At 53.6% G+C, this 40,572-nt stretch carries 40 protein-coding genes and 3 tRNA genes (1 of these 43 cut by a window edge); 28 read left to right on the top strand and 15 right to left on the bottom strand.

Annotation, left to right across the window (positions count from 1 at the left end):
* Both FFS28_RS21810 and FFS28_RS04470 read left to right on the top strand, forming a co-directional pair.
* The coding region (locus tag FFS28_RS21810; protein ID WP_283204940.1) for a flagellin at positions 1-486 on the top strand (486 nt) is incomplete at its 5' end.
* Between the two features lie 235 nt (positions 487-721).
* Entirely contained in the window at positions 722-4,282 is a 3,561-nt protein-coding gene (locus FFS28_RS04470) for a glycosyltransferase (protein WP_137848883.1), read from the top strand.
* Between the two features lie 58 nt (positions 4,283-4,340).
* On the opposite strand, the gene FFS28_RS04465 is transcribed toward FFS28_RS04470, so the two are convergent.
* Complete coding sequence (locus FFS28_RS04465; RefSeq protein ID WP_137848882.1) at positions 4,341-5,177, bottom strand: class I SAM-dependent methyltransferase; 837 nt, start codon at positions 5,175-5,177, stop codon at positions 4,341-4,343.
* Positions 5,178-5,414: 237 nt separating this feature from the next.
* Between FFS28_RS04465 and FFS28_RS04460 the strand changes: the two genes are divergently transcribed.
* The 10 genes from FFS28_RS04460 to sdiA all read left to right on the top strand — a co-directional run bounded on the left by FFS28_RS04460 (position 5,415) and on the right by sdiA (position 14,468).
* Positions 5,415-6,542, top strand: a complete 1,128-nt coding sequence (locus FFS28_RS04460; RefSeq protein WP_137848881.1) for a DegT/DnrJ/EryC1/StrS family aminotransferase — start codon at positions 5,415-5,417, stop codon at positions 6,540-6,542.
* A 6-nt stretch (positions 6,543-6,548) separates the two neighbouring features.
* Positions 6,549-7,712 carry an ATP-grasp domain-containing protein gene (locus FFS28_RS04455; RefSeq protein ID WP_137848880.1) on the top strand — a complete coding sequence of 388 codons (1,164 nt, stop codon included), beginning with the start codon at positions 6,549-6,551 and terminating at the stop codon, positions 7,710-7,712.
* Positions 7,690-8,469: a hypothetical protein gene (locus FFS28_RS04450; RefSeq protein ID WP_137848879.1), complete on the top strand. Its 780-nt coding sequence runs from the start codon at positions 7,690-7,692 to the stop codon at positions 8,467-8,469. Before FFS28_RS04455 ends, FFS28_RS04450 begins: the two co-directional genes overlap by 23 nt.
* A gap of 311 nt (positions 8,470-8,780) precedes the next feature.
* Positions 8,781-9,500, top strand: coding sequence for an RNA polymerase sigma factor FliA (locus FFS28_RS04445; protein WP_042320109.1), 720 nt, complete (start codon positions 8,781-8,783; stop codon positions 9,498-9,500).
* Positions 9,501-9,553: 53 nt separating this feature from the next.
* A complete protein-coding gene (gene fliZ, locus FFS28_RS04440; RefSeq protein ID WP_058610161.1) occupies positions 9,554-10,105 on the top strand; it encodes a flagella biosynthesis regulatory protein FliZ in 552 nt (183 codons plus the stop codon).
* Positions 10,106-10,191: 86 nt separating this feature from the next.
* On the top strand, positions 10,192-10,992 hold the full coding sequence (gene tcyJ / locus FFS28_RS04435; protein ID WP_006176124.1) for a cystine ABC transporter substrate-binding protein: 801 nt from the start codon (positions 10,192-10,194) through the stop codon (positions 10,990-10,992).
* Between the two features lie 106 nt (positions 10,993-11,098).
* Positions 11,099-12,085, top strand: a complete 987-nt coding sequence (dcyD, locus tag FFS28_RS04430) for a D-cysteine desulfhydrase (protein WP_137848878.1) — start codon at positions 11,099-11,101, stop codon at positions 12,083-12,085.
* 21 nt (positions 12,086-12,106) lie between these two features.
* Positions 12,107-12,775, top strand: a complete 669-nt coding sequence (tcyL, locus tag FFS28_RS04425) for a cystine ABC transporter permease (protein ID WP_006176122.1) — start codon at positions 12,107-12,109, stop codon at positions 12,773-12,775.
* Positions 12,772-13,524: an L-cystine ABC transporter ATP-binding protein TcyN gene (tcyN, locus tag FFS28_RS04420; protein ID WP_137272466.1), complete on the top strand. Its 753-nt coding sequence runs from the start codon at positions 12,772-12,774 to the stop codon at positions 13,522-13,524. The genes tcyL and tcyN overlap by 4 nt, the downstream gene beginning before the upstream one ends.
* Before the next feature lie 221 nt (positions 13,525-13,745).
* Entirely contained in the window at positions 13,746-14,468 is a 723-nt protein-coding gene (gene sdiA / locus FFS28_RS04415) for a quorum-sensing transcriptional regulator SdiA (protein ID WP_137848877.1), read from the top strand.
* 65 nt (positions 14,469-14,533) lie between these two features.
* Here sdiA and FFS28_RS04410 read toward each other — a convergent pair whose 3' ends face one another.
* Together FFS28_RS04410 and FFS28_RS21935 are read right to left on the bottom strand one after the other, a co-directional pair.
* A complete protein-coding gene (locus FFS28_RS04410) occupies positions 14,534-14,758 on the bottom strand; it encodes a DUF2594 family protein (protein WP_006176119.1) in 225 nt (74 codons plus the stop codon).
* Entirely contained in the window at positions 14,745-14,915 is a 171-nt protein-coding gene (locus tag FFS28_RS21935) for a hypothetical protein (RefSeq protein ID WP_420025983.1), read from the bottom strand. The genes FFS28_RS04410 and FFS28_RS21935 overlap by 14 nt, the downstream gene beginning before the upstream one ends.
* A gap of 309 nt (positions 14,916-15,224) precedes the next feature.
* Between FFS28_RS21935 and uvrY the strand changes: the two genes are divergently transcribed.
* The 7 genes from uvrY to uilS all read left to right on the top strand — a co-directional run bounded on the left by uvrY (position 15,225) and on the right by uilS (position 19,909).
* Positions 15,225-15,881 (top strand): UvrY/SirA/GacA family response regulator transcription factor, encoded by a 657-nt coding sequence (gene uvrY, locus FFS28_RS04405; RefSeq protein ID WP_006176117.1) that lies wholly within the window; start codon positions 15,225-15,227, stop codon positions 15,879-15,881.
* Positions 15,878-17,710: an excinuclease ABC subunit UvrC gene (gene uvrC / locus FFS28_RS04400; protein WP_042320104.1), complete on the top strand. Its 1,833-nt coding sequence runs from the start codon at positions 15,878-15,880 to the stop codon at positions 17,708-17,710. Before uvrY ends, uvrC begins: the two co-directional genes overlap by 4 nt.
* A 56-nt stretch (positions 17,711-17,766) precedes the next feature.
* Positions 17,767-18,315, top strand: coding sequence for a CDP-diacylglycerol--glycerol-3-phosphate 3-phosphatidyltransferase (gene pgsA, locus FFS28_RS04395; protein ID WP_006176115.1), 549 nt, complete (start codon positions 17,767-17,769; stop codon positions 18,313-18,315).
* A 151-nt stretch (positions 18,316-18,466) separates the two neighbouring features.
* Positions 18,467-18,542, top strand: a tRNA-Gly gene (locus tag FFS28_RS04390).
* Positions 18,543-18,593: 51 nt separating this feature from the next.
* Positions 18,594-18,667: transfer RNA gene (locus tag FFS28_RS04385), tRNA-Cys, on the top strand.
* Positions 18,668-18,678: 11 nt separating this feature from the next.
* Positions 18,679-18,765: transfer RNA gene (locus tag FFS28_RS04380), tRNA-Leu, on the top strand.
* Between the two features lie 283 nt (positions 18,766-19,048).
* The gene (uilS, locus tag FFS28_RS04375) at positions 19,049-19,909 is read left to right on the top strand and encodes a UilS family quorum-quenching N-acyl-homoserine lactonase (RefSeq protein ID WP_137848876.1); all 861 of its coding nucleotides are present in this window, start codon (positions 19,049-19,051) and stop codon (positions 19,907-19,909) included.
* A 60-nt stretch (positions 19,910-19,969) separates the two neighbouring features.
* Here uilS and FFS28_RS04370 read toward each other — a convergent pair whose 3' ends face one another.
* From FFS28_RS04370 to FFS28_RS04350, 5 genes are all read right to left on the bottom strand, one after another.
* Complete coding sequence (locus FFS28_RS04370) at positions 19,970-20,686, bottom strand: ABC transporter ATP-binding protein (protein ID WP_042320101.1); 717 nt, start codon at positions 20,684-20,686, stop codon at positions 19,970-19,972.
* A complete protein-coding gene (locus FFS28_RS04365; protein WP_137848875.1) occupies positions 20,683-21,558 on the bottom strand; it encodes an ATP-binding cassette domain-containing protein in 876 nt (291 codons plus the stop codon). Before FFS28_RS04365 ends, FFS28_RS04370 begins: the two co-directional genes overlap by 4 nt.
* Positions 21,555-22,844 carry a high-affinity branched-chain amino acid ABC transporter permease LivM gene (livM, locus tag FFS28_RS04360; protein WP_137848874.1) on the bottom strand — a complete coding sequence of 430 codons (1,290 nt, stop codon included), beginning with the start codon at positions 22,842-22,844 and terminating at the stop codon, positions 21,555-21,557. The genes FFS28_RS04365 and livM overlap by 4 nt, the downstream gene beginning before the upstream one ends.
* Before the next feature lie 11 nt (positions 22,845-22,855).
* The gene (locus FFS28_RS04355; RefSeq protein WP_058610251.1) at positions 22,856-23,770 is read right to left on the bottom strand and encodes an ABC transporter permease subunit; all 915 of its coding nucleotides are present in this window, start codon (positions 23,768-23,770) and stop codon (positions 22,856-22,858) included.
* A 100-nt stretch (positions 23,771-23,870) separates the two neighbouring features.
* Complete coding sequence (locus FFS28_RS04350; RefSeq protein WP_137848873.1) at positions 23,871-24,992, bottom strand: branched-chain amino acid ABC transporter substrate-binding protein; 1,122 nt, start codon at positions 24,990-24,992, stop codon at positions 23,871-23,873.
* A 417-nt stretch (positions 24,993-25,409) separates the two neighbouring features.
* Between FFS28_RS04350 and FFS28_RS04345 the strand changes: the two genes are divergently transcribed.
* A complete protein-coding gene (locus FFS28_RS04345; RefSeq protein WP_137848872.1) occupies positions 25,410-26,078 on the top strand; it encodes a YecA/YgfB family protein in 669 nt (222 codons plus the stop codon).
* 32 nt (positions 26,079-26,110) lie between these two features.
* Here the strand turns inward: FFS28_RS04345 and tyrP are convergent, their stop codons facing one another.
* Complete coding sequence (tyrP, locus tag FFS28_RS04340) at positions 26,111-27,322, bottom strand: tyrosine transporter TyrP (protein ID WP_137848871.1); 1,212 nt, start codon at positions 27,320-27,322, stop codon at positions 26,111-26,113.
* Positions 27,323-27,519: 197 nt separating this feature from the next.
* Here tyrP and FFS28_RS04335 point away from each other — a divergent pair, with 197 nt between their 5' ends.
* Positions 27,520-27,756, top strand: coding sequence for a YecH family metal-binding protein (locus tag FFS28_RS04335; protein ID WP_137848870.1), 237 nt, complete (start codon positions 27,520-27,522; stop codon positions 27,754-27,756).
* Between the two features lie 36 nt (positions 27,757-27,792).
* Here the strand turns inward: FFS28_RS04335 and ftnA are convergent, their stop codons facing one another.
* The 3 genes from ftnA to FFS28_RS04320 form a co-directional block, all read right to left on the bottom strand.
* On the bottom strand, positions 27,793-28,290 hold the full coding sequence (gene ftnA, locus FFS28_RS04330; protein WP_042320093.1) for a non-heme ferritin: 498 nt from the start codon (positions 28,288-28,290) through the stop codon (positions 27,793-27,795).
* Between the two features lie 204 nt (positions 28,291-28,494).
* Positions 28,495-28,833 (bottom strand): YecR family lipoprotein, encoded by a 339-nt coding sequence (yecR, locus tag FFS28_RS04325; protein WP_137848869.1) that lies wholly within the window; start codon positions 28,831-28,833, stop codon positions 28,495-28,497.
* Positions 28,834-28,937: 104 nt separating this feature from the next.
* On the bottom strand, positions 28,938-31,094 hold the full coding sequence (locus FFS28_RS04320; RefSeq protein ID WP_249357420.1) for an HD domain-containing phosphohydrolase: 2,157 nt from the start codon (positions 31,092-31,094) through the stop codon (positions 28,938-28,940).
* Between the two features lie 247 nt (positions 31,095-31,341).
* Between FFS28_RS04320 and FFS28_RS04315 the strand changes: the two genes are divergently transcribed.
* The gene (locus FFS28_RS04315; protein WP_006176101.1) at positions 31,342-31,980 is read left to right on the top strand and encodes an RpiB/LacA/LacB family sugar-phosphate isomerase; all 639 of its coding nucleotides are present in this window, start codon (positions 31,342-31,344) and stop codon (positions 31,978-31,980) included.
* A 37-nt stretch (positions 31,981-32,017) separates the two neighbouring features.
* Here the strand turns inward: FFS28_RS04315 and FFS28_RS04310 are convergent, their stop codons facing one another.
* On the bottom strand, positions 32,018-33,442 hold the full coding sequence (locus FFS28_RS04310; protein ID WP_137848868.1) for an MFS transporter: 1,425 nt from the start codon (positions 33,440-33,442) through the stop codon (positions 32,018-32,020).
* A 212-nt stretch (positions 33,443-33,654) separates the two neighbouring features.
* Here FFS28_RS04310 and azuC point away from each other — a divergent pair, with 212 nt between their 5' ends.
* Together azuC and FFS28_RS04300 are read left to right on the top strand one after the other, a co-directional pair.
* Positions 33,655-33,738, top strand: a complete 84-nt coding sequence (azuC, locus tag FFS28_RS04305; RefSeq protein WP_014832437.1) for a stress response protein AzuC — start codon at positions 33,655-33,657, stop codon at positions 33,736-33,738.
* 105 nt (positions 33,739-33,843) lie between these two features.
* Entirely contained in the window at positions 33,844-34,095 is a 252-nt protein-coding gene (locus FFS28_RS04300) for a DUF2766 family protein (protein ID WP_006176098.1), read from the top strand.
* An 81-nt stretch (positions 34,096-34,176) separates the two neighbouring features.
* Here FFS28_RS04300 and FFS28_RS04295 read toward each other — a convergent pair whose 3' ends face one another.
* Together FFS28_RS04295 and FFS28_RS04290 are read right to left on the bottom strand one after the other, a co-directional pair.
* Complete coding sequence (locus tag FFS28_RS04295) at positions 34,177-35,520, bottom strand: anaerobic C4-dicarboxylate transporter (protein ID WP_006176097.1); 1,344 nt, start codon at positions 35,518-35,520, stop codon at positions 34,177-34,179.
* A 156-nt stretch (positions 35,521-35,676) separates the two neighbouring features.
* Complete coding sequence (locus FFS28_RS04290) at positions 35,677-36,180, bottom strand: non-heme ferritin-like protein (RefSeq protein WP_042320087.1); 504 nt, start codon at positions 36,178-36,180, stop codon at positions 35,677-35,679.
* A 518-nt stretch (positions 36,181-36,698) separates the two neighbouring features.
* Between FFS28_RS04290 and FFS28_RS04285 the strand changes: the two genes are divergently transcribed.
* The 4 genes from FFS28_RS04285 to araH form a co-directional block, all read left to right on the top strand.
* On the top strand, positions 36,699-37,256 hold the full coding sequence (locus FFS28_RS04285; protein WP_058610172.1) for a DJ-1/PfpI family protein: 558 nt from the start codon (positions 36,699-36,701) through the stop codon (positions 37,254-37,256).
* A 317-nt stretch (positions 37,257-37,573) separates the two neighbouring features.
* Positions 37,574-38,563, top strand: coding sequence for an arabinose ABC transporter substrate-binding protein AraF (araF, locus tag FFS28_RS04280; protein ID WP_006176094.1), 990 nt, complete (start codon positions 37,574-37,576; stop codon positions 38,561-38,563).
* A gap of 71 nt (positions 38,564-38,634) precedes the next feature.
* Positions 38,635-40,149 carry an L-arabinose ABC transporter ATP-binding protein AraG gene (gene araG / locus FFS28_RS04275; RefSeq protein ID WP_137848867.1) on the top strand — a complete coding sequence of 505 codons (1,515 nt, stop codon included), beginning with the start codon at positions 38,635-38,637 and terminating at the stop codon, positions 40,147-40,149.
* Between the two features lie 14 nt (positions 40,150-40,163).
* Positions 40,164-40,572, top strand: partial view of an arabinose ABC transporter permease AraH gene (gene araH, locus FFS28_RS04270; RefSeq protein WP_042320084.1) — the 5' portion only. 572 nt of this gene lie beyond the right edge of the window; the window shows 409 of its 981 coding nt (coding positions 1-409); the start codon lies at positions 40,164-40,166; its stop codon lies off the right edge, out of view.

Genomic DNA, 40,572 nt, shown 5'->3' with positions numbered 1-40,572 from the left:
GTTGGCGCGAAAGATGGTGAAACCATCGGCATCACCCTGAGCGCGAGCGACAGCTTCAACCTGGCGGCTGCTGGCGCGTCCGGCGGTGCACTGAACACCAAAACCATGGCATCCGGTGATACCGTTAACGGTACCCAGCGCTCCACTCAGGCTGTAGGCTTTGACGTGCTGAAAGGCTCCGTCACCGGCGGCGCAAGCGGTGCAGCATCTGGCTCCGCTCCACTGGCAGACATCGATGCGGCGATCAAAGCGGTTGACTCCCAGCGCAGCCTGCTGGGTGCGTCTCAGAACCGTTTCGAGTCCACCATCACCAACCTGAACAACACCGTGAACAACCTGTCTGCTGCCCGCAGCCGTATTCAGGATTCCGACTACGCGACAGAAGTGTCCAACATGTCCCGCGCGCAGATCCTGCAGCAGGCTGGCTCTTCCGTACTGGCTCAGGCCAACCAGGTTCCGCAGACCATGCTGTCCCTGCTGCGTTAATATAAAACGCGTAAAAGCCCCGGCCCTATGGCCGGGGCTTTTTTATGCGTCTTGCTCACAGAAACTCAACGTATTTTGGCGTTAAGCCAGCATACAGCCAGTCTTACGGCCATTTCTCTCTCCAGCCTTAACCGCAATCTACGTCCAGAGACAAACGTCAGGAAACCATGAGTTTTCACCGTGTGTTATCGGGATTGAATCAGTATCAATCCAGTATCGTGCTTATCATAAACGGATGCCGATACCGTGGTGTCCAGGAGCCATCATAGGGAATCTCGTTATGTCGCCATCCACGCTGGTTAGCCTTGTCCTGCCTGCCTATAAGTCATCCTGGTTCGAGGAGGCATTACGGTGTGCTTTCGCGCAAGATTATGACAATATTGAAATTATAGTTTCAGACGATTGCCCCAATAATGACATTTCTGACATTGTCTCCCGGTATCAATCCCTTTCTCCTTTCCCGCTGACTTACATCCGAAACGTACCCGCTCTGGGCGAAGCCAAAAACGTGATGCAATGCATCCGCGAGGCGAAAGGGGAGTACATCAAGTTTCTCTACGATGACGATACGATCGAGCCGCAGTGCGTTTCTTCCCTGGTAAAAACCTTACAACAATTTCCGTCGGTACGACTCGCGACATCCCGGCGCAACCGAATTGGTGTGTATGGTGAACGCCTTTGTGATATCGGCGCAACCGTCCCCATCGTGGCGGAAGATTCCATACTCAATGGCCGGGATATCGTCAGTTACCAGTTGCAGGAGATCGTCAATTTCATCGGCGAACCCAGTACGGTGCTGATGTATCGACAGGATTTACTGGATCTTATGGAACAGCCTGATGGGCTGTTTGCGCTTGATGGTTTGGTGATGCATTTCCTTGGCGATCTGACCATCTATATGAAGATCCTTCAGAAAGGAGATTTAGCCTACCTCGTTAAACCGCTTTCTTCTCTGCGTGTCTCCCGCCAGCAGGTCAGCCAACTGGGTCGTGAACGCGATCCTCGCGCAGAGAAAACCCACACTGAATTTCCAAAACGGCTCAAGCTTCTCGACATGGGGGATGAGACCACAACGCCGCTTCGCCATATACGCGTAGCGAGTTTTACGAAGCCCGACCAGTTTGTCCTGCGTGATATCTCCAGCGAGATCCAGGCGGGGATGAAAGAGTCGCAACTCGCCGACTGGTTGCAGCAGCGTCAGGTTCCCACTGCGCAACAAAGCTTGATGGACGAGCGCAATGCAAGCGTGGACGCTGCTGACCTGACCGTAGTGATCTTTGGCGGACGCGGCGCTCAGGATGTTGAGAAGACGCTCGCCTCCCTGATGCACAAAAGCTATAGCGGGTTAACGATTCATCCGGTCGTCGTAGGCATGGAAAACGTCGAACATGTTCGCACGTTCCCGGCATCGGTAGCTCTCCATCATGCACTGGAAGAACTGGCTACCGAGCGCCCGCGCGGCTGGTTTATCGCCTTCGAGGCAGGCGGAGAGTTCTATGATTCCGGTTTGACGTCTCTCGCCTCGACGCTTATCGAGGCAGAGTCTCTGTCTGCCATTTATGGCGATGAAATTTTCACCATCGACCAGAAGGTCATTGGGGGTAAATTCAAATCGGATTTCAACCTTGACCTTTTTCTGAGTCAGCCGCAGATGCTGGCACGCAGCTGGTTCCTGCGCGGTGAAACGATCACTCAGTTCGGGATCGACGCCAGCATGGGCGCGGCGTTTGAGTTTGACCTCCTTATTAAGCTTATCGAAAGCCAGGGATTTGCTCCGCTCGGTCATTTGGCGGAGCCGCTGTTCCTTGGGATGAACCCCGCAGCCGCGCCGGATCAGGAACAACGTATCCTGCAGCGTCACCTGCACAATCGCGGCTATGCCGATGCGCAGATCGAGGTCGATATTTTCGGCCATTACCATATCCAGTACGGTCATGCCGATGTGCCTTTGGTCTCAATCATTATTGCTGCAGGGGACCGCGTCGCCCCGCTGGTCACCTGCGTGACCTCGGTTATCGAAAAAACGCAGTGGCCGCATTATGAGATGATTGTCATCGCTGACCAAACGGCACCCTCCGAGGTGACGACCTGGCTCAACGGTCTGGCGGAAATCGATCCCGCCCGCATCAAGGTGTGTTATGCAGAGGATATCACCTCACATGCCCGGGCATACAATCAGGCATCGACGGTGGCGCAAGGGCGATATGTTGCGTTTGTGCATCCGGATCTGGTTATCACGCAACCCGGCTGGCTAAATGCATTGCTCAATCACGGGCAGCGCCCTGAAGTGGGCGTTGTGGGTGGAAAACAGCTTTACGGTGACGGAACGGTTCGCCATGCCGGATATCTGTTGGGGGTCAATGGTGTTGCTGGCGAAGCTTTTTATGGCACGGATGACAGCTTTAAAAGCTACATGGGAAGGCTGCACGTGGATCAAAACTACAGCGCTGTCTCAGGCGATTTCATGCTGGTGGATAAACAGGCTTTCGATGCCGCGGGCGGCATCGATGATGCTTTAGATTCGTTCTGGGACATAGACCTGTGCCTGCGTATTCGTGAGCAGGGCTGGTTTACTGTGTGGACACCATCCGCAACCGTGCTGCGGACGGTTGGCCCGAAAGAGGCACTTTCCGAGCGAGAAAAAACAACCTTGCGCGAGCAAAAGGAACGTGAAGAGGATGAGATGTTTCGGCGCTGGATGCCGATCCTCTGTAACGATCCGGCGTACAACATCAACCTTTCGCTGAGCAGCGAACAGTTTATGGTGAACCCGGACAGTAAGCTTAGCTGGCGGCCCTTATCCTGGAACCCATTACCGGTTGTGATGCCGCATATGGGTGATTATGCGGGCTGTGGTTACTACCGTATCATTAAGCCGTTTGAATCCATGGTTGAGCATCAGCGTGTCGACGGCAAACTCTCGCCCGGACTGGCGAGCATGCCCGCGCTGGCACGCTACAAACCTGACAGCATCATTATTCAACGGCAATTCACGCCGGAGTTTCAGCAATGGATGCGGGTCGTGAAAAAACGCACCGGGATCTTCAGCGTGTTCGAACTGGACGATTACCTGCCTAATATTCCAGTGAAGAACCAGCACAAGCAGGAATTTGACAGCGATACGTTGAAAAACCTGCGTAAGACGCTCAGTTACATGGATCGTTTTGTGGTTTCGACGCAACCTTTGGCAGATGCTTTTTCACCTTATCATCCTAATATTGTCGTTATGCAAAACAGGGTCTCCGCTGACTGGTGGTCTGGCTTAACCAGCCTTCGCCAGCAGGGCCGCAAGCCCCGGGTTGGCTGGGCAGGGGGATCAAGTCACCGCGGCGACCTGGAAATGATTGCCGACGTGGTAAAAGCTTTCGCCAGTGAAGTGGACTGGATCTTTTTGGGCATGTGTCCGGATAAACTTTTGCCGTACGTGCATGAGTTCCATCATGGCGTGGATATCGAGGTTTATCCGCGCAAGCTCGCATCGCTTAATCTCGATCTGGCGATTGCCCCGGTGGAAGACAATCTGTTTAATGCCTGTAAAAGTAACCTTCGCCTGCTGGAGTATGGGGCATGCGCGATCCCGGTTATTTGTAGCGACGTTGAGTGTTACCGCTCAATAGATGAGGTGACGCGCGTGCGAAACCGCTATAAGGATTGGGCCGACGCGCTGCGTTTCCATCTGGATAATCCTGCGCAGAGTGAGCGAATGGGTAAAGCCCTACAGACCACGATTTTCCGCGACTGGATGCATAATGCCGACAGCGCTGCCCTGTGGGCAAAAGCCTGGTTACCTGATTAATACGTTAAGGGCGGATAATCCGCCCTTTTTTACGCGCAGCTCCGGCAAGCGAATCGGCTTAACGTGTTTTCCAGTAATCCATAAACCCGTCTTTGCCATAAAACCAACAGGTCTGCAGCTCGTCATTAATCTGCTCAATGCGTGGCTTAACCGTGGCGTAAGGCTCACGTAGCAAGATCCAGCATTTACTTTTAGGGCTATATATCGACGATCTGTAACCCCATTGTTCCATCAAAATGTTCATACTTTTATTGGTATGGACAACAGTGTGCACTGGAACGTCTGTGTAAAACCAGGCGGGATCCTTTGGTATGCGATCAACCACTACGGTGTGGATCAGCAGCGAACCGTTATCCGAGACGAGGTCGTTGACGTCGTCCAGATCCTGCCGGGTTAGCACATGTTCAAACATGGCAGAGTTAATGACCATCGACCAGGTTTTTTTCTGCGGTTCATCGACGTAATGATGCTCCGGATTCCTCACATACTTATCGTAACAGGGAATATCGCGGTTAAAGTACTTGCGTAACAAATGGCTCAGCCTTCCGTAACCTGCGGCATAGTCAAGCACGCTACTGACATCGACAACATTATGCCGGGCCAGAAGTTCAATCATCAGCGCTTGCTCTATATAGGGCGGTGCGTTGAACCCACTTACGCTTCTTCCGCCGGATTCGCTGTGGTGATGGTGATAGTCGGTATTGAGTTTTTCCCATCGCTGAAACGGTATATCTTTATGTGTTTTCGAGCTGAGAAAATGGCATCGTGGGCACTCATAAAAAAGCACAGGAACCAAATCGCGGGTAAGAACATCCATTGAGGGTGCATGGTATTTATCTTTCTGGAAATAAAACTGCATTTCCGAATCACAAATCAGGCAGGTTGGCGTTGTCATAAATTTCCTGTGAGCATCAGTTTGTAGCAAAGAGTGACACAGATGTCGAACACCCAGCGGTGGAGTATCCATCACTTTTAGTCATATTTTTACGGATTGGCGCTGCAGGAAAGGGCTTGCCTGATGGGTAAGTTATCAGTTGGTTTAACCCTGTTTCACCGCGTTTATAGAGCGATTAGCGCGCCTGCAAGAAAATATAATGTCAGGTAGATTAAGCTGATGCTGGGTTGAACTGAAATGAACAAGAATGTGATGGTGACAAGCCCGTTGCTGCCTCCTCTGGAATCGTTTATTCCCTATCTGGAAGAGATTTGGCAAAGCAAAAAACTGACCAACGGTGGGCCATTTCATATTCAACTTGAGCAGGCGCTGACGGAATATCTTGGGGTTGGTCATATGAGCCTGTTTGCAAACGGGACGCTGGCGCTCATGACCGCGCTTCAGGCGCTTCGTATTTCAGGGGAAGTCATTACCACGCCTTATTCATTTGTGGCCACTTCCCATGCGTTGCTGTGGAATAATATCAAACCCGTATTTGTGGATGTCGATCCCGCCACGTGTAACATGGATCCGGCAAAGATTGAGGCGGCAATTACGCCCGCGACCACGGCCATCATGCCGGTGCATTGTTATGGCCTGCCGTGTGACGTTGAGGCGATCCAGCGCATTGCAGACAATTACGGTCTACGGGTTATTTATGATGCAGCCCATGCGTTCGGCGTTAGCGTGGGCGATAACAGCATTCTGAATCACGGCGATCTGTCGGTACTGAGTTTTCACGCCACGAAAGTCTTCAATACCTTCGAAGGGGGCGCGATTATTTGCCCTAATGACAAGGTGAAAAAGCGCATCGATTATCTAAAAAACTTTGGCTTTGCAGATGAAACGACGGTTGTCGCCCCCGGGATTAACGGAAAAATGAATGAGTTCCAGGCCGCTTTCGGTTTGCTGCAGCTGGAACATATTGAAGAGGCCTTGATTAAGCGCAGAGATATTTTTCAAAATTATTATGAAGCGCTGAGTCACATTCCTGGCATCTCTTTTATTCATACCCCTTCCGGGGTTAACTGGAACTACGCGTATTGCCCTGTGTTTATTGATGATAACGTTTTCCCATTGACCCGCGACGAGCTTTACCAGCAGCTGAAAGAGCACAACGTATTCACTCGTCGCTATTTTTACCCGTTAATTTCTGAGTTCCCGATGTATAAGGGGCTGACATCGTCGCATCCTTCTAATTTGCCATGCGCGCATCATGTCTCCTCTGGCGTATTGTGTTTACCACTCTATCCCGATCTACAACGTGACGAGATTGAACGGATAATCGGTGTGATTGTAAACCTAAGCCATTCTAAGGCGGCGTGATTTCCTATGGATCAGCGATTCGTTATGTTCAGCGGGGCGAATGAACGCGCAATTATTGCCTGCTGCCGTCATTTCAAACGTGCCGGGGCATGTTTCTCGATTATTTCACGCCCTTCACGCGACAAAATTTTTTATACAGCCTATAAAAACAGGGTCGATGCCCGTCGCACGTTAGACCGATTAGATGCCGATGATATGGTCCGTCAAATCGAAATCCTCCGGGATAACTATCCGGCCGATAAGTTGATTTATGTACCCACGGCTGAATCCGTTAACCGTGTGATGCTAGAGCATCGTGCGAGATTTACCGCGAGCGGATTAACCATTCCGCTGTGTGACGAAAGTCTCTATGCCACGCTTTCCGATAAATCCACCTTCAATGCGTTAGCCGCGACGTACGGTATTTTGCTACCGGAACCGCTCGACGTTCCTGATAACACGGGTCTTCCTTGCGTTGCCAAACCAAAACAAGAATTTTCAACCGTGACGGGTGAAAAAATTTATCCCCAGTTGCTGTTTACCCCTCGCGATCTGCAGGATTTTTCATCGAGCCATGCGTCGAGCGACTATTTTTTCCAGAAGTATATCGACGGTGAAAGTTATTATCTTCTGCTGTTCGTGTCCGGTGGGATAGTCAAAAAACTGTGGCAAAAAAATTTATTACAGCAGGCCGAAGGCAAATCCATTATCTCTGCCGAAATATGCACCTGCCCGGACGAGGTGGTTGAGTCGCAAATACTCACGTTACTCCAGTCAACGGGTTATGCGGGTTTTATCATGGTCGAAATAATGAGAGAAAAAGAGCAATCTTATCTCATTGAAGCGAATCCCCGCTTGTGGGGCCCCTTTGAGCTGGCCGTTTCTCATGGCTTCAATCCCGCGTGGGTTAGTATGAGCGGTACCTGTCCTGACGCGCCGCACCGTCCCCGGCGCTATCTCTGGCTCAACGGATGGTTGCAGAACCGGGCTTCGGGGAAAAATGTGCGGCTGTTTTTGTCTCCGGGACAATCCCCGGCCAGGTTTATTACGCGGTTGTGCCTGAGCGATATTTACATACAGCGTGACACGTTACGGCTTTTCGCGCATGAGGGTATAACCGCAGTTAAATCGTTTTTGAAACGTAGGTCTTCTGTTTTACGGAGTGAGCATGTCACAGCCAGCGCTGATTGAGTCATTAAAAACACGATTAAGATCCGAATCAGATTCGGGAAAACATGCGCAGTATCAGGTTTTACCTGCTGAGTTATCCCGACTCCTGGGCGGTGATATGCATCAGCCTTCATCTCGTTACGAACAACAACGTTTCGACTATATCGCGCAGCGGGTTGATTTTAAAAACAAAGTTGTCGCGGATATTGGCTGCAATATGGGCTTTTTTGCCTTTTCCTCGCTGATGGCAGGGGCGAAGAAAGTCATTTGCTATGAGGGAACACGTCCCCATGCTGAGTTTGTTAAAGACTGTGCCACGCTGCTAGGGCGTGAAGCATCTTGCGACGTTCATGCCCGCTATTTTGAATTTATCAATGAGCAACTGGATGTTGATATCGCCATTCTGCTGAACGTACTGCACCATCTGGGCGATGATTACGGCGACTCGCAGTTAAACAGAGAACAGGCCCGAAAAGAAATCGTCACGCATCTTAACAGCATGCAGGGTAAATGCCGGACGCTCATATTTCAGCTAGGTTTTAACTGGCGGGGAGACAGAAATTTACCTCTGTTTGCCACGGGCACCAAGGCTGAATTAATAGAGTATGTCACCACCCATACCTCTCCCTGGTGGGATATAGAACACATTGGGATAGCCGTAAATATGAATGGCGCAATCGTGTACCAGGATAAGAATGACGAAAATATTGCACGGCGGGATGACCTGGGTGAGTTTTTAAATCGTCCCGTGTTTATCCTGCGAAGTAAGCAACGCTAAAAAAGTAGAACGCACCTTCGGGTGGGTTGCAGAAGGCGAAATAGCTTCAGGTGGGGATAGTGTGCATTCAGCGCAATGGCATTATCGCTCATCCTGAGGTTATTCAAGGATGTAACGCTAATTAAAAAGGAAAAACGCCTGTTTTACGCCGTGCGTTGACCACATTTTTTATCCTGCATTTTGTTACATCTCCCTTTTTTACTGGCGCAACTCATAAATAAACTGCTTTTTCACCCACTATTCACCCGATTAAAACCCCTCCAGAATCGGATAATCATGCCGATAACTCAACTAACGCAGGGCTGTTTATCGTGAATTCACTCTATACCGCTGAAGGTGTAATGGATAAACACTCGCTGTGGCAGCGTTATGTCCCGCTGGTGCGTCACGAAGCATTGCGCCTCCAGGTGCGGTTGCCGGCGAGCGTGGAACTGGACGATCTGCTACAGGCGGGCGGTATCGGGTTATTAAATGCAGTTGACCGATACGACGCTCTGCAAGGAACGGCATTTACGACTTACGCAGTTCAGCGTATTCGTGGTGCGATGCTGGACGAGTTGCGCAGCCGCGATTGGGTGCCGCGCAGCGTTCGTCGCAACGCGCGCGAAGTGGCGCATGCAATGGGACAGCTGGAACAGGAACTGGGGCGCAACGCGACGGAAACAGAAGTGGCGGAGCGTCTGGGTATTGCTGTTGAAGACTATCGTCAGATGTTGCTCGATACCAATAATAGCCAACTCTTCTCTTACGACGAGTGGCGCGAAGAGCATGGCGACAGTATCGAGCTGGTGACGGATGAGCATCAGCAAGAAAACCCGTTACACCATTTAATGGAAGGTAACTTACGCCAGCGCGTGATGGAAGCGATTGAAGCGTTACCAGAACGTGAACAGCTGGTGTTGACCCTTTATTACCAGGAAGAGCTTAATCTCAAGGAGATTGGCGCGGTGCTGGAAGTAGGGGAGTCGCGGGTTAGCCAGCTGCACAGCCAGGCCATAAAACGCTTACGGACAAAACTGGGTAAGTTGTAGGTGATTCATTCACCTGAAAATGCCGCACAACGTATTGACAACCAGGAGTTATCATGACGGTGCAGCACGCTAAAAGACGGCCTCTAAGCCGCTACCTGAAAGACTTTAAACACAGCCAGACGCATTGCGCCCACTGTAACAAGCTACTCGACCGTATCACGCTGGTACGTCGCGGTGAAATCGTGAATAAAATTGCGATCTCTCGCCTTGATACCTTACTGGATGAAGCCGCCTGGCGCGAAGAGCAAAAAGAGTGGGTAGCGCTTTGCCGTTTCTGTGGCGATCTCCATTGCAAAGAGCAAAGCGACTTCTTTGATATCATCGGCTTCAAACAGTTCCTGTTTGAGCAGACCGAGATGAGCCACGGCACCGTGCGTGAATATGTGGTGCGCCTGCGCCGTCTTGGTCAGCATCTCACTCTGCAGAACCTTTCCCCTGATCTGCTGAAGACCGGTTATCTGGATGAGAATCTGGAGCCATGGTTGCCTGCCACCAGCACCAACAACTACCGCATTGCGCTGCGCAAGTACGCGCAATATAAGGTACAAATGCCGGTGGCGTTACAGCAGAAAGTCCACGCCGAGACAACTTCTGATATATATTAAAAATGAATAAGATGTAGCGCAGTCGCCTTTGACCTTGCAGGCGATTTCTCTACACTACTCAAAAATTCCACTGTATCGGGGTATATATGAAATTAGCACTTCTGGGTCGTCAGGCGCTGATGGGTGTGATGGCCGTTGCGCTGGTCGCAGGGATGAGCGTGAAAACGTTCGCGGCGGAAAATCTGCTGAATAAAGTCAAAGAGCGCGGCACGCTGCTGGTTGGGCTGGAAGGGACCTATCCTCCGTTCAGCTTCCAGGGTGACGACGGTAAACTGACCGGTTTTGAAGTCGAGTTTGCCGAAGAGCTGGCGAAGCACCTGGGCGTCAAAGCCTCTCTCAAACCGACCAAATGGGACGGGATGCTGGCCTCGCTGGACTCTAAACGCATCGATGTGGTGATCAATCAGGTGACCATTTCTGATGAGCGTAAGAAGAAATATGATTTCTCCACGCCGTACACCGTGTCGGGTATCCAGGCGCTGGTGAAGAAAGGTAACGAAGGGACCATTAAGTCCGCGGCTGACCTGAAAGGGAAAAAAGTGGGCGTCGGTCTTGGGACCAACTACGAAGAGTGGCTGCGTCAGAACGTTCAGGGTGTAGATATCCGTACCTATGATGACGACCCGACGAAATATCAGGATCTCCGCGTCGGCCGTATCGATGCCATTCTGGTTGACCGTCTGGCCGCGCTGGACCTGGTGAAGAAAACCAACAATACCCTGGCCGTTGCGGGTGATGCGTTCTCTCGTCAGGAGTCTGGTGTGGCGGTGCGTAAAGGTAACGACGATCTGCTGAAAGCCATCGATGGCGCGATTGCAGAGATGCAAAAAGACGGCAGCCTGAAGGCGCTGTCTGAGAAGTGGTTCGGCGCCGACGTGACCAAATAAGCTTTGTGTGACAAAAAAAGGCGCTTTTAAAAGCGCCTTTTTTATTTATGACGTGACTACGTGCATAATAAAAATATCAATTCTTGTATGCGTTAACGGAGAACCCATGTCACTGCAGAATGTAACGCGCTTCCCCCGCCTGGAATTTATTGGGGCACCCACGCCGCTGGAGTACCTGCCGCGTTTTTCTGACTATTTAGGACGCGATATTTTCATCAAACGGGATGACGTGACGCCAATGGCGATGGGCGGCAACAAGCTGCGCAAGCTGGAATTCCTCGCCGCCGATGCCCTGCGCGAAGGGGCGGATACGCTGATCACCGCCGGGGCCATTCAGTCGAACCACGTTCGCCAGACGGCCGCAGTGGCGGCGAAGCTGGGGCTGCACTGCGTGGCACTGCTGGAAAACCCTATCGGAACACATGCGGAAAACTATCTGACCAACGGCAACCGCCTGCTGCTGGATCTGTTCAACGTGCAGGTTGAAATGGTCGATGCGTTGAACGATCCGAATGCGCAGCTTGAGGAGCTGGCCACGCGGCTGGAAGCTCAGGGGTTTCGGCCCTATGTGATCCCGGTCGGCGGTTCGAATGCACTGGGGGCGCTGGGTTATGTGGAGAGCGCGCTGGAAATCGCGCAGCAGTGTGAAGGCGCAGTGAGCTTATCCTCGGTGGTGGTTGCCTCCGGCAGCGCGGGCACGCATGCCGGGCTGGCGGTCGGACTTGAACAACTGATGCCGGACGTTGAACTGATTGGCGTGACGGTGTCCCGCAGCGTGCCCGAGCAAAAACCGAAGGTCGTTACATTACAGCAGGCGGTGGCTGAGCAGCTAGAGCTGAAGGCAAAAGCCGAGATCCTGCTGTGGGATGACTATTTTGCGCCGGGCTATGGCACGCCAAACGAAGAGGGTATGGAAGCGGTCAAACTGCTGGCGCGTCTGGAAGGTATCCTGCTTGACCCGGTCTACACGGGCAAGGCGATGGCAGGCCTGATTGACGGCATTACCCGCAAGCGCTTTAAGGATGAAGGCCCGATTTTATTCGTACACACGGGCGGAGCGCCCGCGCTGTTTGCCTATCATCCGCATGTTTAAAAATCAGGTCGAAAAATAATAATGCAAGAAAGTATTCAACTGGTTATTGATTCACTGCCCTTTCTGCTGAAGGGAGCGGTGTTTACCCTCCAGCTCAGCATCGGCGGGATGTTCTTCGGCCTGGTGCTCGGGTTTGTGCTGGCATTGATGCGCATGTCTCATGTCCTGCCGATTCGCTGGCTGGCACGGTTCTACATCTCCGTGTTTCGCGGTACGCCGCTTATCGCGCAGCTGTTTATGATTTACTACGGTTTGCCCCAGTTCGGCATCGAGCTTGATCCGATCCCCGCAGCGATGATTGGCCTGTCGCTTAACACCGCGGCATACACCTCCGAAACCCTGCGGGCGGCCATCTCGTCCATCGATAAAGGACAGTGGGAAGCCGCTGCCAGTATCGGGATGACGCCCTGGCAGACGCTGCGAAGGGCGATCCTGCCGCAGGCGGCGCGGGTGGCCTTGCCTCCGCTCAGCAACAGTTTTATCAGCCTGGTGAAAGATACTTCGCTTGCCGCGACGATCCAGGTGCCGGAACTGTTTCGTCAGGCGCAGCTCATCACGTCGCGCACGCTGGAGGTCTTCACCATGTATCTTGCGGCCTCGCTGATTTACTGGGTGATGGCGACCGTGCTCTCCGCGCTGCAGAACTACTTTGAAAACCAGCTTAACCGCCAGGAGCGAGATCCGAAATGAGTGCTATCGACGTTAAAAACCTGGTGAAAAAATTCCACGGTCAGACGGTGCTGCATGGCATCGACCTGGAAGTGGAGGAGGGTGAAGTGGTGGCGATCGTCGGCCCCAGCGGTTCGGGGAAAACCACGCTGTTGCGCAGTATTAATTTACTCGAGCAGCCGGAAGGGGGAACGATCCGCGTGGGTGATATCACCATCGATACCGGGAAATCTTTCGCGCAGCAGAAAGGGTTGATCCGCCGTTTGCGACAGCATGTGGGTTTTGTGTTTCAAAGCTTCAATCTTTTCCCGCACCGCACGGTGCTGGAGAACATCATTGAAGGCCCGGTCATTGTGAAGGGCGAGCCGAAGGAAGAAGCCACAGCCCGCGCGCGTGAGCTGCTGGCAAAAGTGGGGCTGGCAGGAAAAGAGACCAGCTACCCGCGACGTTTGTCCGGCGGACAACAGCAGCGCGTGGCCATTGCCCGTGCGCTGGCGATGCGCCCTGAGGTAATATTATTTGACGAACCTACTTCCGCGCTTGACCCGGAGCTGGTGGGGGAGGTGCTGAATACTATCCGTCAGCTGGCGCAAGAGAAGCGCACGATGGTGATCGTTACGCATGAAATGAGTTTTGCCCGTGACGTAGCCGACCGGGCCATCTTTATGGATCAGGGCCGCATCGTTGAGCAGGGGCCAGCTAAGCGCTTATTTGCTGACCCTCAGCAGCCGCGAACCCGGCAGTTCCTGGAAAAGTTCCTCATGCAGTAGCATATTGCACTAATTTGCTCCAGAATTTTCCGCTGGAGCAAATTATTCTCCACTGACCTCTCCCGGCAAACTTTTTTATACCATTCAGTTCGGTTAAACCGTATTAAAGCTGAAGGTAATTGCGAATTTGCCGATATTTTGCAGTTATAAATAAGATTTATGTGGTAGTTTATATTCACCATAAGAATGATTATCTTTATCAGGGGCTTCATTAAGTAAGTATGAGGGATTCAGACTTTTTCACGTGGCGACGGAAATGCTTCCTTCGCTTTCAGGCGTTGACCTGTGCTGACGAGGTTTATCAAGAACTTCAGCAGCAAACACAGGCGCTCGAATTTGATTACTTCTCACTCTGCGTTCGACATCCGGTGCCGTTTACGCGCCCGAAGATTTCTGTACATTCCAGTTATCCCGATCGGTGGATGGCGCAATATAAGTCTGAGAATTATTTCGCGGTCGATCCGGTGCTTAAACCGGAGAACTTTATCCAGGGCCATTTACCCTGGACCGATGAATTATTCGCGGATGCCCAGGAATTATGGGGCGGGGCGCAGGACCACGGCATTCGCAAAGGCATAACGCAATGTCTGATGCTGCCGAATCATGCGCTCGGGTTCCTTTCGGTCTCCCGAACCAGCCTGCGCGAAAATGCGATCCACCATGAAGAGATCGAGCTGCGGCTGCAAATGCTGGTGCAAATGGCGCTGACGTCGTTGCTGAGGTTCGAACATGAGACGGTCATGCCGCCCGAAATGAAATTCAGTAAGCGCGAGCGCGAGATCCTGAAGTGGACAGCGGAAGGTAAAACGTCGGCGGAAATAGCCATCATTCTCTCGATTTCGGAGAATACGGTTAATTTCCATCAAAAGAATATGCAGAAGAAATTCAACGCGCCGAACAAAACGCAGATTGCCTGTTACGCGGCGGCGACAGGACTGATCTGACTGAAAAAACGTTCTGCGTGGCAGACAAGACAACGGCTGAATACTTTGCATCCAGCCGTTTTTTATTACTGACGGTAAGCCTGTTTAATCTGCTTAACCGTATTGGCAAATACCTCTGACTCTGCCTGGTCTTCCATCTGCGCGATCTGTTTTTCCATTTTAATGATCACACGTCCCGCGTCCGCCTGACCCATGGCCTGCAACATAAGCGTCAGCAACGATTTCAGACAGTTTACTTCCTGTGCCAGTTCCTGGTTATTCTCAGCAGTGGCAAATTCAGGTGTGCTCATTTATTTTCCTCAATATAAAACAGCGCGCGAGCGCGACGATGAAAGTTATGGCGCCGGAGTATATCACAAGCTGAGACAAAAAAAGCAGTGGTTGTTTTTTGTACTTTTCCGCATTTTGTTTATTTGCGTAAACAGAACGTCGCAGTAATCTGGCCATCCGCGTAAGACAATTAATTGTTTTGCGCCGGTTCGACTGTCGTTAATTGTTGTTACAAAAAGTTAAGAACTGTTTTGTGCGAAAGTTATTAACGATTTTTTTGTAACCTTTTGAATACAGATGCTTAAAAATAGACTTAAAAGCCCATTCCATGCGGGGTCGCTTTCCACGTGCTGTACAAGCTAATTTCCAGAAACGAGAGCGTAATCGAATAGTCGCTTTTTTAACGATTTAATCTTGTGAGGAAAACCGTTAATATAAAGGCAATAAGCAGTCAGTAGCGTTATCCCTATTCTGGAGACATTTCCTTTGATCAACGTCCTTCTTGTTGATGACCACGAACTGGTGCGCGCAGGGATACGACGCATTCTTGAAGATATAAAAGGCATCAAAGTGGCCGGTGAGGCCTGCTGTGGCGAAGACGCGGTGAAATGGTGCCGTGCTAACTCGGCAGACGTTGTGCTGATGGATATGAACATGCCCGGTATTGGCGGGCTTGAGGCCACGCGCAAAATTGCCCGCACCTTTGTTGATACCAAAGTCATCATGCTGACCGTGCATACGGAAAACCCGCTTCCTGCCAAAGTGATGCAGGCGGGAGCCGCCGGATACCTGAGTAAAGGCGCCGCACCTCAGGAAGTGGTTAATGCTATCCGTTCTGTTTATGCCGGGCAGCGTTACATCGCCTCGGACATTGCACAACAAATGGCGTTGAGTCAGATTGAACCGGAAAAAACGGCATCGCCCTTTGCCTGTTTGTCTGAGCGCGAATTGCAGATTATGCTAATGATCACTAAAGGTCAGAAGGTGAATGAGATTTCGGAGCAACTGAATCTCAGCCCGAAAACGGTCAACAGCTACCGCTATCGTATGTTCAGTAAACTGAACATTCATGGTGATGTCGAATTGACTCACCTGGCCATTCGTCATGGTCTGTGTAATGCGGAGTCGTTAGTAAGTCAGTGAATGAAGCGTTCGATTCAAAATCATTTCTAAAAACCGTTACGAGCCAGCCTGGCGTCTATCGTATGTATGACGCTGGCGGCACGGTGATCTATGTGGGTAAGGCAAAAGACCTCAAAAAACGCCTATCCAGCTACTTTCGAAGCAATCTGGCCTCCCGTAAGACCGAAGCGCTGGTCGCATTAATACACAATATTGATGTCACCGTGACCCATACGGAGACCGAAGCGCTGCTGCTTGAACACAACTACATTAAGCTTTATCAGCCGCGCTATAACGTCCTGTTGCGCGATGATAAGTCCTATCCTTTTATCTTCCTGAGCGGAGACACCCATCCACGTCTGGCGATGCACCGTGGTGCCAAACATGCGAAGGGTGAATATTTTGGGCCATTCCCTAACGGCTATGCGGTGCGCGAAACGCTGGCACTGCTGCAAAAAATCTTCCCTATCCGCCAGTGTGAGAACAGCGTCTACCGTAACCGTTCGCGCCCGTGCCTGCAGTACCAGATTGGTCGCTGCCTGGGGCCGTGCGTTGAGGGGCTGGTCAGTGAAGAAGAGTATGCCCAGCAGGTTGAATACGTACGTCTGTTTTTAGCCGGGAAGGACGATCAGGTTCTGACGCAGCTTATTGCGCGCATGGAAAAAGCCAGCGGCGCGCTGGAGTTTGAAGAGGCGGGGCGCATCCGCGATCAAATTCAGGCCGTTCGCCGCGTCACCGAGAAACAGTTTGTCTCCAACACCGGTGACGATCTCGACGTGATTGGCGTTGCTTATGATGCCGGTCTGGCCTGCGTGCACGTGCTCTTTATTCGTCAGGGTAAAGTGCTGGGCAGCCGAAGCTATTTCCCGAAGGTACCGGGCGGTACAGAGATGGGGGAAGTGGTCGAGACGTTTGTTGGTCAGTTCTACCTGCAGGGAAGTCAGATGCGAACGCTGCCCTCGGAGATCCTGCTCGACTTTAACCTGGACGATAAAACGCTGCTCTCAGAGTCGCTTTCCAGTCTCGCCGGACGTCGGGTTAACGTTCAGACCAGGCCGCGCGGCGACCGTGCGCGTTATCTGAAGCTCGCCCGAACCAATGCGGCCACCGCCCTGACGACCAAACTTTCTCAGCAGTCGACGGTTCATCAGCGTTTAACCGCGCTGGCGACGCAGTTGAAGCTGCCGGAAATCAAACGTATGGAGTGCTTCGACATCAGCCATACGATGGGTGAACAGACGGTCGCCTCCTGCGTGGTATTCGATGCAAATGGTCCGCTGCGGGCAGAGTATCGCCGCTATAATATTACCGGGATCACCCCGGGCGATGACTATGCGGCGATGAACCAGGTACTGCGTCGGCGCTACGGCAAAGCCATCGAAGAGAGCAAAATCCCGGACGTTATTCTGATCGACGGCGGGAAAGGGCAGCTCGGCCAGGCGAAGGCGGTATTTGAATCGCTCGATGTGGAGTGGGACAAAAACCATCCGCTGCTGTTGGGCGTGGCGAAAGGGGCGGACCGCAAAGCCGGGCTGGAGACGCTATTCTTTGAGCCAGAAGGAGAGGGCTTCAGCCTGCCGCCGGATTCCCCTGCGCTGCACGTGATCCAGCATATCCGCGATGAATCACACGATCACGCGATCAGCGGGCACCGTAAGAAAAGAGCGAAGGTTAAAAACACCAGTACCCTTGAAACCATTGAGGGCGTTGGGCCAAAGCGTCGCCAGATGCTGCTGAAGTATATGGGCGGATTGCAAGGATTACTCAATGCCAGCATGGAAGAAATTGCAAAAGTGCCGGGTATTTCGCAAGGGCTGGCAGAAAAGATCTACTACTCGTTGAAACATTGAGGGCTCTGTAGCAACATAGAGCTAAATTTTACTGACAACAGACAGTTACCGTCATTATGCGATTTAATATCCCTACGTTGCTCACCCTTTTTCGCGTCGTACTTATCCCGTTCTTTGTGCTGGCATTTTACCTGCCGGTGGTATGGGCACCGTTTGCCTGTGCGCTCATCTTCCTCGTGGCGGCGGTCACGGACTGGTTTGACGGTTATCTGGCGCGTCGCTGGAACCAGAGCACGCGGTTTGGCGCCTTCCTCGATCCGGTCGCCGATAAAGTGATGGTTGCAATCGCGATGGTGCTGGTGGCTGAGCATTATCACACCTGGTGGGTAACGCTGCCGGCGGCAACAATGATTGGCCGCGAGATCATCATCTCCGCGCTGCGCGAGTGGATGGCGGAATTGGGTAAACGCAGCAGCGTGGCGGTCTCCTGGATCGGTAAAGTCAAAACCACTGCGCAAATGGCTGCGCTGGTATGGATGCTGTGGCGTCCAAATGCCTGGGTTGAGTGGGCAGGAATCGGTCTGCTGTGGGTTGCAGCTGTGCTGACGCTGTGGTCGATGCTGCAATATCTGAACGCTGCACGCGGTGATTTGCTTGAACAGTGATCGTTTCGGCGCAATTTTCAGCAAACGATCCTGAGATGCAAAAATAACGTTGACTCACCACGTCATATCAGTAGAATGCAACGCATCGAACGGCGGCACGGTTTGCCGGACGATAATGAAATCAAGTGGTTAGATATCATCTTGATGACATGCGGGAATAGCTCAGTTGGTAGAGCACGACCTTGCCAAGGTCGGGGTCGCGAGTTCGAGTCTCGTTTCCCGCTCCAGATAAAATGCATCGGCAATCGCGGGTGCAGGTCGAAAGACAAAAGATTTACGGCGCGTTAGCAAAGCGGTTATGTAGCGGATTGCAAATCCGTCTAGTCCGGTTCGACTCCGGAACGCGCCTCCACTTTCTTCCCTGGCCGGATGGTGGAATCGGTAGACACAAGGGATTTAAAATCCCTCGGCGTTCGCGCTGTGTGGGTTCAAGTCCCACTCCGGCTACCATGGGAAAGCAAAAGAATAATCAAAGCAATAAGCAGTGTCGTGAAACCGCCCCTAAGGCGGTTTTTTTATATCTTTTTATCCACCGCTTTAATTAACTGCACCGCTTTACGTCCTCCTCCAAACCTTATTCCCTTCACCAATAAAAATCCCTTACGCTGAAACATCTCATAATACATATTGTTGATTTATAAACGTTTGATTAATCATAATTTGGATGAATGTCAAAAAACGCTCTCGGGCAAACTGATACGCTTTCTGCTCCGATAGTAAGGGAAGTGTATGTATGTTATTGACTAAACATAAATTAAAAGATGATATCGCTGTAACATTACGCCGCCCCGCAGATTCTGTTAAGGCTCCGGTTGTGATCCTTTGCCATGGATTTTGCGGTATTCAGGAAATTTTACTGCCACGCTATGCTGAGGCGTTTACTCAGGCGGGCTTTGCCACCATCACCTTCGATTATCGGGGCTTTGGTGAAAGCGGAGGGGAACGCGGAAGGCTGGTTCCTGCGCTGCAAATCGAAGACATTTGTTCGGTTATCGACTGGGCTGAGGCGCAGTCAGAGATCGACGGGCACCGCATAGCGCTGTGGGGCACTTCGCTGGGCGCCTGCCATGTCTTCGCCGCTGCGGTTGAACGCCCCCGGATCAAAGGCATCATCAGTCAGATGGGCTTTGCGGATGGCGAGGCCATTGTCACCGGCAAGATGAACGAGCAGGAGAAGCAAGGATTTGTCGCAACGCTCGACAAGATGGTGGAAAAACGCGAGCGTCTGGGCAAGGAAATGTTCGTTGCCATTACCAAAGTGCTGGGTGATGAAGAGTCGAAAGCCTTCTTTGAGGCCAATAAAGAGCGCTATCCATCGATGGATATCAAAATCCCGTTCCTCACGGTGTATGAAACGCTCAATTATAAACCGTACCAGAATGCCGAAAAGGTTAACTGCCCAACGCTGGTGGTTGTAGCCGGCAACGATACGGTAAATGAACCGCAACAGGGCGTGGCGTTATATGACTCTGTGAAAGCCGATGATAAAACCTTATACGTTGAAGAAGGCGCTAAGCATTACGATTTGTATGATGGCAAGCACTTCGACAATGTGATCAACCAGCAGCTGGCATGGCTCAAAGGCCGCCTGTAAGCGGAGCCAGCCGTTTAAATCAGCCCCGCAACGGCGGGGCTTTTCGCTACCCAAACCGCGTTAAGCTCCGCCCAGATACGCCTTCCTGACCTCCTGGTTCCCTAATAACTCTGCGCCGCTGCCGCTTAAACGAATTTGCCCGTTCACCATGACATACCCCCGGTCCGAAAGGGTTAACGCATGGTGGGCGTTCTGCTCGACCAGAAAAATGGTCATCCCGTTACGGGCCAGCTCCCGAAGCGTCTGGAAAATCTGCTTCACGACGATGGGGGCCAGCCCCAGGCTCGGTTCATCCAGCAGCAACAGTCTGGGGCGGCTCATCAGGGCGCGGGCGATGGCTAACATCTGCTGTTCACCACCGGACAGGGTCATCGCCCGCTGGTTGCGCCGCTCCTTAAGACGCGGAAACAGCTCAAACATGCTTTGCATATCCTGGGCGGCATACTGATTGCCGACAGGTATCGTGCCCATGAGCAGGTTCTCTTCAACGGTCATATCCGGGAAGATGCGCCGTCCCTCAGGTGCCTGCGCAATGCCGCCGGAGGCAACGTAGTGCGTGGACTTGTGGCTAATGTCCTCATTGCAAAAAAGGATCTGCCCGTGACGAATACGCGGCTGCCCGAAGATGGACATCAGAAGGGTGGATTTCCCCGCGCCGTTGGCCCCGATCAGCGCCACGGTCTCGCCCTTATTAACCTCTAGAGAGACCTGCTTTAGCGCCTGGATCACGCCGTAATAGACATCGACATTGCGAAACTCCAGCATCGGCTCACTCACAGGATGACCTCACTTTCGTCGGTGCCGAGGTAGGCGGCAATGACCTTTTCATCATGCTGAATGTGCTCCGGTTTCCCCTGGGCAATCACGTCGCCGTGATCGAGCACAATAATCTCATCGGATATCTCCATCACCATGCCCATGTCATGTTCGATCAGCAATACGGTGATGTCATGATGGTCGCGCAGGAAGCGAATGATATCGCTCAGCTTGTGCGTTTCAACCGGGTTTAACCCGGCGGCCGGTTCGTCCAGACAGATCATTTCCGGGCCGGTACACATCGCCCGCGCGATTTCGAGGCGGCGCTGCTGGCCGTAAGACATCTCACCCGCAAGGCGGTTGGCACAATCCACCAGATCCACCACTTCCAGCCAGTAAAAGGCCCGGTCCAGCGCGTCGCTTTCAGCCCGCCTGTAGGCGGGCGTGTTCAGTATCCCGGCCAGAAGATGGCGGTTAACGCGCATATGCTGGGCAACAAGGAGGTTCTCAACCACCGACATTTCGCGAAAAAGACGGATGTTCTGAAACGTGCGCGCCAGCCCGGCACGGTTGACCAGATGCGTACCGCCGAACATCTTATAAAACAGCCGCTGTGCGAGCTGCGCCGGGTTTACCCAGTCGCCGGGCTGAAATTTCTGGCCGAGCACCTGAATGACGTTGGTGGTCTTATGCCGCGTGCTGAACAGAATGTTCCCCCCTGATGCCTTATAAAATCCGGTCAGGCAGTTAAACACCGTCGTTTTTCCCGCCCCGTTTGGCCCAATCAGGGCGGTGATGGACCCGCGCTGAATAGAAAGGCTGACATCGTTGAGCGCCTTAATCCCGCCAAAATGCATCATCAGGTGTTCCACGCTCAGTATCGTCTCCTTCATGGTGCGACTCCTTTGCGTATAGCATATCCGCTGCGGTTAATGCGGATTAAACCGCGGGGCCGCCAGATCATCATGACCACCATCAGCATGCCAAACAGCAGCACGCGGTACTCGGCAAAGCTGCGCAGCAGCTCCGGGGTGACGGTGAGAACAAAGGCCGCCAGCACCACGCCCACCGTGGAACCCATTCCGCCCAGCACCACAATGGCGAGGATCAGCGCGGATTCAAAGAAGGTGAAAGAGGTGGGGTTCACGAAACCCTGGTAGGTGGCGAAAAACACCCCGGCGATACCGGCAGTCGATGCCCCCAGCGTAAAGGCCGACAGCTTGACCAGCACGTGATTCAGCCCCATTGACCGGCAGGCGATCTCATCCTCGCGCAGCGCTTCCCACGCCCGGCCAATCGGCATTCGCGTCAGGCGATGCTTGATATACAGCACCAGCAGCACGACAAGGAAAAGCACCGCGTAAATAAAAATGAATTTCATGTTGGGGTTGTAGGTCAGGCCAAAAAATTCGTGGAACGGCACGCCGCCTTCTTTCGCCCGCCGCCCAAACTCAAGGCCGAAAAAGGTGGGAGGAGGGGCAGAAACGCCGTTCGGGCCGCCGGTGAACGTCAGCCAGTTATTAAGAACCAGGCGAATAATCTCTCCGAACCCGAGCGTCACGATTGCCAGGTAGTCACCGTGCATGCGCAGCACCGGGAATCCCAGCAGCGCGCCCGCTGCGGCGGCCATCAGGGCGGCCAAAGGCAGCATCGTCCAGAACCCCAGCCCCAGATACTGATAACCGAGGGCCAGACCATAGGCACCGATGGCATAAAAGGCGACATACCCGAGATCTAACAGCCCGGCCAGCCCGACCACGATGTTCAGCCCAAGGCCGAGCAGCACGTAGATGAGCCCGAGGATCGCCACCGTCAGCACGTATTTTGTCGCGACAAAGGGAAAGCAGATCGCCAGGGCGATAATCAGGGGAATGATCCAGCGCATCCGGCTTTTGTATTCCGGGGGACGAACGTAGACCCCCGCGCTGTCGGCCTCAAAGCGTGCCTGAAAACGTCTGCCGGGGGATGTCCCTAAAAAAACGCTCAGTACAAACCGCCCGAGCATCACGATAGCGACAATCCACACCAGCCGCTGCCATTTGAAGTTGAAGCTGTAGCCGTCCAGCACGACGCCCGCGATGGGGCCGAAAATGATAAGCGCCACCAGGCCAGAGAAGATGGCATCAAGGACGCAGCGTTTAAGGGAAAAACCGTCAGAGGCAACCGTGAGTGTCGTCATTGCTTTCTCTCTTACACTTTGGCTACGACAGGGCGGCCCAGCAGCCCCTGAGGACGGAAAATCAGGATCACCACCAGTAATCCAAACGAGAAAACATCTTTATAATCCGAGTTCACCATCCCGGAAAATTGCGCTTCGGCGACCCCCAGGATCAGCCCGCCCAGCATCGCTCCGGGTAACGAGCCAATGCCGCCGAGCACCGCCGCCGTAAAGGCCTTAATACCAATCACAAAGCCGACGTAGAAATCAAAGGTGCCGTAATTCATGGTGATCAACACCCCGGCCAGCCCGGCCATCGCCGCGCCAATCACAAACACCAGCGAGATAATACGGTCGGTGTTTATCCCCAGGATGGAGGCCATTTTGCGATCCTGCTGTACCGCCCGGCACATCCGCCCCAGGCGCGTGCTGCTGATTATCCAGGTGAGCAGCAGCATGCCCGCGAACGACGCGATCAGAATGAACACCTTGGTGTAGGTGATCTGAACAAAGCCGTCGCCCAGATGAAACCGCAGCACGCCATCCAGCATCGTCGGCACGCCCTGCTGGCGTGGCCCCTGACTGAGCTGGGCGTAGTTTTGCAGAATAAGGGACATCCCGATGGCGGAGATCAGCGGCGCGAGGCGCGTGGAGTTGCGCAGCGGCCTGTAGGCTATCCGCTCGATGGTCCAGCCGTACACGCCGGTGACGACGATGGTGAAGACCAGCGTGCCGAGGATCAGCAAAGGGAACGACTGCAAGCCGAAGAATGACAGCAGCGCGAGACCAATGGCGCACAGGTAAGCCGAGATCATATAGACTTCGCCGTGCGCGAAATTAATCATGCCGATGATGCCATAAACCATGGTATAGCCGATGGCGATGAGTCCGTAGACGGAACCGAGGGTTAATCCGTTAATTAACTGCTGCAGGAAGAATGTGCTCATCATTGCGCGCTCGTGTAATAGGCCAGCGCAGCTGGCGCAGCCTGATGTGTCGTTGGCGCCAGCAGGCAGGCCCGCTGGCGTTGAGCGTGACTCCGTCCCGTTACTGAACTTCCTTATATTTTCCTTTATCATCCCACTGATAAACCACGTAGTCAGAGACCTTCAGGTCGCCTTTGCTATCCCAGGCTTTTTTGCCCATCACCGTCTCCACGGCGTTGGCTTTCAACCATTCGCTGGCTTTGGCGGAATCGGTCCCTTTTGTGGCGTTGAATGCGGCGGCAATGGCCTGAATGGAGGCATAGGCGTAGAGGGTATAGCCTTCGGGTTCAAACTTACCGGCGCGGAATTTGTCGATAACGGCTTTGCCGTCCGGGATCAGGCGGGGGTCTTTACCAAAGGTCATGTAGATGCCGTTGGTGTACTTCGCTCCTCCGGCCGCCGTGACCATCTCTTCGTTGACGATGCAGTCCCCGGAGAAGAAACTGGCCTGTACGCCTTGCTCACGCATCTGGCGCACCAGCGGACCGGCTTCAGGATGGCATCCGCCGAAGAACACCACGTCCGGTTTTTGCGCACCGATCTTGGTCACCAGCGCGTTAAAGTCTTTTTCGCCGCGCGACAGCCCTTCATACATCACGTCCTTAACGCCGCGTTTTGCCAGCGCCGCTTTGGTCGCATCCGCCAGCCCCTGGCCGTAGGTATCTTTATCGTGGATGATGATCACGCGTTTCGCTTTCAGCTTGTCGATAATGAAATCGCTGGCGACCTGGCCCTGCTGGTCATCGCGCCCGCACATGCGGAACATATCGCTCATGCCGCGTTCGGTAATCAGCGGGTTGGTCGAACCGGGGGTGATAGAGAGGATGCCCGCGTCACTGTATACCTCTGAGGCGGGCATGGTTGACGAGGAGCAGAAGTGCCCGACCACGGCGTTGACTTTATCCTGGTCAACCAGGCGGTTGGCGACGGCGACTGCCTGTTTTGGCTCGCATGCATCATCGCCCTGAACCAGTTTAATTTTCTCGCCGTTGATGCCACCGGCGGCGTTAATATCTTCCGCAGCCTGCGTCGCGCCGTGCCAGTATTGATCGCCATAGGTGGCGTTTGGCCCGGTGAACGGGCCAGCAACCCCAATCACGACATCGGCCTGTGCGGAAAATGCCGTCACCAGACAGCCGGCCAGCACGAGAGAAAGGGGACTTCTGATAAATTTCAGCGACATTATGATGTTCCTTAGCATAGAGGTTTTTGCATCAGGTATTAACCCGAACGCCTGATGACGTCGTTAATCCAAAAACAAAAGCAAGAACAAAACGCACGAAATCCAGGCAACACAGCGCGTAATACGGCGAGGTTTCGTTGTGCCAGTCAGCACGCAGAACATTAAGCAAAAACGTTGCCAGAATGGTTAGTCCCTTGACCGGGTTGTGACATGTTGAGTATAGAGTGCCGTTTTATCCCGCCTTGCGGGATGAGGTGAAATTACAGCGGAGATCACATCTCGTTAACACTAAAGCCCATAAGTTGTGCAAGCGTCACGATTTGCACGTTTTTGCAGCAATAAAGGCCTAAACTTCAGATAGGCACGGGCGGCGATATGTGTCAGGATCTTTTCCTTTTTAGATCAGGAGTGTCAGCGATGACTGAAGGCCCATTAAATGAAAGCGAAATGACATGGCTTGAAGAGACCTTAATGTCTTACGGCCATGACGATGCGTCTGTCATTGACGTGTCTGAACTGGACGGTATGCTTACCGCCGTGCTTTCCGGCCCCGTTGTACCTGAACCCGACACCTGGCTGGTGGCGGTATGGGGCGGCGAGAAGTACATTCCGCGCTGGAAAAACGATCGCGAAATGAACCGGTTCATCGATCTCTGCTTTAAGCATATGAACGACATTGCCGAGCGCCTGAGCGAGTACCCGGATCAGTTTGAGCCAATGTTTGGCTTTAACGACGTGGACGGGCAGAGCTTCACCGTGGTTGAAGAGTGGTGTTATGGCTATATGCGCGGTGTGGCCTTAACCGACTGGTCGGCGTTACCTGAAGAGCTAAAAGCCGATCTGGACGTTATCGCCCTGCACGGAACGGAAGAGAACAGCGAGAAGCTGGATGAACTGTCCGAAGAGGCGTATTTCGCCAGCATCGAGCGCATCCAGCCTGCGGCGCTGCGCTTGTACAACTACTGGATGGCGAACCCGCAAGAGCCGGAGGCGAAAAAGCCGATCGTCAACGGCACCAAAGTTGGACGTAACGATCCTTGTCCTTGCGGAAGCGGGAAGAAGTTTAAAAGCTGCTGTCTGCATTAATCAAAAAAGGGGCTCACATTGAGCCCCTTTCGTTATCCAACTTCCGGGAGTAGCCCTGCAACGATCAGGAACTGCACCAGAATAATCGCTACGCCACAGGCAAACACCAGATACAGCAGCGGTTTACCGCCCGCCACGCGGTAGCCCTGTTGAGGATGCTGCTCCCGGCTTTTCCAGGCGAGCAGCGACGGCAGCAGCAGGGCCAGTACGGATAACGCGACGCCCGCATACCCCAGCGCCATAACAAACCCGCGCGGGTAGAACAGCGCGAAGGCCAGCGGTGGCAGGAAGGTGATCGCCCCCGTCTGTAAACGTCCGGCAACGCTATTTCGGCGCTGGAACAGATCTGCCAGATAATCGAACAGGCCGAGGGCGACGCCGAGGAATGAGGTCGCCAGCGCCAGGTCGGCGAAAAGATGCACCGCCAGCTCGACGTGTGAAGAGGTCACGACGTTACGCAGAGCCACCAGCAACCCGTTCAGCCCGGCGTGTTCGGCCATCATGCCCATAAAGGTGGAGGAATCAATGCTCCCCAGCGTAACCAGCTGCCAGAAAATATAGGCGATCAGCGGTATGGCGCTGCCGATAATAAACACGCGGCGCAGCTTACGGATATCGCCCTGCATATAGCTAACAATGCTGGGCACGCTGCCGTGGAAGCCGAACGAGGTGAAAATGACCGGGATGGCGGACAAGGCCAGCCCTTTTTCAAGAGGTAACGTCAGCAGGTTAACCTTGTGGATATGCGGTGCCAGCAGCACCAGCATGGCAATCAGAAAGAGAATTTTGGCGCTGAACAGAAAGCGATTGAACAGATCGACCAGCGATGTCCCCACGCACACCACGCCGCCGCCGATAAGGGTAAAGAAGATCACACCGGTTGCGGGTGAAATGTTGAAACCGAACGCGTCGTTAATGCTGGAGGCAATCAGCTCTCCGGCCCCGCTGATGTAGGCGGCGGTCAGGGCATACATCAGGAACATCATGCTAACGCCTGCGATCCACTGACCGTATCGCCCAAGGTAGCGGGCAGCAAGCGAACCCAGACCCGTGTCGGCAGGCACATGCTGATAAACCTCCAGCAGCAGCAGGGCGGTATAGCACATCAGCGCCCAAAGCCCGACCAACAGCAGTAGCGTCACGCTGAATCCCACACCGGCCGCCGCCAGCGGCATCGCCAACATTCCTGCGCCAATTGTGGTTCCGGCGACGATAAAAATACTTCCCAGGGTTCTGTTCTTCACACTTTCCTCTACAGCCATTCGATATCGCGACCCAATCTGCGGCGCAGAGTAAGGGAAAAGCGCCGGCTCGTCAAATCCACGTTACAAGGTGTGTAAAGCATTAATTACAGCGTGAGGCGTTAAGCGAAACCTGAGCCAGTGCAAGGCGCGCGTGACGTGGTAAGGGTAGTCTCGCGGTTTCTTTTGAGGAGGTTAAGATGTCAATTCACGGGCACGACGTACTTACGATGATGATTGAGTCAGGTGAGCAGTATTCTGAGCAGAGTCTGATTGAGGCCATTCATGCGCGCTTTGGTGAAGTCGCGCGTTTTCATACCTGTTCGGCATCGGATATGACGGCGTCGGAGTTAGTCGCATTTCTCGCGGCCAGGGGTAAATTTATTCCCGTTGCTGAGGGCTTCTCAACGCACGAAAGTAAAATCTGCCGCCATTAAAAAAACGGTGCTGAAGGATCAGCACCGTTTGTGGAATTAATTCTGGGTATCAAGCGTGGAAAGTTCTTTATCAATAAAGTAGAGACCTTCACCCGATTTACCGGCCAGGGATAATTTATCCAGCACCGATTTAAACAGCTTCTCTTCTTCATGCTGCTCAGCAACGTACCACTGCAGGAAATTAAAGGTTGGATAATCCTGACTGGTCATGGCGGCGTGCGCCAGTTCGTTAATTTTCTGCGTGATCAGCTGCTCGTGCTCGTACGTGGCGCGGAACAGTTCATCCAGCGAGCCATATTCCGCGACCGGCGAGGCCACCGTATCAATACGCGGCAGGCTGCCCGTATCGGTCAGATAGTCAAACAGGCGCTGCATGTGCGTCATCTCTTCCTGCGCGTGGCGACGCAGGAACGCGGCCGCACCTTCGAAACTGTGATAGCTGCACCAGGCGCTCATCTGTTGATAAAGCAGGGAGGAATAAAGCTCAAGGTTCATTTGGGTATTGAGCTTGTCGATCATTTCAGGTTTAAGCACGGTGCCGCTCCACGTTATTATTTCGGGTTCAGGATGAGCGTCACTATAATTTGTTATTTAAATATTTGCAAAAAGTAAAATAAATAGATTTTTATTAAAAATACGAATGGGAATAACACGCATTGGCACTCGATTAATTTATATTAATGAGAATTGTTTTTGTTCCTGATAAAAGAGTCTGCCAGCGGTCACTGGCAGCAGGAATTAATACCACGGATTAGTGACGCCAGGGTTAATCGCATAGCCCATGCATTTGTACTGAATGGTCACTGTTTCATTCAAACACAGGGAGCCGCCGATCAGCTTACAGGTTTTAATGGGCTGGCCATAGGCGGAGGCGGCGGAATATCCCATGCTTTGACAGGCTTTGGTCGCCGTGCCGTGAGTGACATACTCGTCATAATGGGCGTTCTGCAATGGCGCCTGACCGTAGTCCAGACGAACGACGCCGTTTGGCGCGTCCAGGCTGCTTACCTGGGCCTGACGGGTTACGCTGCATCCCGTAAGAAGCAAAACTGTACCGGCAACGAAAAGTCTTTTCATGGTTCGCTCTACATGAGTGTAAAGAGGTTATCGTACCGATTGATGACCACAGCAATGCCAGGAATAGCCAGCCAAACAGCGCTTTCTCTTTGCAACGAAGGGTATTAGTCGGCCATTTCGTCAAAAATCGTCCTGAACCGCTCATGATGCAGACGGAACAGCGCGACAAGCTGCGGGTCGAAATGCCGCCCGGCCCCCTTGAAGATCACCTCGCACGCCTCTTCGTGAGAAAAACTCGGCTTATAGACCCGCTTTTGCCGCAGGGCGTCATACACGTCGGCCAGAGCGAGGATCCGTGCTTCAAGTGGGATTTGCTCCCCGCGCAGCCCCTCCGGGTAACCGCTGCCGTCCCATTTTTCGTGGTGAAAGTGGATAAGATTCTCCGCCACCGCGCCCAGTTCAAGCCCCTGAATAATACGCCAGCCTTTCAGCGTATGGAGCTTCATTTCGGCAAACTCCTCGGCGGTTAGCGGGCCTTGCTTGCGCAGGATGCGGTCTGGCACCGCGATCTTTCCCACGTCGTGTAGAGAGGCAAAGTGCTCAATGTCGCGCACCGTCTGGCCTGAAAGCCCCAGCTCCCGGGCCATCAGCCCGCAATATTTTGCCACCCGCTGAATATGGCTGCCGGTTTCGTCGTCGTGGGCGCGGTTGACCCTCTCCAGAGCCTGCACCATGTTCCGGTTAACGATACGGCTCTTGCGGATATGGCGGCGCATCATTATCAGCATGCCGAGACTGAAAAGTGCGGCGATCAGCAAAATCACGCTGATGATTTTAAGCGTGTTTTTCGTGAGGCTCGGGAAGGGGCTATCGTCCGCACGCCGTTCAATCTGCGTCCGGAACTCCGACAGACGATGGATTTGGGTCAAAAGGTGAAACAGCGGATGATCGGGGTCGACCCACGGGCCGATGATGTATTCTGAGCGGGTCACGCCCGCCACCTTTAATACCCCACGAAACAGCTCATTCCCGCGAAGTGTCGTTTCAAGCGAGCTAAGATCGCCGAGGATAAAATCGATTTTGTTATCCTCAATCGCATCGATCAGCTCGTCAATGCTGCGGCGCGTCACCACGATCGCATCGCTGCCAAACCGCTGCGGCAGATAGGTGGCGGCGAAAGATCCCTCCAGCACCCCGACGCGCTGGCTGCGAATGCTCTCCTCATCCCATAAAAACGGCCTGCCGATGGCATTGTAATAGACGTTGTGCCAGACAATGTCCGGGCCAATGCGCCCCCGGGCATGTTCAGCATCGTCACGCTCCGCAATATCCACCAGACGTACCGGCCACGCCTCGCGGGGCAGGTTGCTGGCATAGTTATCGATAAAGGTAACGTCGACCTTAAGACCCAGCAGGTCACGCATGTCATTGATTAAGTCAATCGCCATCCCGTGGTAGCCCCGTCGGTCCTTCCAGATAAGCGGCGCGTAATTCTCATTCCCGGGCAGCGTAATCGCTAAGCGGTGATGGTCAATCCACGCCCGTTCGCTGTCGGAGACCACAATGCGGCTGAGCAGATAGTTTCGTTTGCTCTCCTCAAGCGTTCTTTGCAGTTCACCGCTGCGATACGCTTCCCCGATGAACGCGTTAATCTGCTCACGCAAGGGAAGCAGTTCCGGGCTGAACCCCAGCACCACCGGAATACGCAGTTCGGGAAAAGGGTGCGAGATCAGGTAGTGCCGCTGGGTGTTTTCCATCTCTGACGCATCGTTGATATAGAAATCGGCCTGATGTTCGCCGAGCAGTCGGAACGCCTCCTCGCTGGTCTCGACCAGGCGCAGGGAGCGGAACCGCAGGTCCGGGTAGCGTTGCTTCACCCCTTCGAGGGTGGCATCGTCCCGGCGAAACAGCACGCGGGTGTGGTTCAGCTGATCGGCATGGGTGACCGACATCGACGCGCTGGCCGCAACCACTTCATTATCAAACAGCCGCGCGGAGAGGATTTTTGTCCGGGCGCGTTTTTCGGTGCGTAACACCCCGGCGTAGACGCCGTACTGATTGCTGGCGAAACGCTGTCCAATCTCGCTCCCGGAAAGCGGCTTTAGCACCAGATTAAGTTCCAGCCTGCGATTAATGGCCTGGATCAGGGAGGGATAAAAACCGCGCAGCTCGCCCTGCGGTGTCCGCCAGGATTCAAAATTATTGGCGTCATAGATCCAGACAGGCACCGGCTCTGCGGCCAGCAGGGCAGTGGGAGTCCCCCAGGAAAAGGCGATGAGCAATAATAAGACGATGCGTGGCGTCCGGCAGCGCAGGTGCACAGGTGATCCCCATGTGGTTTTTATTGTCTTTTGCTGAAGTCTAGCTAACGGCGTGGGGATGGAGTAGGGATTTTTTAACTTTCTGTTAACGCTGCACAGGGCAGCCGGGCATTCTGAAATTGTGAGCGCATCTTTGTTTTTTAAAACAAGTTTTCACTTAATTTGAAAGCGTGTTTGTTTGATAGTAAGGTGAAGATGAAACGCTATCCACTGCGGGAAGACCCGCCACGTATTCAGGAGAGAAAAGATGAAAATTGCACTGATGATGGAAAACAGCCAGGCAGCCAAGAATCCCATCATCCTCAATGAGCTAAAGGCCGTCGCGGACGAAAAAGGCTTCCCTGTCTATAACGTGGGGATGAGCGATGAGAACGATCACCACCTAACCTATATTCACCTGGGCATTATGGCGAGCATTTTGCTCAATTCCAAAGCCGTCGATTTCGTCGTGACGGGCTGCGGTACCGGTCAGGGTGCGCTGATGTCGCTCAACATTCATCCCGGCGTGGTTTGCGGCTACTGCATTGATCCGGCTGATGCCTTCCTCTTTGCCCAGATCAACAACGGCAACGCCCTTGCACTGCCGTTCGCCAAAGGGTTTGGCTGGGGCGCCGAGCTGAACGTGCGTTTCATCTTTGAGAAAGCCTTCACCGGTCGCAACGGCGAAGGGTATCCGCCGGAACGTAAAGAGCCTCAGGTGCGCAACGCCGGGATCCTCAACCAGGTGAAAGCGGCCGTGGTGAAAGAGAACTACCTTGATACGCTGCGCGCGATTGACCCTGAGCTGGTGAAAACCGCCGTATCCGGCCAGCGCTTCCAGCAGTGTTTCTTTGAAAACTGCCAGGACAAAGAGATTGAAGCCTTCGTCCGTGGCATTGTGGGCTAACGGTGCTTTACCGGGCGGCGCAACGCTCGCCCGGTTTTCATGACGACGGCTTCGCCGAAACCGCGCTGCCTGCATCTTTTGCCAGGCGCAGCGTGTCAAACATGCCTGCCAGACAAATCACCGCGATAACGACAAACGCCAGCCGAAAGCTGATGCCGGGAACGGCGGCGAGTCCGAAAGCATCGCCGATCTTCTCTCCGAGACGAATGCCAATGGCCCCCAGGGTGATACCTAATCCCACCGCAAGCTGCGTGGCGGTTGAAAACAGCGTATTGGCATAACTCATCTGTGCGGAAGGCACATCGGCAAAAGCGAGGGTGCTCACCGCCGTAAACTGAATGGAGCGGAAGACGCCGCCGAGATAGAGGATCAGCATGATGAGCCAGACGGGGGTTGTGGGGGTAATAAACGCGCAGGCCAGCAGCGCCAGCACGTTCAGCGCGCCGTTGATCAGCAGTAACCGCTTAAACCCGAGGCCGCGGATAAGCGGCGTGGTCACCGGTTTAATGGTGAGATTGCCGACGAACACCGCCAGCACCAGCAGGCCTGCGTGAAAGGCGTCCATCCCGAACCCCACCTGAAACATCAGCGGCAGCAGAAAGGGAACGGCGCTGATCGAGGCGCGAAACAGCGAGCCGCCGTACATCGTGACGCGAAAAGTGGCAACCTGCATCGCCTCGAGTCTTATCATCGGCCACGCGGCGCGGCGGAAATGGCGCAGCGCAACGCCCAGTGCCACTCCGCCCACGATGAACAAACATACCGTCAGTCCCATCCTGACGTGCTCCCCGCCCATCAGTTCCATGGCGTAAACCAGGCTCACCATGGCTACAGTGGTGGCTATAAACCCCGGTGTATCGAACGGACGGCGGCTCTCATCCCGCAGATCGGGAATAATCCGCAGCGCCAGAAGAATAGCCGCAATGCCTAACGGGACGTTGATGAAGAAAATCCAGCGCCAGTCAGCAAAGTGGGTGATAAACCCGCCCAGCGGCGGGCCAATAATCGGGGCAACCAGTGCCGGCCAGGTGAGGGTGGCGATGGCGGCGATCAGCTGGTGTTTCGGCGTGGTGCGCAGTACGGCCAGGCGTCCGACGGGAACCATCAGCGCGCCGCCCATCCCCTGAAGCACCCGCATCGCCACAAACGTGTCAACGGTTGTCGACAGACCGCAAAAAACCGAGGCCAGGGTGAAGACCGCCAGCGCGAGGGCAAAGACCTTGCGCGCACCGAAACGGTCCGCAATCCAGCCGCTGGCGGGGATCAGCACCGCCAGGGTAATAAGGTATGCGCTGATCCCGATATTCAGATCCACGGCCCGCACGCCGAAGCTTTTTGCCATGTCCGGCAGGGCGGTGGCAATGACCGTGCCGTCAAGAAACTCCATAAAGAACGCGCCGGCAACTAAAAGCGCCGCAGGCGATAAGCCTCGGTTCGCTTTCCCGGTGATGTTTTCACTCATCCTGTCCTGCCGTATCAAAAAAAATGATAAAAATTTACTGGAATTTATAGAACCATAACTCACGGATTTACCGATGCTTTTTTAACAATACAGCAGCATTGCGCCCGTTTTTGACTGTGATATGCATCACAAAATCATTGATTTTTGTGATGGTGGTCATATTATAAGCGCAGTGAAAATAACACCTGCATAACACGTTACTGGAGCATCAAATGAAACTGCGCAAAATCCTGAAAAGCATGTGGGCAAACTACTGCAACACCTTCAAAGACGTCCCACCGGGTGCGATGTTCTGATAAAAACCTGCTTCGGCAGGTTTTTTTATGTCTGCTGGCGACGAGAGGGAGATGAAAGGGCGTACGTTTTGCTACTATGGCGGCCTTTAAAAAAGGAGAAACCCCATGTCACAAAACCTGAGCGCCGATCAGGAACTGGTATCTGACGTCGTCGCATGCCAGTTGGTTATCAAACAAATCCTTGATGTGATTGACGTTATCGCGCCGGTAGAAGTGCGCGAGAAGATGTCCACCCAACTGAAAAACATCGATTTCACCAGCCATCCTGCTGCGGCCGATCCGGTCACGCTTCGTGCGATCCAAAAAGCCATCGCGCTGATCGAGTTGCGTTTCACGCCGCAGGGTGAGTCTCACTAAAATAAACCGATGTTTTGAATTTAGAAACCGTTTTCTGCTCAAACGGCGAAGGGCGACGCTGACCGTCGCCCGGAGAAGGATTCAGAAGAACGTTTGTACCAGCAGATAGCTGGCCGCACACGCGCAGCTCACGCCAATAAGTCCAGGCAGAATAAAACTGTGGTTGATGATGAATTTGCCGATGCGGGTCGTTCCTGACCTGTCGAACCCGATGCAGGCCAGATCGCTCGGGTAGGTTGGCAGCACGAAGTAACCATAGGAGGCCGGGAAGAAGGCGATCAGCATTTTCGGATCGATGCCCAGCATCAGCCCCATCGGGGCGACGGCGGTGAGTGCCGCCGCCTGGCTGTTCACCAGCTTCGACACCAGAAACAGGACGATGGCGTAGGTCCACGGATGGCTTTTGACCACCCCCTCCAGCGCCATTTTCAGCTCATCAAGATGCGCCTGAAAAAAGGTGTCGCTCATCCACGCAACGCCAAACACCGAGAAAATGGCGACCATCCCCGCTTTAAAGACCGCACCGTTAGAAATGGCAGAGGCGTTGACCTTGCAGGCTATCAGCATCACCGCCCCGGCAATCAGCATCATCATCTGGATGACGAGGTTCATCGACAGGGCGGTTAATTTGCCTTTTACCTCGAAGGCCGGCCGCAGTTCTGGCAGCGCACCCAGCAGGACAACCACCGCGATCCCGGCAAAGAAGATCCATGTCGACCAGTAGGCCTGTTTTGGAAAACGCTGATTCATCAACGTTTCCGTTCCGCCGTAGATAAACTCGCGCTGTTTCGGATCGCTTAACTTTTTCTGAAACTCGGCGTCATCCGCCAAATCTTTACCGCGGCGCAGGCTCCACAGGGCCGCGACGGCTACTCCGAACAGCGATGCGGGAACGGACACCGCCAGGATTTCGAGGATCCCCCACGCGTGCCCAATCCCGTGCTGGGCGCCGAGGATCGACACCAGTGAAACGACGGCTACCGAAACGGGGGAGGCGGTGATTGCCATTTGAGAGGCAACCGATGCTACGGCCATCGGGCGCTCTGGCCGTATCCCTTTTTTCAGCGCGATATCGGCCACAATCGGAAACATGGTGTACACCACATGCCCGGTGCCGCAGAGAAACGTCAGCGTCCAGGTGGTAAAGGGCGCGAGGAGGGTAATGTGCTGCGGGTGTTTGCGCAAAAGCCGCTCGGCGAACTGCATCATCACGTTCAGGCCGCCCGCAGTTTGCAGCGTGGCGGCGCAGCCGATAACCGCCAGAATGGTCAGCATCACGTCGACCGGCGGCTTGCCGGGCTGAAGCCCAAACACGAAACTGAGAATAAACAGGCCAATCCCGCTTATCAGCCCAAGCCCCATCCCGCCGAAGCGGGTGCCGACCAGCAGGCAGAGGATAATGACAACAAACTCAATGGTGATCATGATGCTCCCTCGTCAATGATAAAGTCTCTGGCTAAATCATTACACGAAGAAGGGTTATTCATTGGGAGCGGGATCGGATTTGTTAAATCTTAAAGAAAGCAGGGAGTTGCTGTGAGAGGGGAGCCTGCCCCTATTGCGGGGGCAGGCAATGACGACTCAGTGCTGCTGGCAGGTAACAATGTCGAGCAGGTGACGATCGGTTTGTTCGAGGCACAGACCTTCACGTTTGGCGTTGCGAATCTCATCCGCCAGCGCCTTCAGCAGCATGCCGTCCTGCTGCTGCTCTTTGTTCATGTCGCGCAGGAAATTCAGCGTGGTGCTGTCCTGCTGCGCCTTCGCTTCTTCCGCCAGTTTGCTTAAGGTGTCGCAACGCTGCTCATATTCCTGCAGCGTTTTCTGGAAGAGTTCTTCGAGGGAGGCGTAGTGTTCTTCCGTCATTGCGCGCGCGGTGACGATGGGATTTGCCCCGACATCCTTCATAAAGTCGAAGACGCGCATCATATGGGTGACGTTATTCTGCGCCTGGCTACGGAAAAAGGTAGCCGTACCGTTGAGGCTTTTTTCAGAACACCACTCGCTCAGATGAAGATGCAGATTAGAGGCATAAAACTCGAGGTTCATCTGGGCATTCAGTTTTTGAATCATCGTTTGGGTAGCCATACTCATATCCTTATTGATGCTGGGACATAACGTCCGCTGCTTAACCTGACCCGGCAGGTTGTGATACAGACCAAAGAGATCTTATTTTCAGAAACAGGTTTTCTGCTGTGGCGCGTACTGACCGAATGTTCACTTCCTGTGTTCGATATAAAAAGCATAGCCCTGTCGCTGGATTAAGAAAACTCTTAATCACGTGGTGTTAACCTAACATTACAAAGTTTAATATAGTTCAAATTTTTAAACGTGACGGGAAAATTTTAATTTAATAAGAAGTTGATATATAAGGATTTTAAAAAATATGGTGGAGATTGTGCTAATTAATAATTTATCTCAGGTTAAAGGGCGCTTTTTTTGAAACCTTATCCAGGTTAATTCTTGAGAATATATTGAGCATGTTTTTATTGAGTCAGATCAGTTTTGTCGCGTTCACCTGAACTGTGATCGTCGCGGAAGTTTGTTCTTGCCAGATGTGGGAAAGTGAAACAATGTTTTAATTGTGAAAGCTACAGAGGTTTGACATGGCAAGAGTTGCAGTTCTGCTGGCACCCGGTTTTGAAGAAGCGGAAGCCATCATCACCATTGATATTTTGCGCCGTTTGGCAATCGACGTCGACACCCTGGCGTGTGCAGAGTCCCGCGCGGTCGTGAGTTACCACAACATTCCCATGGTGGCCGACAGCACGCTTTCTGAGCGCCGCGACACCCTGTATGACGCCGTGGTGATCCCCGGCGGGCCGCAGGGCAGCGTGAACCTTGCGGCCGATCGCGAGGTTATCCGTTTCATTTCCCTGCACGATGAGTGTGGAAAGTGGATTTGCCCTCTCTGTTCGGCAGCCGCGCGGGTGCTGGGCGGCAACGGGCTGCTGAAGGGCCGCCGCTACGTCTGCTCCGGCGATTTATGGCAATCGGTTGAAGACGGTGAATACGTTGATGCGCCCGTGGTGGAAGATAAAAATCTGCTGAGCGGCAAAGGTCTGGGCCATGCGTTCGACTTTGCGCTAACGCTGTCTGCTCGCCTGCTGGGCGACGAGGCGCCCGTTCGCGATCACGCTGAACACATCTACTACACCTGGTAATGTCCGTGCCGGATGCTAAGGGCATCCGGCCTACAGGGACTTCTGAGCTGGTCTTATGGATTATTCTGCTTAACCCCTTCCGATTTGTCAGACAATTCCTGCCGTTTTTATGTCTTTTTTCGCTGAATTTATGTACGCAATTACTGTAATTCTGCGGTGTGATATTGCTCTCTTATGGATGATTAATTTCCCGCTAAAACTATCTGCAGCACGACCGCTTATGACGAGGTAAGCGCTAATGTCTTGTTTTATGTCCGATTAAATAAAAAGCACGCTGTTAATCCCTACAGAAAAGAATATTAAAGCTGGAGTTTACCATGCACAAATTTACTAAAGCGCTGGCGGCCATCGGCCTGGCTGCCGTTATGTCACAATCCGCTATGGCAGAAAATGTAAAACTCGGTTTTCTGGTTAAACAACCTGAAGAACCCTGGTTCCAGACCGAGTGGAAATTCGCCGATAAAGCCGGGAAAGATTTAGGCTTTGAGGTGATCAAAATCGCCGTGCCGGACGGTGAAAAAACGCTGAATGCCATCGACAGCCTGGCGGCCAGCGGCGCGAAAGGGTTCGTTATCTGTACGCCCGATCCTAAGCTTGGGTCCGCGATTGTCGCCAAGGCGCGCGGGTACGACATGAAGGTGATTGCGGTTGATGACCAGTTCGTCAATGCCAAAGGCAAACCGATGGATACTGTCCCGCTGGTGATGATGGCCGCGACTAAAATCGGCGAGCGCCAGGGTCAGGAATTATATAAAGAGATGCAAAAACGCGGCTGGGACGTTAAAGAGACCGGCGTAATGGCCATTACCGCCGACGAGCTGGATACCGCGCGTCGTCGTACTACCGGCTCTATGGATGCCCTGAAAGCCGCCGGCTTCCCGGAAAAACAGATCTACAAAGTGCCCACCAAATCTAACGATATCCCGGGCGCATTCGATGCGGCGAACTCAATGCTGGTGCAGCATCCGGAGGTTAAACACTGGCTGGTGGTCGGCATGAACGACAACACCGTGTTGGGCGGCGTGCGTGCAACCGAAGGCCAGGGCTTCAAGGCACCTGACGTGATTGGCATTGGTATTAACGGTGTCGATGCCGTCAGCGAGCTGTCGAAAGCCCAGGCGACGGGCTTCTACGGTTCTCTGCTGCCAAGCCCGGACGTTCACGGCTACAAATCCAGCGAGATGCTCTACAACTGGGTGACCAAAGGGGCTGAGCCGCCGAAATTCACCGAAGTGACCGACGTGGTGCTGATCACCCGCGATAACTTCAAAGAGGAGCTGGCGAAAAAAGGACTGGGCGGTAAGTAACAGGCTGTGATTGTGCCCCTTATTTTCCGTAAGGGGCCTGACGTACACACAACAGGTATCACGGAGTCGTTATGCAACAGTCCTTACCGTATCTCTCTTTTCGCGGCATCGGTAAAACCTTCCCCGGTGTAAACGCGCTGACCGATATCAGCTTCGACTGCTATCCCGGCCAGGTTCACGCCCTGATGGGGGAGAACGGCGCGGGAAAATCCACGCTGCTCAAAATTCTCAGCGGTAACTACACGCCCACCACCGGCACGCTGGCTATTCGCGGCGAAGAGGTCACCTTTGCCGACACCACGGCGGCGCTCAACGCGGGCGTTGCCATCATCTATCAGGAGCTGCACCTTATTCCTGAGATGACCGTGGCGGAAAACATCTATTTAGGCCAGCTGCCGCATAAAAGCGGCGTGGTCAACCGCTCGCTGCTGAACTATGAAGCGGGTCTGCAGTTAAAACACCTCGGGCTGGACGTCGATCCGCAAACGCCCCTGAAGTATCTCTCCATCGGCCAGTGGCAGATGGTGGAAATCGCCAAAGCGCTGGCGCGTAACGCCAAAATCATCGCCTTTGACGAGCCAACCAGTTCGTTATCCGCGCGGGAAATCGACAATCTTTTCCGGGTCATCCGCGAGCTGCGTAAAGAAGGCCGCATCATTTTGTATGTATCTCACCGCATGGAGGAGATTTTCGCCTTAAGCGATGCCATCACGGTATTCAAAGATGGCCGCTACGTGCGTACCTTCACCGATATGCAGCAGGTCAACCATGACCAGCTGGTACAGGCGATGGTCGGGCGCGATCTCGGGGATATCTACCACTGGAAACCGCGCGAGTACGGGCCGGAACGCCTGCGTCTGGACACGGTGAAAGCGCCCGGCGTGCGCACGCCCATTTCGCTTTCGGTGCGCAGCGGTGAAATTGTCGGGCTGTTTGGCCTGGTGGGGGCAGGGCGCAGCGAGCTGCTGAAAGGGCTGTTTGGCGGTACGCGCATTACCCAGGGGCAGATTCTGGTCGACGGGAAAAAAGTCGATATTCAGAAGCCTGCCCACGCCATCACCGCCGGCATCATGCTCTGCCCGGAAGATCGCAAGGCAGAAGGGATTATTCCGGTGCACTCGGTTCGCGACAACATCAATATCTCTGCTCGCCGCAAGTTTATCCGCGCCGGATGCCTGATCAACGACGGCTGGGAGTCGAGCAACGCCGAACACCACATCCGTTCGCTGAATATCAAAACGCCGGGTGCCGAACAGCTGATCATGAACCTTTCAGGCGGAAACCAGCAGAAGGCGATCCTGGGCCGCTGGCTGTCGGAAGACATGAAGGTGATTATGCTCGACGAACCGACGCGCGGCATCGACGTGGGGGCGAAGCACGAAATCTATAACGTCATTTATGAGCTGGCAAAACGGGGCGTGGCGGTGCTATTCGCCTCAAGCGATCTGCCAGAGGTCCTCGGCGTTGCCGATCGCATCGTTGTGATGCGTGAAGGGGAAATTGCCGGTGAATTGCTGCATGAACAGGCGAATGAACAACTGGCGTTGAGTCTCGCCATGCCTAAAGTTAGCCAGGCTGTCGCCTGAGTAAGGAGTCAATGATGTCCTCTGTTACTACATCCGGAGCGCCGAAGACGGCATTCAGTTTTGGGCGCATCTGGGATCAGTACGGCATGCTGGTGGTCTTTGCCGTGCTGTTCCTCGCCTGCGCCATATTCGTTCCAAACTTCGCTACCTTCATCAATATGAAGGGACTCGGGCTGGCTATCTCAATGTCCGGTATGGTGGCCTGCGGGATGCTGTTTTGTCTGGCCTCCGGCGATTTTGACCTGTCTGTGGCCTCGGTCATTGCCTGCGCGGGGGTGACCGCCGCGGTGGTGATCAACCTGACCGAAAGCCTGTGGATCGGCGTGCTGGCAGGGCTGATGCTGGGCGTGTTGAGCGGTCTGGTGAACGGGTTTGTTATCGCCCGACTGAAGATCAACGCGCTGATCACCACCCTTGCCACCA

Source organism: Enterobacter sp. 2VL, from assembly GCF_005503595.1.
GTDB lineage: Bacteria > Pseudomonadota > Gammaproteobacteria > Enterobacterales > Enterobacteriaceae > Enterobacter > Enterobacter cancerogenus.
Note: the sequence above shows the minus strand (reverse complement) of the source record. Positions and strands in the feature narration are given on the sequence as shown.

Bases quoted from the DNA above. Each gene is read 5' to 3' on its own strand.
- araG (WP_137848867.1), top strand. From the start codon at position 38,635: ATGCAACAGTCCTTACCGTATCTCTCTTTTCGCGGCATCGGTAAAACC.
- sdiA (WP_137848877.1), top strand. From the start codon at position 13,746: ATGAGGGATTCAGACTTTTTCACGTGGCGACGGAAATGCTTCCTTCGC.
- pgsA (WP_006176115.1), top strand. From the start codon at position 17,767: ATGCGATTTAATATCCCTACGTTGCTCACCCTTTTTCGCGTCGTACTT.
- FFS28_RS04465 (WP_137848882.1), bottom strand. From the start codon at position 5,177: ATGACAACGCCAACCTGCCTGATTTGTGATTCGGAAATGCAGTTTTAT.
- uilS (WP_137848876.1), top strand. From the start codon at position 19,049: ATGTTATTGACTAAACATAAATTAAAAGATGATATCGCTGTAACATTA.
- araF (WP_006176094.1), top strand. From the start codon at position 37,574: ATGCACAAATTTACTAAAGCGCTGGCGGCCATCGGCCTGGCTGCCGTT.
- fliZ (WP_058610161.1), top strand. From the start codon at position 9,554: ATGACGGTGCAGCACGCTAAAAGACGGCCTCTAAGCCGCTACCTGAAA.
- FFS28_RS04300 (WP_006176098.1), top strand. From the start codon at position 33,844: ATGTCACAAAACCTGAGCGCCGATCAGGAACTGGTATCTGACGTCGTC.
- FFS28_RS04450 (WP_137848879.1), top strand. From the start codon at position 7,690: ATGTCACAGCCAGCGCTGATTGAGTCATTAAAAACACGATTAAGATCC.
- FFS28_RS04410 (WP_006176119.1), bottom strand. From the start codon at position 14,758: ATGAGCACACCTGAATTTGCCACTGCTGAGAATAACCAGGAACTGGCA.
- yecR (WP_137848869.1), bottom strand. From the start codon at position 28,833: ATGAAAAGACTTTTCGTTGCCGGTACAGTTTTGCTTCTTACGGGATGC.
- FFS28_RS04285 (WP_058610172.1), top strand. From the start codon at position 36,699: ATGGCAAGAGTTGCAGTTCTGCTGGCACCCGGTTTTGAAGAAGCGGAA.
- tcyL (WP_006176122.1), top strand. From the start codon at position 12,107: ATGCAAGAAAGTATTCAACTGGTTATTGATTCACTGCCCTTTCTGCTG.
- FFS28_RS04310 (WP_137848868.1), bottom strand. From the start codon at position 33,442: ATGAGTGAAAACATCACCGGGAAAGCGAACCGAGGCTTATCGCCTGCG.
- tcyN (WP_137272466.1), top strand. From the start codon at position 12,772: ATGAGTGCTATCGACGTTAAAAACCTGGTGAAAAAATTCCACGGTCAG.
- dcyD (WP_137848878.1), top strand. From the start codon at position 11,099: ATGTCACTGCAGAATGTAACGCGCTTCCCCCGCCTGGAATTTATTGGG.
- azuC (WP_014832437.1), top strand. From the start codon at position 33,655: ATGAAACTGCGCAAAATCCTGAAAAGCATGTGGGCAAACTACTGCAAC.
- livM (WP_137848874.1), bottom strand. From the start codon at position 22,844: ATGACGACACTCACGGTTGCCTCTGACGGTTTTTCCCTTAAACGCTGC.
- FFS28_RS21935 (WP_420025983.1), bottom strand. From the start codon at position 14,915: ATGGCCAGATTACTGCGACGTTCTGTTTACGCAAATAAACAAAATGCG.
- FFS28_RS04295 (WP_006176097.1), bottom strand. From the start codon at position 35,520: ATGATCACCATTGAGTTTGTTGTCATTATCCTCTGCCTGCTGGTCGGC.
- FFS28_RS04455 (WP_137848880.1), top strand. From the start codon at position 6,549: ATGGATCAGCGATTCGTTATGTTCAGCGGGGCGAATGAACGCGCAATT.
- FFS28_RS04335 (WP_137848870.1), top strand. From the start codon at position 27,520: ATGTCAATTCACGGGCACGACGTACTTACGATGATGATTGAGTCAGGT.
- FFS28_RS04315 (WP_006176101.1), top strand. From the start codon at position 31,342: ATGAAAATTGCACTGATGATGGAAAACAGCCAGGCAGCCAAGAATCCC.
- FFS28_RS04290 (WP_042320087.1), bottom strand. From the start codon at position 36,180: ATGGCTACCCAAACGATGATTCAAAAACTGAATGCCCAGATGAACCTC.
- FFS28_RS04350 (WP_137848873.1), bottom strand. From the start codon at position 24,992: ATGTCGCTGAAATTTATCAGAAGTCCCCTTTCTCTCGTGCTGGCCGGC.
- FFS28_RS04355 (WP_058610251.1), bottom strand. From the start codon at position 23,770: ATGAGCACATTCTTCCTGCAGCAGTTAATTAACGGATTAACCCTCGGT.
- FFS28_RS04470 (WP_137848883.1), top strand. From the start codon at position 722: ATGCCGATACCGTGGTGTCCAGGAGCCATCATAGGGAATCTCGTTATG.
- FFS28_RS04460 (WP_137848881.1), top strand. From the start codon at position 5,415: ATGAACAAGAATGTGATGGTGACAAGCCCGTTGCTGCCTCCTCTGGAA.
- tcyJ (WP_006176124.1), top strand. From the start codon at position 10,192: ATGAAATTAGCACTTCTGGGTCGTCAGGCGCTGATGGGTGTGATGGCC.
- FFS28_RS04365 (WP_137848875.1), bottom strand. From the start codon at position 21,558: ATGAAGGAGACGATACTGAGCGTGGAACACCTGATGATGCATTTTGGC.
- FFS28_RS04345 (WP_137848872.1), top strand. From the start codon at position 25,410: ATGACTGAAGGCCCATTAAATGAAAGCGAAATGACATGGCTTGAAGAG.